This is a genomic window from Streptomyces humidus, from assembly GCF_014649655.1.
GTDB lineage: Bacteria > Actinomycetota > Actinomycetes > Streptomycetales > Streptomycetaceae > Streptomyces > Streptomyces humidus.
The window spans coordinates 224,607-282,277 of sequence record NZ_BMTL01000007.1; the positions used below are offsets into that span (position 1 = coordinate 224,607).

Sequence of the window (57,671 nt, forward strand, 5' to 3'; positions counted from 1 at the left end):
GCAGGTCGGTGAGGATGTCGCGCACCGAGCGGCGCTGCAGGTTCTCGTCGATGGCCCGCGCCAGCCGCTCCTCGTTCTGCGGCCGGTAGTAGTCGCCGTACAGGTCCTCCACCGAGGCACCGCGGACACGGAACGGGTCGCTCGTACCGCCGTCGAGCGTCACCGACATCACGTAGTTGTACCGGTTGAGCTGGACGATCGTGTCGGGGGAGACCTTCTTTCCCCACCGTCGGGTGACCAGCGTCGCCTCGTCGACGTCGGACGCGGTCGTCGACAGGATGGACAGATTCTGCAGCAGGCCCTGCCTGGTGGTGGCGCTCAGCCGCTGCGCCATCTGCGTCATGGCGAGCAACTTCACGTTGTACTTGCGCAGCTGCTCGGTGATCTGGGCGAGGGTGCCCTTGGACGCGCCGTCCACGCTGGTCAGCTCGTCGATGAAGGTGTAGAAGTCGCGGCGCTGGTCGGGCGGGGTGTCTCGTCGTGAGAGGCCGGCGCGGAAGAGGTCGTAGATCAGCAGGGAGCTGATGATGCGGTCGACGTCGCCGGTGCCGGCGGGGCAGACGAAGACGATCTTGCCGGTGTCCATGGCGTGCCGGATGTCGTACGTCGACCGGCTCGACCCGAGGAACGCCTTGATCGCGTTGCTGGACGACAGGCGCTCGATGATGTTGGTGACGACCGGTACGGCTTCCTTGCTGTAGCTCGGGAAGACGTTCTCCCAGAAGTCCCGGATGTCCTTGGGCAGGTAAGGCAGCACGTTGGTGCGCCACACGGCGTCGGTGAGGATCGTACGGATCTGGAAGACGGTGGGCGCCAGCTCGGGCCGCCCGGCGCGGCAGACGTGCCACGACAGGTAGACCAGGGACTCGACCGCCCTGGTGAGGATGGTCTTCGCTCGGCCGGCGCTGTCGCTCCAGTTCAGGGCCGCGGCGAAGCCGGTGACGATGTACTGGACGAGGTCGGGGATCTCCGACTCGCGCCGGCGCTCCATGGACAGCGGATTCCAGGAGCCGACCATCTTGTCGAGCTCCGGGGACGTGAGGTCGATTTCCCAGATCCGGTCGGCCAGTTCTTTGTGCGCCAGGTACGGGCGCGCGCGGGTCCAGCCGTCGCCGTGGGGGTCGAGGAAGAGCACGCCGAACCCGTTGTGAGCCAGGGCGATCGCCTGCACGAGCGACATCTCGGTCTTGCCGAAGCCGGACTTGCCGAGGAACAACGCGAACAGCAGGTACTTCAGCGGGACGCCGGCCAGGCGCTCGCCGCCGCCGGACTTGGATACCCAGCCGAGAGGGAGCAGGCCCTGCTGTCCCGTCCACGTCGGGAGGGCCGCCGGAGGGGGCGGCACGACCCCGCCCGAGCGGGTGATGTTGGGGGCGTTGTTGTGCTTGGTGGGCGGCTTGAGCAGGCCGGCGATCTCCTGGGCGGTCACCCAGGAGTGCCGGCGCGGCACGAAGAGCCCGGTCTCGAAGCGGCGGTCGAACTTGCTCCGGTAGAACCAGTGGTCCGAACGGACGCGGGTGACTCCGAGGTGGAGGCCGACGGGCCGGAGGTGGTTGTCGCCGGACCACGGCTCCAGGGCGGCGAGGATCTGGTCCAGCAGCATCCGGGCCCGGTACTCATCGCGTGCGCAGGTGCGGACGAGCAGCTGCATGGAGAAGACCGGCTCGGCGCCAGGGGCGAGCTTGCCCATCGCGGCCTTCATGTCGGCGACGCGGTGGGTGCGCTGCTGCTGCTGGTGGTGCTGCCGCTGCCGGGCGCCGCCGCCGCCCTGGTTGCCCTTCATCTCGGTGGCGATCTCGGACATGACGGCGCCGAGGTCGAAGCCGAACCGGTTGGTGCGCTGTTGCGGCATGCCGGGTATGGCCGGACCGTCGGACGGGTTGCGGCGGGCCTGGGCGAGCAGGCGCCGGCGGCGGCTGCCGACCCGGTTCGGGGCGACGGGAACGAGGTCCAGCATGACGTCGGCGCTCTCGCCGAGGTCCTCGCGGACGTCGGCGACCGCGTTGGCCAGGGCCTCGAGCGGGTCCGGGGTGAGCGGCACTTCGCGCAGGGCGAGGTGGTCAGGGAGGGCCAGGGCCAGCTCCGCGCGGGCGTAGTGCATCTCCCGGGTGGCCGGCTTGTCGCGGACGTCCGCTTGCGGCTTGGCGAGATCGACCGGCGGTGCGACGGTCGGGTCTGGTGCGATGGTCATGATCTACCTGTCTGTGGTGTGCGTCGGGGCGTCAGGAGCCGAGCCGGATCTGCGGCTGTTCGCGTGCAGCACGGCCGTCGGCCTCCACGGGCCTCATCTCGACCTGGGCGTAGCCCTGGTGGCGCAGCACCGACATCGCTCGGTCCGGGCCCTCGACCCTCATGGACAGCGCTCCGTCGGAGCAGGTGAAGCGGACGCGGAGGGCGCTGGTGCGGGTCGAGGTGACGAGCCAGCGCGACACGCTCTTGTGCGCGCGGGCCATCTGGTGCCCGAAGCGGATGACCTCTTCCGGCTTCGGGTCGAAGCCTGTGGTCGGCAGCACTTCCAGGGCCGTTCGCTTGGACATCGGGCCGCGGGAGAGGGCCCAGCGGACCGCGGCAGCGACACCGCCGGCCGCCAGGGCGACCAGGGCGACCCACCAGGCGTTGGCCATCACCGAGTCCGCCAGCTGTTCGGCGTGAGCGGGAAGGTCCCCGGTGAAGCCGATGACGCCGTCGATGAGGTCGGTCGTGGTCATCGCCCACCGTCCGCGGGCAGGGTGGGCGGCGCCGCGGCGTCAGCCGGAGCGGGCACGGGGGAAGTCGGGAGCACGGCGGCACCTCCAGAGAGCAAACGGGCCTTTCGTCTGCTACAGGTGTCGGGATCCGGCTCGGTGTGACACTCCGCTCCGAAATTCTTCGCCGAGTTGCGTCGGCCGGCGCCACGGCTCCCTGCAGGGAGCGCGTGACGCCGGCCGTGGGTCAGATCTTCACGCCGTGACCGCGGAGGTAGGCCAGCGGGTCGATGTCCGATCCGTACTCGGGCCCGGTCCGTATCTCGAAGTGGAGGTGCGGGCCGCTGACGTTGCCCGTGTCGCCGGACCATCCGATCCGGTCGCCGCCCTTCACCTTCTGGCCGACGGAGACGTTCAACGAGGACTGGTGCGCGTATTGCGAGTACTTGCCGTCCCCGTGCTTGATCACCACCTGGTAGCCGTACGCGGAGTTCCAGCCGGCCGTGACCACGGTGCCCGGGCCCACCGCGCGAACCGCGGTTCCCTTGGATACCGGGAAGTCCACGCCGGTGTGGTAGCCGCTCGACCACATTGACCCCGAGACCCCGTATCCGGTGCCGATGTGCTCGTCGGCGACCGGCGCGACCCATGTGCCCGACGTGCCGCCTGAATCGGGCTCGGTGTAGTCCGGACGCTTCATGATCAGGATTCGGTCCGTCCAGAACGAGAGGGGCTCGATTCGGACGCGGGCGCCGGTGTGCGGTGCGTCGATCACCTCACCGCCGCCGATGAACATGGCGACGTGCTCCGGGCTGGAGGCGCTGCCACCGGAGAAGATGAGGTCGCCGGGGCGCAGGTCTTTCGCCGAGTTGACCTTGCTGCCGATGTCGACCTGGTCGTACGTGACCCTGGGGAGGTTCACGCCGACCTTGCTCCAGGCGTACTTGACTAGGCTGGAGCAGTCGCAGCCGGTAGAGCCCACGAACGGGGGCTTGCAGCTGCCGCCCAGGACGTAGGGGGTGTTGTAGGCCTCCTTGGCGCCGGCGACGACTTTGGCCAGGCCACCGGAGACCTTGCCGTCCATCGGAGCGGCCCACTTCTCCGCCCGCTCCCGGATCTCGCGGACGTAGTCCCGGGTCTCCTTGTACGGCGGGATGCCGCGGTACTGCTTCACCGCGCCGCCGCCGGCGTTGTACGCGGCGAGCATGTTGTCGACGACGTCGCCGGGCACGCTGCGGATCTCGTCGGCGAGCTTGCAGTCGTAGGACACCATCGACGGGACGGCGTCCTCGGGATCCAGGGGGTCTGCGCCGCCCTTCTTGTTGGCGTCGATGCCCTGCGTGGCCCAGGTGGAAGGGATGAACTGGGCGATCCCGAGCGCGCCCGCTCCGCCGTCGGGCGGGTTCTTGCGGAAGTTGGATTCCTGGTAGAGCTGGGCGGCGATCAGCGAAGGAGTGGTTTCCGCGCAGCCGTAGTCCCGCACTGCGTTGAGGATGATCGGGCGCAGCCAGTCGGGGATGTCTTTGGTGTCCGACAGGCCGCCGCCGAATCCCGCGTTCTCCAACGCCTTGCTGGTGTTGTCCTCACCGATCGCCGAGGTCAGCGCCAGTACGGCAGCCAGCATCAAGCCGAAGCCGAGCAGGCATGACAAAAGGATCGCGATCAGTACTCTGCGCAGGGCCTTGGACTCGCCTTGCTCAGACATTGGGAAGCCCTGCGACGCGCCAGCTGCCGTCGGCGCCACGGTGGAGCTTGAGTGCCACCTGTTCTTCCGACGCGGTGGCGGCACCTGTGGCCGGCGTCTCGGTCAGCCTGTAGATCACGCGCGCGAAGGCGGAGTCCTCGGTCGGTGCGGGAGCTCCGTCCGGCAGTGACACCCGCAGAACGGTGACCGTCACTTGGACCTGGCGGTCCTTCCAGTTCAGCCACTGCCGCTGGCCGGCGCTGCCGCCGGTGTGAGTGCGCAGGTCCTCGGCCAGATCGCCGTCTGCGTAGGCGGCGGCGCGCCGGGAGGCGTCGTCGAACGAGGTGTCCCGGCCCGGCCGGGCGTCGTGGCTGGCCCACGCGGTCGTGAACGCCCGGGCCGCCTCCTGTAGCGGTGCGGGCAGCGAACTCGGCTCCGAGGCGACGGGAGACTCGGACGGCTCGGCTGCGGGTGAGGCCGTCGTCGGGCGTGCGCTGCCGGAGCTGCTCCCTGTGGGGGTGGCGGAGGGTGCGGCAGTACGCGCAGAGGATTCAGGGGCGGCGGGACGATCGCTCCCACCGAGCCCGAGGAAGAGGGTGACGCCGACAGCTGCCAGGACTGCCGCAGCGGCGAACAGCGCGATCGTCCCGCGCTGGGCGCGAGCGCGCGCGACATCGGTTTTCGGCATGAGGGTCCCCCGTGAGGTGGTTCTGGTGCGGTGATCTGGGCGGCCGGGGCCTGTTGGGCCCCGGCCGCGGCCCGGCTACGGCCGGGGCCTGGGCGGGCCGGGCGGCCGGGTGGCGCGCCGGATGGCCCGGGGCGGAGCTGGCGGCTTGGCCGGCGTCGACTTTTTCGCGGCCGGCGGGGGCGGCGGTGCAGGGGTGGGCGGGGTCGGCATCTTCGGCACCCCGGCCGGCCCGGCGGTCGGCGGCTTCACCGAGCTCGGCGTCTTCGTGCCGGCCGCCTTGGGCCCGGGCGTCTTGGCACCGGCCGCAGTCGATGCGCCCCCAGGAGTCTTCGGCGCGATGGCACCGGCCCGGGGCCCGGGAGGAGTCGCGGCTCGCGGGTTCGACTGGATCGGAGCCAGACCGAGGTTGACCTGTGCCTTCGTCCCTTGCTTCGCCACGAACTTGCCAGCCGTGGCGACGTTGCGCTTGTACTCGGCTCCGAAGTCCTTGGCCTCCTGGACCTTCTTGTCGACGGTGCGCGCCTTCACGGCCTTGAGGTCGTCGCCGACCTTCTTCCCGCGCGCCATGGCCGCAGCGCCACCACGTTTGGTCGCGGCAACACCGCGGGGGATCCCCACAGGTGCGCCCACCGTGGCCATGAAGGCGAACTTCCCGGCCTTGGCGCCGTACTTGGCAGTGGTGGCGGCCGCCTTACCGGTGGCCATGGTGGCCCTGCCGCCCCTGGTCTGGGACATCTTGTTCGCGGCCGCCGTGGCCAGCCGCTTCTTCAGGGTCTGCTTGGCCGCCTGCTGCGCCGCGACCTTCGCGGCCGTGCTCGCACCGCCGGTGCCGACGGCCGCGGCCGCGTTGGTGGCGAGCCGGGCAGCAGTCCGCAGACGGCCGGCCTTGCGGTTCGCCTGGGGTGAGCCGACCCAGGCGTTCTTGGCGGACTTCAGACCCTGACCGACCGGCCTGCTGACGCGCCGCGCCTCGCCTCGGGCCTCGCCCCACATCTGCTTCAGACCGGGGGCGGTCTCGGCGTAGCGGCCGGGGCTGCTGAACACGGAGCGGCGGCCGGCGCCGCCGACGCGGGCATTGGCCAGCTTGCGGTTGAGGTTGACCGCGATGCTCTGCGCGGTCTGCTTGATCTTCTTGTGGCCGGCCAGACCCGCGACGGCGGTGACGTCGATGACGATGAACTTCACGGCAAGGACGTCACCGGTGTCCGCGTCGATCAGGGCCAGAACGATCAGGATGAAGATCGCCAGGAAGAGGATGGCGATGATGATGCCGAGAACGGCCTTGGTGATCGCGGAGAACCAGCGCCACAAGGTGGCGCGGCCGCCACCGGGCAGAATGCCGGCGGTGAGGGCCCAGTGACCGCGGATCGCCTCGAAGGCCAGCCAGCCCTGCGCCGTGAGGAACGTCCCGGTGACCAGGATCATGAGGATGGCCACGATGACCGCGGCGATCGCGACGAACAGAGCGGAGAAGGCAAGGTCGGCGGAGGCCCGCTTGGCCTTGGGCTTCACGTCCCCGCAGGCCGCCTCGAACTTCTTCGCGTTCTCGTTGAGTTGCCCAATGAAGTTCGTGTCGTAGATCGAGTCCATCATCGCGGCGTCCCAGTAGTTCATCCCGAGCTGGTCGAGGTTGAACTCGGCGAGCTTGTACTCGCGGAAGGCCTTGTCGCACGGCCCGCCGAAGGTCTGCCCGTACACCATGAGCTGGTTGGGTTTGACGATGAACGCATCGACCAGGGCGTCGGTGATCGGCTTCGCTACGTTGTCCGGGTCGGCGCTGCCCTTGGCGCTCGCGGGATCGTCGGCCAGGACGATGCTGGCGACCTCCAGGGTGAAGTCCTTTGCCTTGCCCAGCAGGCCTCCTTCCGAGAGCAGCATGGTGGAGCCCTGCGGCTGCGCCTGGTCGTGCTGGCCGAGCAGGACCTGGGCCGGTGAGACAAGCACGGTGGTGGTCAGTGCGGCGACGACCAGGGAGACACCGATTTCGGCGAAGCCGCGCGAGCGCTCCTTGAAGAGGATCAGCCAGCCGCAGTAGAAGCCCGCGAATGTCAGGAACAGGCCGGGGAGGCCGAGCCGGTCGATGACCTGGTTCTTGATGGTGCTGGAGATGTTCTCGACGGGACCGACCATGACCTTGGCCAGCCCGAAGTTCAGTGCCCACTTGATCAGCCAGCAGGTGAAGCCGATGACCCACTTCGAGACGCCGAAGAGCAGCTGGGCAACGATGTTCCAGATCTTGAGGTCGATGTCCTTCCAGCCGCCCGTGTCCGTCTTGACGGTGTAGGAGCTGATCGGGACGCCGTCCTTGTCGGTGACGTTGAACGGCTGGAGGATGCCGTCGCTGCCGTCCTTGGGCTTCTGGTTGAGGTTCTTGCCGCCGGGGCCGGCAGCCGGCTTCGCCGGCGCGGACGTGCTGGGCGACGGCGATGGGTCTGCGCTGGCCGCGGGGGCCAGCACCACGGTGAACAGGGCCAGCAGAACGCCGATCAGCCCGAGGCGCCGCTTGAGGCCACGCTGCCGGAGGCGACTCATGCCAGGACCCCGTCCGCGGCCTCGGCGAACTCCACGGTCTCGTCGGCTTCGTCGTCGAGCTGGCCAGGCGTCGTGGTGATCGCGGCGGCCGCATTCTCGTCCGCAGGTATCAGCACCTTGATGCCCGCGATGCGCTTGCGGAGGTCTCGGTACAGGCCTTCGCCGGCCCGCAGGGCGCGCTCGGTCTCGCTGACGTTGAGCGGGCTGAGGTTCTCGGTGATGACCTTGAGCATTTCGTCGTCGGTCGGGTCGAGGTCGAGGAACTCCAGGCACCGCGCGGCCAGGGCCTTGCCGCGGTGGCGGAAGACGAAGATGTGGCTGAGCAGCGCCCTGATCTTGTCGCCGATCTCGCTCTTCGGGCCGATGTCGTACGGGTCGTGGCTGCCGGCGAAAGCTCCGGCGTTGTGCTTGCGGCCGTCGGCGATGAGCTCGAGCATCAGGTTGGAGCCCTCGGCGGACGAGGTGAGCCACCAGCACTCGTCGAGGAAGACGCCGGCGAACTCGTTCGGGTCCGCGAACGCGATCTCGCGGCAGAGCGCCGTCATCAGGTACATCAACCGCCAACCGAACCGCTTTTCGACCTCCAGGCTCGGGAGGCGGTGCTCGGAGAGCTCCTCCTTGGTGGGGAGGCCCAGGCGGTCGACGGCGAAGACGATGCTGTCGGAGTCCGTGATCCGCACGACCGGCAGCGTGGGGTCGAAGATGGTGCGGCCGAGGTCCTTCTTCGCCAGCGAGCGCAGCTTGCGGACGAGTTCGGAGGCTGCGGCGCGGACCGCGTTGTCGTTCGGCTCGTCCGGGTCGGGTGTGCGGGCCCGGTCGGCGAGGGTGTCCATCAGGGCGGTCATGCTCGGCTTCGGGCCGAGCCGGGTGGCCTCGATCGCCTCGGCGAGGGTGATGCCCTCGATGCTCATCGAGCCGATGTCCAGGAGCGGGGTGAGGAAGGACTCGGTGTAGCGGGCGGCGCGCGGGCCGCGGAAGACGCGCAGGGGGTCCAGGCTGACGCCGGCGTTCTCGTCGACGTTGATGATCTGGGTCGTGCCGGGGCACGCGAGCGCGAACCGCGACCATTCCTGCTGGGGAGTGCGGTCGATGACCAGGGCGCGGCCGCGGGAGTTCCTCTGCCCGGTCCGGTGGCCGGTGGTCAGGATCGAGTACATCGCGCACTTCATCGCGACGGACTTTCCGGATCCGAGCTCGCCGACGAACGCGGCGGACGCGGAGGCGTTGACGCGGGGGCCGTGGGAGAAGTCGACCAGCACGGGGCGGACGCCGCCGCCGTTGAGCTGGAGGCCGAAGAGGCTGCCGGAGTCGTCGCCCAGGCCGGCGCCGCAGAACGGCATCGACATGGCGAAGTCCCTGGCCAGCAGGTACTGGGTGTAGTCGAGCATCGGGCCCGGGGTCTTGGTACCGGGCAGCATGCCGTGGAACAGCGCGACCTGGTCGCCGGTGGGCCGCACCAGCGTGTAGTCGTTGCCGCCGAAGTGGTTGGCCAGCGACGTCGCCTTCTCATCCGCCTCCTCGGGGGTCGTGCCCCACACGCAGGTGGCGACGGTGGCGCGGATCTCGACCTCGGTGCTGGAGGCGGTGAGCCGGTCGCGGTACTCGTCCAGGGCGAAGGACGCCTTGTCGAGCGATGCCGGCACACCGGAGGTCTCGCCGTCGTACTCGCCGCGCTGGTGCGCGAGCTCGCGCTGCTGACGCCGGCTCTTCGGCTCGGCCTTCGAGCCGGACTCGACGTGCAGCCGGACGGCCCAGTCCACGGGGAAGTTGAACTCGTCCAACGCCGCCAGGTACTCGCTGCCGGGGAACCGGAAGGCTTCCGGCATCTCGGAGAGCACGCAGAACGCCTGGTAGGAGTCGCCGTGTTCGCTGGTGGCGCGCAGGTAGCGGCGCTTGAAGGGGTTGGTGGGGCCCTTGGAAGCCCGGGTGCCGCGGCCGCCCTCGTCGAGGATGACCTGGGTGTGGGCGGTCACCGTGTGACCGCGGCCGCGCAGACCCCGCGGTGCGCCGTCCTCGGGCAGGAGCGGCTCGTTCAGGCCGCGGCGGGCGCTGTGCCCGTAGATCCACAGGATTTCCGCCTCGGTGGCGGGCCGCATCTTGATGCCGGAGGGCCAGCCCGCCGCCAGGCGGCTGGCCTGCTCCAGGCGCTGGCGTTCGTCAGAGAGGGATATCGGGGCGACCGGCAGGCCGAGGGCGCCCATGACTTCCGACTGGACGGAGGAGAAGACGGCCCGGGTGCTCTGCTTGAAGTCGACGTGGGACAGGGGGACCGCGAGGAAGTCGACGCGGCCGGTGAGTTCGAGGTCCTGGAGCTGGTCGAGGACCTTCAGCGCCAGGTCGACGTACTCGGGGGAGGCGTCGAGGTCGACGCCGGCGGTCATGCGGGTGACGACCGACGCGGCGTCGACGCTCGGGCACAGACTGAGCAGGAGGGCCTCGCCCCGCAGGGACTTGAAGAGGGACTCCAGGGAGTCCAGTCGCTCGCGCTTCGTGGACTTCGAGGCGTGGGTGTAGTTCTCAGTGTCGACGCGCCACACCGCCCACACGGTGGCGGCAGTGGTCCAGATCAGGTGGCCGCTGATGTGCCGGACGGGGAGACGCATGGCGTTCTTCTTTCTGTGCTGGTGGTGATGTCGAGGCAGCTGGTTACTGCTCGTCGAGGGAGGCGAGGAGGGCCTGCAGCCCGGTCTTCGGCTCTGGCCGGCCCGCCGCAGCCGCAGCTGGAGCCGGTGCCGGGCGGGCTTTGCGTACCGGCGCCGGTGCGGGCTTCGTGGCGGCCGCCGCCGGGGCGGGCCGATCGGCGGACCGGACGCGCACCGTGCAGGTGGCGGTCGCCAGTCGCGGTCGAGCGACCCGCTGCGGCTTGCCGGCCAGGCGCCCCTGGGCCGGAGTGGAGGAGTAGATGAGCAGGCTGCGCACGGCGCGCGCTGGGTCCCGGCCGTCGAGCCGCGCGTACCGCAGCACCCAGGCCAGGCCCCAGGGGATCAGCGCCATGAGGATGAAGTTCATGGCGCCGAAGTGGGCCCACAGGCCCCTCGTCATGACGAGGAGCCCGAAGCTGATCACCATGGTCATGACCTGGGTGATCGTGTAGGGCCCTCCCGGGAGCCGACCGGCTCCCGGGAGCTTGCCGATGACGAGCGGGTGCTTACGGGCTCGCGTGTACGAGTGCCCGATCAGCTCCTCCTCCGAGGCGCTCACGAGATCCGCCAGCCCTTACCCGCCAGAGCGGGCGCCTCGCCCGGAGCGTGGACCACGGAGACCGAGGCCGCGGTGTCGTCGATCTCGGAGCCGACCTTGGTCTTCAGGACGTTGAGGTTGCTGATGCCCCAGAGCACGAGGGCGGCCAGGACGAAGGCGACGAGGGTGCCGACGAAGGAGCGGGTCTTCCACCAGGCCATCAGCACGGCGATGATCGCCATGAGGGTGGCCACGGTGAGGACCAGCGTGCGGACCTGGCCCGTCTTGGTGTTGGCCCAGTCGAGGACGTCGCCGGCGAGGACGACGTGGTCGGGGTTGGCTGCTGCCAGGGTGTGCATGAACGATTCCTCTTTCTCAGGAGTTCGACGGCGACGGCGAGGGAGTCGCCGTGGCTGCGTCGGGGCTTGGGGTGGTGGTGGTGTGCGGCGCCGCGGAAGGCGGGCTGCTCGCGCGGATGGCCGGGGCGTCGTCGACGGACGCGACCTCCCAGCGGCCGGCGCGGGACTTGAGGGTGAGCGCGTAGCTCAGCGAGACCGGGCTGCCGGCCTGGTCCGTGGCATCGACCTGGACCAGCTGGTGCAGCACCGTGCCGTCGGCCGGCACCTTCTGCTGGCCGGAGCCGGACGAGTCGTCCTGGACGCCGGTCACCTTCAACGCGGCGTACGGCGCAGGGCTGATGGGCTGAAGCCGCGTACCGGGCGAGGTGTAGCGGTCGAGTTCGGTGGAGCCGGTGAGGTAGGCGGCTAGGAACCCGCGCGCGGTCTCCACCGACGGGTCGGCGCTGCTCGACCCGCGGTCGGTCTCGTACGCCAGGCCGCCGGGCTTGACGGAGGCGGGTGCGGCCACCTGCGCTGGCAGGGACGTCGCGGCGTAGCCGGCATCGGATGCCGCCTTGTCGGTACCGCCGGCACTGGCCGGGCCGGTGGCCTGAATGCCGACGCGGAAGTACTGCACCCCCAGGCGCTTCGCCTTGCCCTTGTCGTCGTGCGCCGTGACGTCGGCGGCCACGGTGATCGACCAGTAGCCAGGCTGTACCTCACGGGAGGCCAGGACGGTGGACTGCGTGGCCTCGCGGGTCCCGGGCTTGACGGCCAGGGCGAACGAGCCGGAGTAGTACGGCGCCAGGTCACGCTCGGTGCCCTGGCCGGCCTGGAGGTAGGCGGCGACGAACAGTTCGGCGAAGCCGGCCGGCCCGACCGAGGACGCGGGCGCTGCGGCAACGACCGGCTTGGTCGCGCCCTGGGCCGGGCCGGACGCGCTGAGGAACGCCAGCATTCCCAGAGCCGGGCCTGACGCCACGAGAGCCCAGGCACCGACGCGGGCCAGCCGGGAGATCCCGGACATGTGGGCGGTGCTCGCCTTCCACCCGGTTTCATCCGGCTGGTCCGTCGGCGACTCCTGGTGCTCCTCGACCTCCTCGTCCCAGACTTCCGCCTCGACGAACTGCTTCTTCTTGTCGGCCTTCCGCTGCCGGCGCTGGCGCTTCACGACGCCGTCCGCAGGGCCTGGACCGTCAGGACGGTCGAGATGCGCTCCTTGAGCTGAGCCGGCGTACGGGCCAGCAGCACATCCCACGACGCCAGGGCGGGCTCCGACTCGCTGTCGAGGAAGGACCGCATCTGCTGGTGCAGGTCACGGTCCATCGGCCGGCTCACCAGAGCGGCGGCAATCTTGGTCAGCTCGCGCGAAGCACGGGCCACACGGGCCTCGTCGGCGTCGAGCAGCTGTCGGCCGGTGCCGGCCGGGGACTTCGTGGTCACGTCGGTTCTCCCGGAGGTTGAAGGGTGGGGGCGGGGCGTTAGGGGCTGGAGGAGCTCTGGTGGGCCTCTCGCCTGCTACAGGTGTCGAGGAAGTCCGCGGTGTGACAGTCGGGCCGAAGTTTTTTCGAGGGACTTCTGCGGCGGTCAATCCACGGCGCGGGCCGGCGTCTCTCAGGCCGCGGCGCGGTACTGGGCGAGGGGCGACTTCGTGCGCAGCGTGCGAACGGCACGGCTGGCGTGCTGCCGCAGCAGGTCCCCTTCGTGGCCCATGGAGCGGGTGGTCATGTGCCGCTGCTCGGGCCGCTGCGAGGTGGACAGGTAGTACCGGGCGATGCGCTGCGCCTCGAGCTCCTTCAGCGCTCCGATCTCCACCGCCCACAGCAGGAGGTCGAGGACCTCTGTCCGCGCCTCGTGACGTGACAGGGCTGGCTCATCGGCGCCGACGAGCTCCATCTGGGCAGCGCGCATCAGCAGGTCTGCGAGCTCGACCGTGCCGTGCGGGGTGTCGGGGTCCTCGCTGGAGACGACGTGGGCGTAGCGGGTGTGGCACTCAGCTGAGGCAAGAGGCGCGACGCCGGCGGCGAACTCCTGGACGTCCTCTATGTCGTCGAGGCAGGCGGCCAGGGTGCGGCGGGTCAGCTGCAGGGTGTCGAGCGCGAGGTTGTTGAAGATCCGCCGCGGCCGCCGGTCGAGCGGGTAGGTGCGGACGACCTCGAAGGCGGCGCCCAGCACCGTCGCGCAGACGTCGTCCCACGGAAGGCCGTACGAGCGCTGCTGCGTCTTCGCCATCAGGACCGTTTTGGGCAGGAGGACGCGTACGGCCACCCGCCATGCGAGGTGGGCGTCGAAGCCGGTCCCGCCGGCGCGCTCGACCAGCAGGTGCATGACGCGGTCGTGTCCGTCCAAGTCACCGCGGCGGTAGTAGACGGAGATCTTGTCGACCACGTCCTGGGGACTGGTTGCCCCAGCGAGGTCGGGGTGCTCCTCGGCCCACGTGGCGACGCGGTCCTCGGCCTTCAGGTCGCGGCAGAGCACGTCCCAGTCGCGGTTCATCAGGGCGAGCGTGTCGTAGCGGGTTGTGGACTCGGAGGAGTCAAGTGCCGGGGTGTGCTGGGTGGTGGCCACGTCCGTGTCCGTCCTTTCGCGCCATCTGGTCTCGATGGCGCTCACACTCCCGAGGCCCCCCTTGACCGCGGTCTGACGGCGATTCCGGCGCGACGAGGTCAAGGGGAAACCGGCCCTCGGCACCCGGCGGCCCACTGGGCAAGGGGGGCCGCGGTCAAGGGGTGGGCGCAGTGGTCAAGGGGGATGGCATCCACTCGGCGAGGTGGATGGGAGCGACCCACTCCACCGAGGACGCGGTGGAGACCACTTCCAGTGGACGGACCTAAGGCACCGCGGAGCCGGCTCCATCCACTGGACCGGATGGAGCACACCGAGTGGATGGACCACGCCCCGTCGCAGGGCTCACGAACCTCCACCCACTGGCCACCCACGGTGGGCCGGGACGTCCCGCCCATCGGCCCATCGCGATGGACGCCATCGCGAACTGGGTCCGAGACACCCCGGGTCGCCATCGCCTTCACACGCCGTTCTGCACGGCGCCGGGCTCCGGTGGGTGTCGCCGGGGAGGAAGCGCCAGCCGCGCCCCGCGGCTCCCCCTGCTCGGCGGCCGCCCGCATCGGACAGAGGCTGCCCGTGCCGGTGCCGTGCGCCGGCCTCATCGGATCCTGGCCCTCTGGCGCCTGCTGCGTTTCCCCTTGACCCGGGCCCAGGTCAAGGGGAAACAGCAGGCGCCCCGTCCCGTGGTCAAGGGGTGCAAGCACGGCCGGTCAAGGGGGTGGCCGAGGGGCCAGATGATGCGGTGAAGCTGGTCAAGGGGGAGAGGAGGGGGTGGCGAGGTGATCGCCGGAAGGTGTCTGCCGGCGATCACCTCGGGTGGGTGGCACGCGCGGTTTCACCGCGATCCAGCCTGTGGCTCGGCCGGCCACCGGGGCCACCCCATCGCCTCGTCCACCGTCCGTCATCGGTGGGCGCCACCGGTGCACCGGATCGGATGGAGCCCACCGAGTGGATGAACCACACCCCGTCCACCGGGTGTCGCCCACTGGGTGTCGCCCATCGGGTGGTCCGAGCCGATGGACCACACCCGATGGACGAAGGCGACTCTCCATCGGGTGGGCTCCATTGCGGGGCGCAGTGCCACCGGATGGAGCCCACCCTGCGCGCGGGACCGAGCGGTGGGGAGTGGGCTCCGTAAGTGGCCGGGTGGGGAATGGCGGGTGCGTCACGCCGGCCGCGGTGGCGACGGCAGCGTGCGCTCGCCCCACCCTCGACCGCGACTCCACGGCGGCTTGTCGCGGGCCCGTGTTTCTCCTTGACCAGGGCGCGGGTCAAGGGGAAATCGGCCGCCGCGAAAGCTGGTCAAGGGGCGCCTCTGAGACGTCAGGACCACCGTGGCCCGTCGCGGATCGTTGAGCTCCTCCGGGCCGCGGCGGGCGCCCGCTGTGTGGAACGTGGCGCCGGCGTGGTCGGCCCATCGCCACCCGGGGTGTGGAGAGCCCGGAGCGGTGGAGTGGACGGCTCACGATGCGGCCCGCTCCAGATGCCGGGTTCGGCATCGGACACACAGGCCGGTGGAACCGAGCGCCGGGCGGGTGCATCCGCTGCCGTCCCACCCCGCGCACGCCTCGGGCTCCACCGCTGAGGACGGGCGGCCGGCGCGCATCCCCTCGTGCTCCTCTCGGCACGGCCTGCACCTGCGGCCCGGCTCTGTCCGGTTCAGCAGCAGGACGGCGCAGCCGCACTCGGGGCACCGGCCCCGGGGAATGGCGGGAGTGGAGCGCGGGGTGGGGGTGCCGGTGGGGGTGGAGTGGACGACGAGGGTGGGAGTGGGCGCCTCGGGCTGGGCGGTGGCGCGGCGCCGGTCGCGGACGATCTCCTCGCACACCGAGCACCGGCGGCCGCTGCTCCACAGGACACCGGCCTCGCAGTCGAAGATCCCGCAGCCCCAGTGCGGCAGGCCGACGCCGAGGATCCACCGGCCGGGGTCGCGGATCTCGTCGGTGAAGAACCGGCAGGCTCGTGCCTCCAGGCGCTGCCGCAGCCGGGTGTCGTCGATGCCGGAGCGCAGCTGCTGGCCGACCTCCCGGGCGATGCGCCGTTGCATGTAGACGCTGGTTTGCCGGTAGAGCCTGTGCACCGGCTCGAGAACGGCGTGCACCCGGGCGCTGATGGTGAGCCCGGGTCCGTCGTAGGCGCCGGTGTGGTTGGTCAAGGGGGTGCCCGCGGGCTTGGTCAAGGGGGTGGTCAAGGGGGTCTGGTGGTCATCCGCGCGCAGCGCGAGTCCACCGTCGCCGTCGCCGCGCGGTGGTTGCGCACCGCGGTTTTCCACAGCTTCACCTACCTGTACTTCGCCTACGGCGGGTGAGAAGGGGGCGCGCTCGTCATCAGGTCGGTCAGTCCTAGGTTCTTCCTTAGTCGCGAGTGATCCCGCATCAGCCGAGGAACCCGATCCCTCACCAGGACCAGAGGTGGAGGAGGGTGCGACGTCCGCGGTGGACGGTTGTCCACAGGGGTCCTGAGGAAGGGCGGCGGGGATGTCGTGGGCGATGAAGTGGTGGCGGCCGCGTACGCCGGCTCTGCGCTCCACGGTGATCCACCGCGTGGCCTCCAGCTCGTCGACGATCTCCCCGGCGGCCGCGGTGGTGAGCGGCTGGCCGGCCCGTCGGCCGCTGTAGTGGTGGAGCGCCCCTGCGATCTCCGACTCGGTGAGCGGGATCCGCTGGGCCTGGGCGTACGCGATGAGTGCGTACGCGCGCAGCTGGCGCGGGGTGAGGTCCTCGGAGGCGGCCACCGGGATCCATACGAACCGCTCGGTCGCGGACAGGGGCCGGGTACGGCGCACCGCCGAGGTGCCGCATCCGCCGGGCAGGGAACGGCGGGTCGAGGACAGCTCGACGACGCCGTCGGGCCCGGGGCGCATCAGCTGCGTCATGCCGCGCTCGACGGAGGCCTTCGACAGCCCGACGTACTCCGCGATGGTCACGGTCGCCGCTGTGCATCCCTCAGGACGCGACGCCAGCGCGGCGATCTTCACGTACGCGGTCAGCGCGACGTCGGCGTAGTGCGGGCTGGTGACGAGGCGCAGGGGCACCTTGACCCGCTGGCGGCGCTGCGGGCGCGCCTGATCGCCCGCCGGCGGCGGGCTACTCGGTGGTGCTGCTGTGCGGGGCACGCTTCTCCTGGCGCACCGGTGCCGCGGGGCGGCGACTCGGGTGCGCTGGGTCTCGACGGCGTCCGGCAAGGACGCGCGGTCTGGGGTCTGGCCAGAGGCACTCGGGCGAGGGCTGAAGGAACGGGTCCTTCAGCTGCTACGGGTGTCGAAAAAGCCGACGGTGTGACAGTCCGGCCGAAAAAATCCCCAGCGAACCTGTGACCTGCGGGTCAAGGGGCTCTCTGGGTTGGCGGCAGGCCCCCTTGACCGGGCCCGTGAAGGCTCGTTGGTCAGGTGTGGGGAGCGAGGCCTCGGCTCTCCTGGTCAAGGGGTGTCGGCTGGAGCTGGTCAAGGGCAGACCGCTGGACCGCTGTGGGCCACGGTGGATCCGGGCCGCACCGATCCAGAAAGCGGGCACGCAGCGTGGGGTGGGTGTCACGGACGGGCGAATATCCACCGCGATCGGCGTGCTTCGATGGCGTCCGAGCTGACAAAGGCCATGGGTGTACTGCAAGATGGACCCCGTTCTCCCGGGTCGCCCCGGGAAACGACAAACCCCTTCGGGGGGATTGCTGCTGGAGGGCAGTGATTGCCGGACCATTCGGTCCGGCCTTCGCTCGGACTGGGCTGCTAACCCGGGTCGGAGCGGTGACGGCCGGCAGAGGAGCTGCTAACTCCGAAGCCGGCGGAGAGGGGCGAGGAGCGGCCTTTGCTAGAGGCGCCCGCCCGGAAGACCTACGACATCCTCAACTCCCCCTTCCCGGGGGATTTCGTGTTTCTGGGCCCGGCCGCGCCGGGCAGCGCCCATGGCAGCGCCGCGCCCGGCATGGCGAAACCGCCCCGGGTCTGCGCGGTGCTGGTCATGGGAGAACCGCCTTCTCGGTTCGCCGGGCCCGTCCTCGGCGCGGAGCGCCGGGGGCCCGAGGTGAGGCGTTTTGGATCAAGCGAAAGTCACCCTATCCCCTGACAGCCGCCGTGCACACGCACTCAGCGCGTTGTCCACGCGACGTCGAAAAGTGCGGCCAAGAGGGGGCAGTTGACGCAGAAGGTTACTAACTGGCGCTTCCCGTGCGGATAGTCACCCGATCCGCACGTACTACCGTCAAAAGGTATGAGGTTGGGCGCTCATCCGTATATCCGACTCTTCGAATCTCGAACACCGCGGTGCCGGCCTTGGCCTTGAGGAGCGAGCACTCCTCGGTGGTGGCCGACCTCGCGCCCCAGCTGCTGGTGTGGCTGTCCTCGCGCCGCAGCGTGCCCGCCGTGAACGGCGCGACGGTGGCGGCCTCGGCCCCCGACACCGCGAGCAAGTCCGGGGTGAAGAGGGTCTGCAGCGCCCACGGGATGCCGGCCTGCAGCAGCACCGACTGGCGGACGGACAGGGCGGCGTCCGGCGTGAGGCCCAGGGCCTCGACCGCGGCGGCGTCGGTACCGGGAACCCCGCGCCTCGTGTCGTCGTGGCCGCCGTCGCCGGACTCCGCCGGCCTGATCAGCCCGTCCTCGTGCAGGCGGACCGTCATGGCGAGAGCCGGCTGCAGTACTCGACTGCGGCGGCGCGGGGCCGTCTCGACCAGGCCCTCCTCTTCGAGGAGCCGCAACGCCTGGGCCACGGTGTTCGGGGCGACGCCGAGCTTTTCACCCAACTCACGCTGACCGGGGAGCTGATCACCCGGGGCCAGCCTGCCGCTCAGGATGTCGGCGCGCAGCGCGGCCGCGACCTGCTCGTGCGGGTGATGGGACGTCATGGGCACATCTTGCCGCACCCGCCAGAACTCTCGGCTCATCCGCTCGACCTCTCCTTGACGTGATCGCCAATGGCGTGCATCATCTGACGCAACTGCATTAAGGCAGTTAAGGCAGATGGCGCGTGAAAAAGCAAGCGGCCCCCGGGGCTGGTCCCCCCGGAGGCCGTGAACGCGCCCTCACCCACCAGAGCGCAGGAGATGAGAACGCGTGAACACCATGATGGCAGCCCACCCGCCGAAGCCGGCAGACGCCCGCGGATTCACCGAGGACGGCATCGCCCGGTACCTCGCCGACACCGAGTCGATCGACGACCTCGTCGCCGGCGGCTACCTGGCCGGCCACGACGGCCGACTCATCGCCCAGCAGCTGCGAGCCCCGCAGCTGCGCCGGGCCATCACCCACTCGGTGTGCCACACCGTCCAGCCGGACGTCGACAACTTCTACCAGGAGGACGGCGAACCGGACGCCGACTGGCAGCAGCGCCGCGCCCGCACGGTCCGCGACCACTGCACCGCCTGCCCGGTACGGGCCGCGTGCGCCGAGCTCGCCCTCCGCGACGACGACACCGTCGGCGTCCGCGGCGGCCTCGCTCCGGAGAAGCTGACCCGCCGCCTGGTCGCCGAGACCACCAGGCTGGAGCGCGCCCGCGCCCTGGATGGGCGCACCGCGGAGGCCCGGCGCGCCCGCATCGCCGCCGGCGCGGAACTGCAGAGGCTCTCCGGCCAGTACCTCGGCACCTCCGGCAAGCCCGAGAAGCGCCTGGAGAACATCGAGAACATCCGCGAGGCCGCCCGCCGGCGCGACGAACTCGTCGCCGCCTACCGCCACGCCGCCGGCTGGACGGTCGCCGCATGACCCCCGCCGGCGACGAACGCGCCCGCAACCGCGCTCTGGTCAGCGCCCTCGCCCGCCGCGACGACGTCCTCTTACTCCCCGTCCTCGTGCCGGCCGACGCCGACGTACCGCCCGTCAACCCGCTCACCGTGCTGCTCCTGGTCCTGCTCGGCCAGGCCACGGCCGAGCGCGACGCCTACAGGGACTGGATCACCCAGGACCCGACCCCGCCCACCGACGACCCGCTGCGCGCCCGGGCCGCCGATGCGGCCAGCAACCTCGCCAGGAGGGACTCCCCGTGACACCCGACCTCGCCCCCCATGGTGCGGCCCTGGCCGAACTCTTCGGCAGCTGGCAGTTCGTCCTCGGGGCGCTCGTCCTCACCCTCGGACCGGCGATCGCCCTGCGCCGGCGCCGCGTTGCCCTGGCCGCACTCACCGACACCGAGCGCGCCGCAGCCGCCGACCGCCGTGGCCGCCGGATCGAGGACATCCTCACCGTCGTCATCGCCGCGGCCGCGGCCGCCCTCTCGGCCACCGGTCTGCGCCGGGTAGGCCACCACCAGATGGGCCTGGACACTCCGTTCGACCTCCTGCCCTTCGTCGCACTGGACGTCGCGGCGATGGTCTGCGGCCGCCGAGCCCGCCGCCGCGCCCGCGACGGCGATGGGCCGGGCCTGTCCGGAGCTCTCTTCTGGATTCTGGCCGGCATCAGCTCGGTCTTCTCCGCGTCCGAAGCCGCCTCCCTCCTCGGCGGCGCCGTTCGCGCGGTGTGGCCGGTCCTGGCGGCCGTGCTCTGGGAGATCGGCTCGCTCGAGGAGCGCCGCGCCGCCCGCAACAAGGGCGGACGCCCGGACCGTCGCATCGCCCTGGTGCGCCTGCTCCACCCCGTCGAGGCCTTCCGCGTCGCGCTGCTGCTCGCCGCCCGCCAGGACCTGGCCCAGGAGGAAGCCACCGCCGAGGTCCGCATCTCCCGGGCGGCCTACCGCTGGTACCGGTTGCGCCGTGCCCAGGACGCGGTCAAGCGAGCCGGCGGGATGACGCGCTGGGTATACCGCCTCGTCGAGATGCATGCCGACGCCCGCGCACAGGATGCCAGCGAACGAGCAGGATGCTCCGACCCCGCCATCCTGAACCGCGTCGTCGCCCGCTTGCAGATGCGCGTACGCCAGGCCGACATCGCCGGGATGAACCTGAGGAATCCCGCCGCGTTCGAGGGCATCCTCAGCACCCTGATCGGCACTATCCCGACCATCCCATCCCAGGCGGCCGACCCTCATCCTGCGCCTTCATCCCACCCCGCCAACGACGAAGAGCCGCAGCTCAGGGCCAGGATGGCTGAGGGCGGTGAGCCCGGGGACGACAGTGGCGACGAGGACACCGCCTCGCCGCACCCGGACGTCGACGCCGAGCAGGATGAGGCGCCGGGCGCGGAGCGGAAGACCGACGAGGAGGTCATGGCCGCCTTCGTCGAGACCGTCCCGCGCAAGGATGACGGCACGTTCGCCTGGGGCATCAACAAGTGCGCCGAAGCCCTCGGCATCGGCAACCCGCGGGCCAAGCGGTTCCTGAAGACGCAGGCCGAGTGGCTGCCCGAGGCGCTGGCATCCCATCCCGCGGCGCACGGCGCCGACGGCGAGGAGCCGGACCACTTCGACCAGGCCCTCGCCCTCGCGAACGAGCCGCCGCAGCCGGCCGCCGCCCCCCGGGCCCTCGATCCCGCCCTGCCACCGGCCGGCCAGCAGCTGGCCATCGACGAGCGCTTCGCCCTCGACCCGACCGTGGGCGACTTCGAGCAGCACGACAGCGGCCTCCTCCTCCCCGCAGCAGCCGGTATTCGCCAGCCCTGACCTGACGCCCCGCTCCGCAGGGCGCCCGAAGGCTGCCCGCGAGCACGACCGTGAGGACCACCCATGCCCGCCACCTTCGACCAGCACGTCAACGAAGCCCTCGACCTCATCGCACCGGCCCGTCGCCAGGTGAACGCCGGCCGCCCGGCCCGGACCGCCGGCGCCCCGCAACACCGCCGGCCCCGCCTCGTCCTGGTGCGGCGCCCCGCCCCCCACGAGGGGAGCGAGCAGTGAGCACCACCCCTTCCACCCGCGGCCGGCGCAGCCGGGCGCACGACGACGCCATCCAGGGCAAACCGCACGCCACCCCGGAGACGGAGGACACCATGGGAGCTGACGAGACGCAGCTGCGCCGCGTCCTGTCCCGCATCGGTGTCCGGCCGCTCGGTCATGCCGAGCAGCCCGTCGACGAAGAGCCCGACGCCGCCGCCCACCCCGCCCCGGACCAGCAGCCCGTCGCCGCCACCCGGCGAAACCCGGCGGAGCCCGGCGGCGGCCGACTGCCCGCGCCCGGACAGACCATCGACCTCACGGAGCCCCCTGAGCAGCAGGCCCGGGCGGACGAACCGACGCTCCCCGAGGAGCAGGACGACACGGCAGACCCGGCGCAGCCATCCGAGACGCGACGCGTGGGTGAGGCGGCGAAGAGAGGGTGGCCGCCCCGCGTCCCCTGGCGTCGACACGAGGACAAGGACCAGGCCGAGGGCCCGGCCGCCGCGGCCGGCGACGACGACCTCCCGCAGCCGGAAAGCGACCAGCCCGACTGGTACCGCGTCCAGAAGACCGACGATCCGCAGGCGCCGGACCCGGGCACCTACGAGGTGCACAACCACTACTACGGCACTGGCCCGGACTCCTCAGCACCCGCAGGGGAAAGGGCCGGCCGGAGCCGCAACCGCGGCTCCCTCACGGCCTGGTGGGCGTCGCTCACGCCGCTGCAGCGGTTCATCCTCCACAACGGATCAGCCGCAACCGCCGGCGCCTGGGGCTGGGGCATGTTCACCGCCCAGTGGAACACCGGCCTACCCCAGTGGACGCTCGCCGTCATGCACGACGCTGCCGCCGGCAGCACAGAACCGTCCACCCCATTCATCGTCGGCGGCGGCGTGATCCTGCTCGCTGCAGTCGTCGGCGGCGGCATCACCGCCTTCGTGGAGAAGTGGCTGTACCGGCTGCCCTCGTTCTGCGCCGTCGTCCGCTTTCTCACCCACATCCCGGTCGCCTCCGCCGGGATCGCCGTTCTGTGGTTCTCCGCCCCCACCTTCTAAGGGATACCCGTGACTAGCCTGCTCGCCGCCGGGGCCGGATCCAGCGCCCTCGGCCCGATGTCCGCCACCACCATCAGCGTCATCCTGATCGTCACACTCATCTACGGCATCAAGGGGAAGGGCCGGAAGAAGCTGGCCCTTGGCCCCGCCCAAGCCGTCGGCTTCTTCGCCGAGCTCGCCTTCCTGCGCGCCGGCTCCTGGCCCCACGACCTCGGCACCGCCGTCCAGGACATCCCGCGGCAGGTGGCCGCGAACCCCGACCTCGGCGGCATCGGCATGACCGGCGTGGTGATCATCCTGCTGGTGCTGTCCGCGTTCGCCCCCCTCGTGCCGTTCACCGGAGCCCTGTGGGGGATGCTCACCGCGGCCGCCATGTCCGCGGCGCAGGGCTCCATCTGGCGGGCTGTCATCTCCGTCGCCACCGCCGCGCTGTCCCTGGTGGGCGCATGACCGGCAAGCCCGACGAGACTCGGCCCGGAAAGCCGGATACGACGAAGACCGCCAAGCGAGAACGACGGAAGCCCACGCTGGAGGAGATCCCCTTCGTCCGCGAGGTGCCCGTCGTGGCCAGCGCCACCATGGTCGTGCTGCGCTACGTGGGCGCCTGGCTGCGCGGAGGCGATGAGGAGAGCGGCGGGTTCGGAGTCCGCCTGCTCGCCCTCGGTGCCGCCGGCTACATCGCCCTCTACTTCGCGGAGAAACATCCCGGGCTCTGGTACGCCTACGGCGGCGCGGGCTTCCTCCTCGTCACGACCGTCGCCGTCCGCACCGGCCTGTCGGCCGGCCGAACCGTGAAGGACCTGGAAGCCGCCCAAGCTCCCACCGTCGCCGAGGAGGAGCAACCGAGCACCGACATCCAAAACGATCATGAAATGGCGGGGGAGGAGGACCTCGAAGCGGAGCCGCTCACCGTCAGCCCGGCCGAAGCGGACGCGGCGTTCGGCTTGTTCGTCGAGCACAACGTCGCCTTCGCCGTCCGAACGGATCCCAAGGGCGACCGAAAGGGCGTCCACACCGACACCCTCCTCAAGATCCTCCACGCGAAGGAGATGCTGACCGACTGGACCGAACCCATGCTGAGGCAGAAGTGCAAGTCCCTCGGCATCCCCGTGCGCAAGCAGATGGGCATCCGGGGCCGGAACTACTTCGGGGTCCACATCGAGGACTTCGAGCAGTCCCTCGGCAGGGCCGTACGCGTACCCCCGCAACTGGTCCCAGACCTCACCGCGAACGCCCCCACCCCACCCCCGTCCGAGCCCCCCGCCCCACCCTCCGAGATCACCCTCATCCAGCCCCCTGCAGGAGCCGGCTGAACCACCCGCCGCCGCCCCCTGCCGGCCGCCGTCCGGAGGGGGCGGCTCGGCGCTCACAACAGGCCTTCCCCCGGCTTCCACTCCCCTACCGGGCAGAGGGCAGACCACCCCCTACTAGCCGCATCTACGACTGCCTGACCTGCGCATCTATCCCAGCGATAGATGCGCCTATCGCGCCCATCTACCGCGCCCTACCGGCTTGTTCCCGTCCCGCCGCGCGCGCCCGCCCGGTACGGTCGAAGCACACTTCAGAGGACCAGTGGAGGGGGAGCCCGCGGTGGCATGGCGGTACGGGTGCGGCCCGTGCGAGGTCACGACAGGATGGCTGCCCAAGGACCAGGCCTCCGCCAAGCGGGATGAGCACCGGGATACCGTTCACGCCGGCATGATCCCGACGGTCGAGGTCTTCGAATCCAACGCCCGGCCGATCGCCAAAGATCCGGCCGCCCTGCGCATGTGGGCGATCATCGCAGCCGTCTGCGTGATCGCCTGGATCACCCAGAACATTCGCTGACCGGGGCCGCCTAGTGGCGCCTCCTGCCCCGTCCCGGCCAACCAGCGCCTGACGAAAGCCCAGTGAGGTCGCGCGCTCAACTGGACGTTGCGTATTGAGCATTCAATGTGTAATGTGGATCTCGACGGAGAAAGTTCCGCATCCGTGTCACACGCAGCTCGCCTACGACACCTGTAGCAGTTGAGCGCACCCACACACCTTCCGGGAGTCCACCGTGACCACGCCCCGCACTCTCACGCTCGGCACCGCCATAACGACCGCCGCGCTCCTCGCCCTCACCGGCTGCGCCAATAAGCCCGTTACGCACGGCGAGGTCATCGACAAGCGCGGCTACGCCGGTCGCTGGATCCCCGAGTACAAGGACGTGTACCGCCAGGACTGCTCGACCATCCGCACCAGCTCGTTCACTGCCACCTCCTTCGCGGGCCACAGCGGCGGCTCCAGCGGCGGCTCCAGCGGCGGCAAGTCCAGCGGCGGCAAGTCCAGCTCGTCGGGCGGCACAGGCAAGAAGAACAACAACACCACCACCGGCGGCTCCGGCGGCACCCCGCCCGGCAAGTCGCTCACGAACGGAGGTACCTCCGGCACCACCAAGCCCGACAGCAGCCAGCCCACCAAGCAGTGCCAGCGCAAGTACGTGGGCCGGAACCAGACCGGTCAGCACTGGCAAGCAGGCAAGTGGGAGCTCCGGCTCCGCGACGGCGACCGAACCGGATGGATCACGGTCTCCGAGACCACCTACAACGACACCGATCTCCACGACCGCATCTGACGGCCCCCAGAGACCCAGAGGGAGATCCGTCATGCCCGACGCACGCCAGTACACGCGTTACAGCATCTACATGCTGGAGCCGCACGCTGAATATGCGACCGCCGAGAACGGCCACATCCCGATCGAGGCCATCGCCGAGCGCGTCTACGGCAAGCCGTACAACTCGCTGCGCGGCTGTCAGCGGGACGACGAGCACATCCCCAATGACAGCGTGAAATTGTACGAACTCGCCTCCGAGGGGGACTACGAGGAGGCGCTCGACCAGTTCGATGAGGCGAGGGTGTACTTGGGCTGGGACTCCGGTATCGGTGAGGTCGTTTACAAGACCGGCATGACCGAGCTGGACTACTGGCTGAGTATCCGCGTCGCTGACGAGAACACACCAGCCACCGCCGAGGCGAACCCGCCCGATACGCAAGACCTTGAGAACGCCGTGTTCGAGAGCCGATTCTTCGCCGATCGCGCCTTCTCCCCGTCGCTGAACCTGATCCTCGCCGATCTCATCCGCCGTGGCGAACTCCCGCGCGGTGACTACCTGTTCCGGCACTGGTGGTGATTGAAGCGGGACGAAATCTGATGCCACAGAGCCCCGACGAGGCCCACCTGGCCCTCTTCCCTGGCGATCCGCTGCCACGCGACCAGTTACCCGCCCCCAGCACACCCGCCCCGACTACCTCCGATGCGGGGCCACCACCTGGTGGCCCCGCATCATCCAGTGGGAGACACCAAATGCACCCCTTCGTTCTCGGAGCCGCCGTCACCCTGCTCGGCCTCGCCTTCTGCCGGCGACTGACCCGGCGACCGCACTGCCCCTGGTGTGCCACAGCCTCCGCCTGGCCCACCTCCCAGCACGACCCCCTGCACTGCCGTGGCTACGTCCAAGAACGCCGCCGCGACCGCCTCCGCGACATTGCGCACGGACGCCCGGTCCCGGAACCGAACCCCTGGGGCCACGCACATCTCCTTGACGAGGAACGACGCTAACCGCGACGCACGCTCCGTCACGCCACCCTCGCGCGGCCACACGCTCCGTCCAGCCGCTTCACACAGCCCACCAGATGAGGACCGATGGCTCGCTGCCCCGCCGCACTCCCGACGACTCCCGCCCCCTGCGCCGGCCCCATCGTCGTCACCGTGCTCGACCAGGACAACGCCGGCGCCGACGGTTGCGAACACCACGCCGCACACCTCCTCGCCGCCCTCGACCGCGGCCGCGTCTTCGCACTGCCCCACGCCCCCGCCGGAGCCGCGCACCGCGTCTTCAAGGCCGCAGCTCCGCAGGACGTCCGCCTTCACCGCCTGGCCGACGCCATCGTGACCTCGCCTGCAACGCCCCGATGAAACGCGGGCCGACCAGGCCCCGCACACCAGTCACCCTGAAGGGAACCTCCGTGCTTGTCGGCCAGCACCCCGAACACGCCGTAAGGGCGTACCGCAACGAACGCCCGTCCATAACCCGGCTCATCCTCGAAGCGCGCTGGGCGCACTACCGCCTCACCGACACTCTGGAACACGACCCCGACAGCAACGCCGTCCCCGCCCTGCGCCGCTTCCATCTCCTGCACGCCGGCGCGCTCGTCGACGTCCTCGCCCTGCGCACCCAAGACCCCGACCTCTACGAAGCCGCCCGCGACCACGGCGCCCTCCTCCGCAAGGTCGACGGCCTGGCCCTCGACGACCACCCCCACAACGGCCTCAACCACCTGCGGGCCCAATACGCCCGACTCCACCACCACACCCATGGCCACGCATACCGAGCACCCCACGCCACTGACGACTCTCTGCCGCACCAGCGCCCGTTCCGCCGATCCGGCCCCCGGCTGGTCCGCCAAATGCTCGACACCTACGCCTGGGCCAACCTCGGCCTCACACCCCTCTTCCCCGCCGTCGACGTCGCCAGCGAACAACGGCAACACCTCATGACCCGCGGGCTCCTCCTCGACTGGGCCGCCACCGCGTCACCGGCCGACAACGCCGCAGCGGCGGCCGCGGCCACCGCCGGCCACGCCCTGCGCGCCCTCGACCGCCGGGCCGCCCTGAGCGACCTACGCGCCCGCGCCTACCTCCTGGACGCCTTCCGCGACTTCGACGACCATGACGAAGACGACCACCCGCACCCCCACGACTGCGCAGGGGGCTGCGACGGCACCGGCGAAGTCCTCACCGTGCTCACCTGGGAGCACCACGGCACCGCAGTCCACCAAGAGCCAATCCAGTGCTTCGGCGCCCCCACCGCCCACGCCCCGGACTGCACCACCTGTGAGGGCCACGGCTTCACCTACACGTCCGGCTACCGCGAGCTCTGCCTCGATGGGCGCATCGCCGACAACGGGCCGGTCGCGACCACCGTGTCGCCGCAGGGAGCATGACCCCACAACGTCTCAGCCGGCCAGAACCGCCGACACCGAACTGCCCGCCCGACCTGCGCCGGCCCTCCCGGAGCCACTCCCTCGGACTGTGATTTCTCTCCCCCAACCCGAGAGGGGGAGAAATCTCCCCCACCACAGCTACTGAGAAATCTCCCCCCTGACCACTGAGAAATCTCCCCCCCTGGAAGGGGGGAGATTTCTCCTCCCCGAGAACGCAACTGCCGTGGGGGCGACTTCTCCCCCCTCCGACATCCGGGGAGGGGGGAGAAATCACCCCCACGCGAAAGTCAGGACTCGCCCCCGCAGACCACCGCCAAAAGCCAACTTGCCCTACAACTTGCCCCACAACATGCCCTGCAACTTGCTCTACAGCTTGCCTTTCAACTTGCCCCACAACTTGCCCCCACGCTGCGCCCCCGACACGGAAACCTGCACTTCAGGGGGACGGTCAAGGGGCTTGGGACGCGCCGACTACTTCTCTACGAGACCCCCAAGGGCAATGAGGACATCAGCGAAGAGCTACAGGCGAACGACAGGAAGGAGGAAGCCGGCGGGGAGAGGAAGAAGCGACACGGATGGGAGAGCAGCAGCAGGACGGGAGGAGAGGGGGAAGAGGAGCAGCGAAGAGCGAGAGCGGGCGGAGCGACAACAGCAAGCGAGAGGAAAGCAGCAGAGCACAAGAGCCGAAGAGGTAGAGGAACAGAGGGAGCAGACAACGACAGACGAGACACGGACAGACCACGAAGCACGAGACAGGAAGGGAGAACGGAAGCGGGACGGCCCAGGGACGGCGAGCATGAGACAGAGAGCCGCAACGGTGTGGAGAGGGTCGGGGAGTTGAGCAGGTCGCCGAGGGCTGCGGAACGCAAGCGGCCCCGCCCAGCGAAACGCTGAGCGGGGCGCGAGCAAGGGGGGCGGGGGAGGGGCGCGCCGGGAGGGGAGCGGCGCGCGAGATTACGAGGCTGCCCGGAGCATCCGCCGCGCGGCGGCCCGGCCGCTGGCGCTGACGCGCTCCGCCGCGTGCAGTCGCAGTGCCCGCGCTCGCATGAACGCGGCGGCGGCCTCGGGGTCGCCACTCGCTGCGCGGGCAAGCAACTCCGTGATCTTGCTGTCAGTCATCAGGGGTCCTTTCGGTGGCGCAACGGGTCGAACTAGGGTGCCGCCCCGGCGGGGCGGCACCCGGTGCTTAGAACCGAGCCGCCCCACAGCCGAGGTCATCGCGGGCAAGGTCCCGAAGCGCGGACAGTTCACCGTGCGTCCCGCACTCGACACATGTGCCGCCGCGCCGGTCCCCGCCGGACTCGAAGTCCCCGATGCGGATGATGTGCGGACGGGCTATGGGGGTCTTGATGATGGACACGATCAGGCCGGACTCGGGACGCGCGGCGGCGCGCTGCGCGAAGTACTCCATGCGCTCCTGGATGTCCTCCAGGTCCTGCTCGGCGAAAATCCAGGTCAGTCGCTCCAGGGAGCCGGGCTCACCGTACGGAAGCCCGGTCGCGGGGCACATCGCCGACTTCTCGGTGACGGGCGTAGCGACATTCGGCGAACGGCGAAGCAGGGCAAACATGGAATCTCCCAGGGTGGCGGCGACTGGCTGATGTGATAACACTACACAATGAAAAGGAAATAAGCAACAGCGCGGACCGACGGTAGGCGGGGTGGCCCGGCCCCGGTGAGTGCGGTGTGGATTCCCGGCCCTGATCTGGTGCGCTTCGGGATGTGAGCTGGGCACACGTGGTCAAGCTGGATAGTCCGGACCGAAGTGCGCGTGGTACCTGACCTCTGGAGGTTGCGTTCTGTTCGGCTATGGCCAACGATGTGTGGCCCTGTGAGCTGCGAGTTCGTGACTGAGCTGGAAAGTCACAGCTACCACGAGAATCCCTGTGGATTGTCTTGCGTTTGTGCAGGTCAGAGACGTGCGGGGGAGTGCGGTGTAACTGGTCGGGTGACCGAAGCGTCGGCTTGAGGGAACAGGCGAGCGTCCCGCCTGGCGAGGTGGCTCACGGGTGACCTTGGGCCTGTTGAGCAGCGAGCTCCTCGATGATGCTGGCCTGCTCGCGAATGTCGTCTGCCTGCGCGGGGGTGGGCTCGTACTGTGTGAGGCTGCTGATCTCTGCTCTGGCCGCAGCGATGTCTCCGGTACGGGCGAGGACCACGGCTCGGTGAGACCTGAGTCCGACGATGAGTTCGGGCAGGTTGTAGGCCTGGGTGATGGTCAGGAGCTGCCGGTCGATCAGGCTCAGGGCGGCCTGGGCTTCGTCGAAGCGCAGCAGGGTCTCGACCACGTCCTGGCCGAGGTCGACGGCGGACCGCCAGGCTCCCGTGATCATGTAGAGCTTCATCGCGGGGAACGCGGCGCTGCCGTAGTCGAGTTTGAGCTGACGGCAGCACTTGACATGCATGGCGAAGCAGTCGGCGAGGCGTTTGTAGTCGTCGGGTGTCTCGCTGTCCGAGCAGGCTTGCTGCAGTGCCTCGATGGGTCCGTGGAGGTCGGCCGGGGTCAGGCCGAGGTGATCGCAGTAGGCGTCAGCGAGGTCCAGGGCTGCGGGGCCTGCGGCTCGGTAGCTGCCTGAGTGGTAGAGCCCCTGAACGTAGCCGTAGCGCAGGGCTCGCTCCAGGAAAGAGGGGGCGGGAAGTTCAGCCAGGGCTGTCCTGAATGCAGCATCGAGGGCTTCGATGTCACCGGTGTGCCCGTGCAGAGGGAACTGGCGGGTGGCCACCAGGACCTTCTCGCGTGGTCCGATCCCGCTGCCGCCCTGTGAGACGAGGGCTTCCATGGCGTGGACGTGGCGTGCGTAGGCGTCCCAATCGGTGTCCCCGTATGCCCAGGTGGCCAGCGCACTGTGCGCATCAAGGCGGTCGACGGTGTCCCGACCCGGTTCCTGCGCCACGTCCGCGATCACCGTGCGCAGTTCGCGTGGGAAGCCACCCTCGTAGAAGCCCTCCTGGCTGGTGATCTCCAGCAAGAGGTCGATCTGGCCGGTATCGGCGAGCAGCCGCATCCAGCGGGCCAGCCGCGGCAGCTCCCTGTGGCCCTCGAGAAGACCAGCCAGGGCCTGCTCGACACGGCGGGCGGCTTCCTCAGGCAGGTCATGCGACGCATGGAGGGCCAACGGTGCGGCCGCATCGTGGAGTTTGGCGAGACCGTCGGCGAATGTCTGTACGAGGCCGAGGCCTGCGAGTTCGCGAACGGCCCCGGCCGCGGCAGCGGGACGTGTCGGTCCCGCGGCTGCCGCCAGCTGCTGCAATTCCGGGCTGCTCAGGGGAACTTCGGCGATGGCCATGAGGCCGGCCATCGTGCGTGCCAGCACGGAAAGGTGCCCGAAGGTCTCTGCCAGGATGCGTTCCTGGGCCGTGGGGGCGAGGTGGGTCTGCTCCTGCACCGCCGCGCAGAAGGCGGCACCGTCACCTGCGTAGAGAGTGCGGGTGAGCGCCGCGGAGTTGAGGACGTACAGCGGCAAACCAGCTGTGAGCGCCAAGACCCGCTGTGCGGTGGGGTAGTCCAGGGTGCAGTCTTCGGCAGCGAAGACGGCGGCCACGGTGTCGGTGTCCCAGCCGGGCAAGGACTCGGCGGAGACACCCAGATGCGCGGCGAGCGCGGTCTGCTCCGGGTGGGGGTGGCCCAGCAGCGTGATCCGGGCCGTCGGCAGCGCCTGGACCAGCAGCCGTACGTGGTCGGATGGGAGGACGTGCACGTTGTCGATGACGACCGCGATGGCTGTGTCGTCGTGGGCCAGTCGGCCGTGCACGGCCCGAAGGACGTCGATGCCGGCCCCGCTCGGCAGGCTGACGGCATCGGGCCCGCTCAGGTGCCGGGCAGCAACCTCCCGGGCCAGCGCACCGGGCACCACCGCGGGCGGCATCTGGCCGGCGTCGAAGTAGGTGACCGGGAGCGGGCACCGGGCGGTGGCGTGCGCCGCCCAGGTCGTCTTCCCGGCCCCGGAGAAGCCCGTTACCAGCCGCACGCGCTGCTCGCCCGTCAGCTCCGGTTCGCTGCCATGCGGCCAGTAGACGTCGGGAACCTGGGGGAAGGCCTGCAACTCCTCGACGAACTGCTCGTACAGGGAGGGCAGTTCACTGGCATGGAAGGCTCGCCCATGGGCTCCGGCACTCGCGTACTGGATGCGGGCAGCCAGCTTCCACACCAGCGTCTGCGCTCCCAGGGACCCGAACGGGACCTGGGCGGCCTGCTCGGTGCACCACTGCAGGACACCGGCGAGATCCGCAGCAGCGGGCGGCAGCCACGTCTCCTGCGGATCGGGATGGCCCGGCCACAGCAGCGACACGTCCGCCTGCCAGCCCGGCTGCTGGGTCCGTTGCAGCAGATCCGGACCCGGTGCGGTATTGCTGACCACAACCAGCTTTGGCGTGCCGGGGCGCCGCCCTGCCGTGTGCTCCGCGCGTAGCTTGGCGAACTGGTCGACCGACCCCCTGATGTCGCTCCACATCAGATTGCCCTGCCGGGTCTTGACCTGCAGGTAGAGATACCGATCCGGGAGCACGACCTCCAGGTCCTCGTCCAGCTCCATCAGCAGCGTCTGCGCACCGGCCTGACGCAGCCGCAGCAGGCAGCCCACGGCGTACAGGTTCTGGTAGGTGAATCCGCGGTGCAGGGACGTGATACGCCGAAGTTGCGCCGGATTGAGTGGGGCGGCCGGCTGTGTCGCGCTGTCCTGGGCAGTGCCGCTGGCCGGTGGCGGTTCCTGGTCGTGCACCCCGCCAGGGTAACGGTCCCGCCGAGGTAACGGCTGCGTCGGCCGCGGTGCGGGAGGACCCGGCAGGGGCCCCGCCCCGCGGCGCGAGGCCTCGACCCGGCCCACCGGCAGATCTGCGTGACCTCCCGCACCGTGCGGTTCAGTGCAGGGGCCCAAGGGGCCGGGATCCGGAAAAGACCCGCAGACTGGAACAGCACGCTCTCCCGGGCCTGGAAGGTGAACCTTGCAGGCCGCTCCCGTGGTGACGCATCCCCGTCTGCCGAGATGGCCGTGGGCTTGGCCGACGAAGGCGATGAGAGAGGTCGAGCCTGCCCGGGAATTCTGATCACGCCGTTCCGATCGCGGTGCCGCCGCGCATCGCACAGGGGCCTGCTGCGGGTGCGACCCCCACGCCGCAGCAAGCGCTGACACAGCACGTGGGCCACCCTCCCTGATCGTCACCCGGCCCCGCCCCGACCCGCGAAGAGGCCGCGTGCCAGATGTATCCGGGGCGGGCAACGGCCCCTGACAGTGGCCCCGTTGGCGCATGAAATGCCTGATGAGGCCGTGTTGTCAGTGGCGCGTGGTAGATGTGAAGAAGGAGAGAACTTGTGTGGTTTTCCCGTTAGTTGATCAATATCGAGTGAAGAGGCAGGGCATGGTCGAGACGGAACTTCCCGAGCGGGGGGTGGTGTTCTGGCCGGTCGGCACGGGCGACTCCACCACGATCGTGCTCGGCGGCGACCTGGTCCTCCAGGTCGATCTGCGGGACATGAAGGCCGCCGACGAGAAGGGGGCGGTGGTCGCCGCGGTCATCGACCGGCTGGCGGATACCCTGCCGCGCCCCAACTGGCTGGACGGGAAGACCCCCTACCTCGCGGTGTTCGCCCTGACCCACGCCGACCTGGACCACTGCTGCGGGTTCGGTGACCTGCTGGACAGCGGCATCCTGATCGGGGAGATCTGGGCAACGCCCCGGCTGTGGCGGGAGATCTCCGAGGACACGACCATGTGCGAGGACGCCCAACTCTTCCAGGACGAGGTCGAGCGCCGCGTCGCCGCCACCTTGGAGGCCCTCGAGAACGGTGAGGAGCCCGCCAGCGGCGACCGGGTACGGATCATCGGCTACGACGACGACCGCGACCAGCACTCCTACAGCGAGCTGCCCGACGAGTACTTCACCTTCCCCGGCAAGACGATCACGATGATCGACGGCAACGACCTGTCGGAGACGTTCGAGGCGTTCGTCCACGCCCCGTTCAAGGGCGACTGCGCCGGCGAGCGCAACGAGACCTCCCTCGCCCTGCAGATCCGCATGCACACCGGCGACGGCACGACGGGCCGGCTGCTCCTCCTCGGCGACCTCGCCTACCCCACGATCAAGAAGATCTTCGACAACAGCGAGTACTTCAGCAACACCGACCGGGTGGAGTGGGACCTGCTGCTCTCCCCGCACCACTGCTCCAAGAAGGTCATGTACGCCAAGGGCGAGGACGGCGAGGAGGAGCGCAAGCAGGACATCCTCGACCAGTTCGAAATCTACGCCAGCCCGGACGCGCGGGTGATCGCCAGTTCGCGGCCCTTCCGGGACCAGGACGAGAAGGGCCACAACCCGCCCCATCTGTTGGCCCGTGACGCCTACGAGGAGATCACCGTGCTGCCGGTGCTGTGCACGGGGGAGTACCCCACCCAGGACGAGCCCCGGCCGGTGGTATTCGCCCTGGAGCCCTTCCTCGGGTTCGAACTCGTCGATGTCGCCGAGCTGGAGAGCAAGTCCCTGGTGATGAAGGCCGCGGGCGGTGGCCGTCGGATGCTGGCCGCGCTGGGCACCACCCGCTTCCCGGCTGCCGCCTTCACCGCCACCGCCGCGCTTCCCTCCCCGCGGGCGGCCGCCGCCGCGCGCAGCGCCGTCGAGCAGGCCCGCGGAGACAAGGCCGCACCCGCCACGCCCCTGGGATTCGGTGACGCGTGAGCGACCGCACCACTACGGCCGTCACGGCCGGCCAGCAACTTGCCCTCGACCAGCTCCGGCAGATCACCGGCTCAGCTCGCGGCGGGGTCTTCCTCGCCCATGTGGACACGGCACCCGCCAAGGCCCCCACGGGCTTCGTGGAGGCGCGCATCAGCGTGGGCTGCGCCGGTCTGTCCCGCGCCGAGGGCGGGCTGCGGCTGCGCAGCGAGGAGCCCGTCACGCTCTACATCCCGCCGGACTTCCCCTTCGAGGTCCCGCTGGTGTACACCCGGCACAGCCGCTTCGCCGGGGCCCCGCACGTCGTCTGGGCTCATTTCCCGTGCCTGTACCGCTCCACGGCGACCGAGTGGGACCCGGCCGACGGCATGTACGGGTTCATCACGCGCCTGCTGGACTGGTTCCGGGCCGCCGCGGCCGGGGAACTGGATGCGCCCGGTGAGCCGCTGCACCCACCCCACGCGGTGGGCGACTACGCGGACGGTCTGCTCGTCGTCCGCCGCGACGCGCCTGCCGCCGAGGACGACGAGCCGTGGCTGGGCGCGGCCCTCCTGCATCGCATCAGTGATGAGCGCAGTGACGTGGTCGGCTGGCTCCCCTTCGGCCAACCGTGGCCGCCCACCCTCGCCGATGCCCGCGCCGCAGCCCAACTCCCCAACGGCGCCGAGGTGTTCCTCGCCCCGGCCGTGATCACCGCAGACCACCTGACCTTCGAATACCCCGACACCGCCCGGGCGCTCATCACCGCCCTCGCCCGCGGCCGGATCACCGCACGCATGGTCCTCGGTCTCGTCGGCGTGGCAGCCGACCACAACCGCCGCCTGCGCACTGCCGCCGAGCAGACCGGCCCGGACGGCACACCGCACCCCCTCGCCCCGGTCCACCTGCTGCTGGGCACCCCCTCCCGGGGGACCAGCGGCCACGGCCCCCGCCGGACCCACCTGGTGGCCTGGCACCTGCCCGACTTCGCCGACAAACTCACCCGCCGCGCCGTCACCGCCTACGTCGACCGCCAACTGCCCGAACTCGGCGACGAGATCATGCAGATCGGCGAGGAATGGCTCGACACCCTGACCACCCGGTGGATCCGCCTCTACGAGGCCCGCCCCGAGGTCACCGTCCGCCGCGACCACCACACCCCGGCGGCCTGGCTGCACGGCAAACGCATCCTCGTCCTGGGCGCCGGCGCCCTCGGCGCGCCCGCCGCCGACATCTGCGCCCGTGCTGGTGCCGCCCACCTCACCGTCGTCGACCAGTCACTCGTGCACCCCGGCATCCCCGCCCGCCAGCCCTACGCCGACGCCGACATCGGCTACCCCAAGGCCGATGTCCTGGCCGCCCGCCTCAATCAGATCGCCCCGCATGCCACCCGCATCGAGCCCGTTGTCGCCGACATCACCCGCGGTCTTCCCGCCCTCGACGTGCACTCCTTCGACCTGATCCTGGACTGCACCGCCAACCGCGTCGTCCGGGCCTTCCTCGAACGCGCCCGCCGCACGGACCCCACCCACTGGCCGCACCTGGCCACTGTGATGATCGGGCACCAGGCCACCCGCGGTATCGCCGCGCTTTCACCGCACGGGGCCACCGGCGGCGGCGCCGATGTGCTGCGCCGCACCGCCCTGACCGCCCGCACGGATCCCACCGGTGCCCTGGCCGACATGGTCGAGGACTTCTTCCCCACCGAGCCCCGCACCGAGCTCTTCCAGCCCGAACCCGGCTGCTCGGACGCCACCTTCACCGGCTCGGCCGCCGACGTCACCGCCTTGGCCGGACAGCTCATGACCGGCATCCTCCACGCCCTGAACACTCCCGCCGACCAGCACACCATGGCCGCGCTCACCGTCCGCACCCCGAGCGGCCCCACCGATCCTCAGCCCGCCGGGCCGCGCTGGCTGACATGGCCCAACGACACGATCATCACCGACGACGCCACCGGCTACGACGTCCGCATCGCCCCCGCCGCGCTCGCCGAGATGCGGGCCGAGGCCCGCCGCGGCGCCCGCGTCCGCGGCCCGCGCGTCGAAACCGGCGGCATGCTGCTGGGCGCCATCGACGACTCCACCGGCATCATCTACGTCGACGAGGCCACCGGCCCGCCCCCGGACTCCCTGCTGGCCGAGACCTACTTCCAGCACGGTCTGGACGGCGTCCCCCGCCACCTCGCCGCCCGCCGCACCGCGACCGGCAACACCAGCCGCTTCCTCGGCCTGTGGCACACCCACCCTCACTCGCCGGCACAGCCCAGCGCCACCGACCGCACGGCCATGGAACTGCTGACCCTGCCCCTGGACGACGCCCCCGCCCGCGCCTTGGTCCTCATCGCCGGCGGACCGCAACCCGTCTGGCAGAAATGGCTCGCCACCGGCGACGGACCAGACCTCTACGCCCGCCTCGCCGCCCGCACCACCGCGGCCACCACTCCACCAGCTACAACGGTGCCACCCGGCCGCCCCCGCTCGGCCCTCTGGTGGCCCGGCGGCTACGCCACCCGCCCCACCACCGACAACCCCCTGCCCGCCCCACGCCGATCGGACGATGCCCGCCCATGACCCGCACCATCGGCCTCGCCCTGTCCGGTGGAGGCTCCCGCGCGGCCGCCTTCCACCTCGGCTGCCTGCGCGCCCTCAACGACCGCGATCTCCTCGACCGCATCCGGGTCGTCTCCGGCATCTCCGGCGGATCCCTGCTCGCCGCCCTGTGGGCCTACGGCCCGCCCGACTTCGCCGACTTCGACGCCCACGCCACCGACCTGCTGCGCTCCGGCCTGCAACTCGACATCGCACGCCAGGCGTTCAAGCCCTCCGCGGCCGCCCGCAACCTCACCGCGGCCGCCCGCGCAGGAGCCCGCCAACTGTTCACCCGCACCACCGACATCAGCGTCGCCCGTCCCGCCAACCGCACCGACGCCCTGGCCGCCGTCCTGGCCCGCAAGGCCTTCGCCACTACCACCATGGCCGACGTCACCCACCCCGGCCTGGACGTCGTCCTGACCGCCACCGACCTGGCCACCACCAACGCCGTCCGCTTCGGCAGCGCCCGCAGCGGGTGCTCCCGCTACGGCACCATCACCGAACCCATCCACGTCGCTACCGCCGTGGCCGCCTCCGCCGCCTACCCCGCCCTCCTGCCGGCTCTGGAGCGCACCTTCACCTTCCAGCACCGCGACGGGCACAGCCAGCAGCACACCGTGCTGCTCACCGACGGCGGCGTCTACGACAACCTCGGCCTGTCCGTCCTGGAACCCGGACGCTCACCGCACCACACCCAGCACGTCTACGACGTGCCCTTCATCATCGCGTGCGACGCGGGACTGGGCGAACTCGCCCTGAAGGCACCGCACTTCATGGCCGGACGTCTGAACCGCTCCTTCGCCACCGTCCACCGCAAAGCCCAGGACTCCGCCCGCTCCCGCCTGCACGAATGGGCCGCCAGCGGACGCATCGACGGCTTCGCGCTGGCCTACCTCGGCATGAAGGACGACCGTCTGCCCGCGCCGCCTGCCGACCTCGTCCCGCGCAGCGCGGTGGCCACCTACCCGACCAACTTCGCCGCCATGAGCCGCGCCCACTTCGAGGCCATCACCACCCGCGGCGAACAACTCATGCGCACCGTCCTGCCGATGTACGTGCCCTCCTCCCCGTACTGACACGCGGCAGCACGTCCCCCTGGCGACACCTGTCCGGGCCGACCGACCATCACGTGCGGCACTCGGTACGCTCCAGGCGCCAGGCCGGTCACCTGTCGCCGGAGCATGTAAAAGATAAGGAGAGAAACAGCCCAAGCCCGCAGCCTGCGGACGCTAGCCTGTTCCACAGGCCGAGCGCATCGGCCCAAGCCGGGGCCGGCCCATGAACGGCCCACACGGCAAAGGTGCCCGGGCATCCGGAGCGATCAGCCGCATCAACTGCGCGTACCACCACAGCTGTTCATCAGCCTGACCAACAGGTCCGCATGCGCCCGATCCCGCGCACCGGATCATGGGGCCGGAGCGCAGACTCGAGGCCATCGCCATGACCAAAGAACACGCGCGCAAAGACCGGGCCCGGCGCACCGCCCGCCGCACCGGCACCTCCTACACCTCCGCCCGCTCCGGCACCCTGCACACGCACCCGGCTCCCATCCTGCCCCCGGTCAGCGGCAAACCCTTCGGTATCTCCGTCACGGCCGACATGACCGCAGCCGCATCAGCCATCGGCGCCCGGCTCGCCGACTGCGACCCCTGCCTGACCTCTGCGATGGACCGGATGACGGGGGGACTGCCGCTCGTCCCGGCGGCCCTGGCCGCGTCGCTACCGGTCGAACTCGGCGACGGCTTCACTCCCACCACCCTCGCCTTCTGCCAGACCGTCCCCCGGTACGGCCACCACGAGGCGTATCAGTTCGTGATCTATCTCGAGGAGGACGAGCTCCGCGACTTCATCACCGACCTGGTCGACATCTGGGCGTACGCCATCCCGCAACTGATCCACATGCAGACGGCCGGGCCGCTCCATTCCCTGGTCATCGACCTGGCCCCGCCGCGGCCGCCCTTCTACGTGGCTGCCTACACCGGCTTCGTCCCCGTACCCGGAGGATCCTTCCCGGCGCTCACCCTCAGCTCGCCGGACCTCACCGGAACGATCGACGACCTCGCCGAACGCTGTGGCTTCCCGCTCTACACCTGGAAGACCCTGCCCGGCATCACACCGTGGATCCTGCAACAGCACCCGGACACCCACCGTCCCTGGGGAGTGCGCTGGAACGGCACGGACACCCTCGCTGTCACCATCGGGTCCCCCGAGTATTCAGCCGAAGCCGGCGCTCAGTGGATTCAGGCGGCACGCCGCGCGGGCTCGGTACTGGTCGTGGGGCTGTGGCACCGGGAAGTCTCCTCCATCAGAGGGTCGGCGGAAGACCACGAGATCTTCGCGGTGCGGGCACAGGTACAGCCTTGATCACTGCTCCTGCCACAGGCCCCGGCCTGCGGCAGGAGGCCCTCTGCCGCGGGCCGGCGCGGACAGGCGCCACCGGTGAGCGGGCCGTGCAGCGCCGCACCGATGCGTTCGCCCGGCTCGCGGCCCGCGCCGAGATAGTGCTGCGCCTCGTTGAGCCACAAGACCGTGCGCGGATCCACCCGCCTTAGCCGCGACCCTCACCCTGGCCGCGACGATCACCAGCGCTCTGGTCAACGCGTTCTCCTGACCGATGGCACGCATGCCGTCGGCAGATATGACCTGTTGCGCCGCGCCCTTGACATAGGATTAGCGATTAGCGAATCATGAATTATGTCTCAAGAGGCCTTGGATCGGTTGCGTGAGGTGTCCGTGCGGGTCTTCGGCAACCGTTACCGGGCGGAGCTGATGGGGGCGCTGGCGGCAGCGGACGAGCAGGGTGTGTGCCTGGGAGACCTTGCCGCCGCCCGCAACGCACCGGCGAGTGTCTATCAGGCGCCGATCCGTGCCCTGGTGGAGGCCGGGCTGGCCGAGCGGCTGCCGCGGACGCCGGGGGAGCGGCGCCGCTGGTACCGGCGCAGCGACAACGACGCGCTCTGGCAGTGTCTCGAAGGCCTGTTGAGCTGTTTGGCAGAACAGTCCGTACCCATGCGGGTTGGATAGTCGGCGGGGCCGCCGCGTGCGGCCGGAGCCCGGTGAGGCAGGGTGGAGGCCATGGTGACCTTGGCGAACTCCGTGATCGGCCGTTCCGTGCGGACGGCTTCGGCCGCCCTGCTGGAGGCGGGCACCCAGACCAAGGCCGCCTCCCTGCGGGGCACCGAGGCCCTGTTCTTCCACCGGCTGGATGCCGCCGAGCACGCCCGGCGCCAGGACGTCGCCGCAGGACGGCTGGATCGGATGGCGGCGCTGGAGACCCTCCTGACGCTGCCGGTGGGCATCCCCGTTCCCCTCGCCTCGTTCGAGGCCGGCCAGCGGCGGGCCGTACGCGCCCTGCCCGCGGGCGCCGCGGACCGTGACCGCACGACGGTGACCCGGCGCGCGGTCCGGCCGGTGCGCGTGGACCTGGTCGTGGTGCGCGCCGCCGGGTGGCGCCAGGGACTGCGGGACGCGGGCCGGTTCGCGCCGTTCTGCCGTCGCGCCATGCTGCTCACCCGCCGCCCCTCACATCTGGAAGAGCTGCTGGCCGAGGCCGACTTCTACGGCATCGGCGTGTTCCTCGCCGCCGAGCACGGTGTGGAGATGATGCTCGCGCCGGAGGAGTACCGGCCGCAGCGGCACACCGCCGCCGCGTGGTGCTTCGTCGAGGAGCTGTATCAGCTCCTGCGCTGATGGTCGGCCGCCGCCTGCCCGTTCGCTCCGTTCGCCACCGAGGCCGGGGCGGCCAGCGCCCACCGCCTCAGCTGCTGGGGCACCTTGAAGGCGTCCGGCTGCCGCAGTTGCGCGTTCACCAGCGGATACCGCTCCACCGCCGCGCGGCAGCGCTCGTGCCACCACTGCTGGCGCGCCAGCCCGGGAGTGATCGCAGTCAGCGTGCGTAGCCACTCCATCAGCACGGCCACATTGTGCGCGGCGGCCCGTGCCGGCCGTTCACCGGCATTGCTGGCGAATTCATCAAGCGCCCACACCCCCTCGCACACCGCGCAACCACAGATGGGGGCCGGGGCGCCGGCGAAGCGGTCGGCCAGGGTCTTGCCGAGGAAGAAGTCCATCAGCTCGGCAAACAGCACGTGCGGGGACATGGAGAAGCCCTTGCTGGATTCGGCCTTCTCGCCCGGGGCCACGATGTGCCGCAGCCGGCTGCCGGCACCGAACGCCGTGAAGGTCGCCCCCGCGGCCAGCGCGCCGAAGGCCGCCAGATCGGTGCGCAGCAACGCCGCTCCCGGCACTTCCTCGATCACCCGCCGCAGGTGGTCGACGGCCCGTGCGTGACGCGTGAGAGGATCCCTCTGCCCACCCAGCATGATCGCCTTGGGCCCCTTCACCAGCCGTAGGCAGGCGATCAGCTGCTGCACCGCGTCCTCTTCCCGCAGCCAGCCCACGTCGACCGGCGCGGCGAAGACGACCTGTGCATCGTCCAGGTCGGCCACCCGCCGCACCGCCGCCTTGAGGGCATCGGAGTCCTCGGCGTGGATGTAGCCGGTCGGGGTCATTGGCGCGGTAACGCCGACCGCCCGCTGTTCCGCCAGCGACACCTCGAGCGGATCGTCGAAGGCGAAGGTGTCCTCCGACGCGGGCGGGAACGGCTCCTCCTCGCTGGCCGCCCGCACCTCGTACACGGCCGGATCGACCAGCAGCGGCCCGCTGAACTGCTCCTCCTCGCGCAGCCTTTTCGCCTTCCGCAGCGCGTTCTTCCCGCACAGCACCAGCCCGCTGCGGCCCGCATCAAGCTGTCCGCGCAGATAACCGACACGGGCAGGAGACACTTGCAGCAGCATGCGCCCCTGCAGAACGCTCAGCGCACCGGACAGGGCCTGCGGCGCGTCGGGAGGGTCGGTGAGATCGGAGCGCGGACGCGGCAGCGGAGCAGACGGGTCGATCATGTCCTCACCTTCGAAGCGGCTCAGGGGATAACGAGCGGTCGCCTGCCACATACAGGCGCTTGAAGTCCTCGGGCAGCAGGCGGGCGCACGCGGCCGCCTCGTCGATCGCCAGGCCGCGGTCGGACAACAGGGTGTCCACCAGAGCCGGGACGCGCGTGGGTCGCTCCGGCTCCACCTCGACCGGTTCGGCCGTGCGGTAGCCGAGCGCCGACATCTCCACCATCACCGTCCGGTACTGCCATTCGGTGATGGCGTTCAGGGTGAGCGCGCGCCGCAGCAGCGCGCTCATCGACACCCGCCAGACGCGCTTGAGCTCCGCCAGCCGCGCCAAGTCCACACCGTCCGCGAACGCCTGCCGGATATCGGCCGCGGGCATCAGGAACTCCGCGGCGAACGCGTCGGCCTGCTTCTCCTGCTCGCCCGACGTGCCGGGCGCGGGATGCATCACCAGATGGCCCAGCTCGTGCGCGACACTGAAGCGGCAACGATCGCCCGGCGCATGGTCGTTGACCAGGACCAGCGGGACCTGGAGGTCGTCCCACTGACTGACCGCGTCCAGCAGCTCACTGCCGAGACTCCGCATCACGACCAAGCCGCCGGCCTCCTCGATCGCGGCGATCACATCGGCCACCGGGCCCCTGGGCAGGCCCCAGGCGCGGCGCACCTGGTGGGCCGCATCCTTGGCCGTCGTGAAGTCATCGAGGAGCACGCGGGAGAAGCGGTGCGGCACGTCCGCTGCCGCGGCGGCCTGCGCGAGACCCGTCACCTGCAGCCGTACCAGGGCGAGTTGGGCGTGGACGCGCCGCAGCGCCGAGGACGACAGAGAGGCTCTCTTGCGGTGATGGATCAGTCCCACCCCCACCCCGCTCACCCGGGGATCCAGGCACAGCAGGTCTACCGGGTAGCCCAGGGCGGCGGCATACAGCTGAAGACGGTCGTCGGCGACCACAAGGCGTCCCGATTCCGCGCGGCTGACATATCCCTGGGACACCACCGCGGCCCCGGCAGGCGCGGCCTTGGTCATGGCCGCGGCCACGTCGACCTGCGTCATGCCCCGCGACTCGCGCGCGAGCGCGAGCATGCCGGGATGCGCCTGCAGGTCACCGGACGCCATCACACCCCACCGCCTCAGATCAGACCTCAAAACATTAACACGGAATATTCCGGGGCTGATTCGGCTTTCTGATGGACTCCGTCACAGCCAACAGCCCTCTGCCGAAAGGGTCATGGAGCAGACGGGAAACCACGCAGCCGCCCCCGCTTGCCACCCGGTGATCCGGTCAAGGGCAGGACTCAGGAGGACCTGGAGGGGATCCGTGCCTGTGAGTGACGGCATTGTCTGCGCAGCTGGCCTGCAGGCAGCAGGCCGACACGCGCAGGGTGGTCCTGGACCAACGGCCACGATGTGAAAGCCCCGACGGCACGGGGGAGTTGCGCACCACATCACGTCGGGGCCACGGACGGGAACGGCGCGCGGTGCGGCGCAGACGAGAAGAGGAATGCGCAAGTGAACACGGTTCGAGCCCGGGTGTGGCAGTTCCAGGTGCAGGAGCCGGTGGTGACCGTCACGGAGGTCGGGCAGGGCGAGCTGCCGGTCGGGCTGGCCCGGCTCATCCATATCAACGCGCTCGCCTGCGACCACAACCGCGTCCTCGACTACCGGACCAAACAGCTCGAGGTCCGTCTCCTTGCCAGCTACCTCCATGCCGCCGGGGCCGACAGGCCTACTCCGGGTCGATCACCGCGCGTTCACGGCGAGCTCGCGGCATATCCGCGGCTTCGTCGCCGAAAGCTCAGGCCTGGGCATGCTGACGGCGGCGAGCGAAGCACTCTTCGCCTGGGACAACACAGCGCACGCCCTGCACAGTTTCGACGCACTGCCCGGCCATCTGCTGGCGGGCTATCAAAAGGGCGGTGTCAGACCGGACTTGCTGTTCCATCTCCCCAGCGGCCGGGTCGCAGGAGAGGCCCGGGGCCGACACCGCCGCCCCAAGACACTCCTGCCGAAACAGCCGCTCGCCGAGCAGAAGAGCCGACTGCAGGAACTCGCCCTCTGGTCGGCTTCCCACCGGGACCACGCCTACTTCATGAGCTGGGTCTGGATCGGCTGTTCCGGCGTCGCCGTGGACATCTTCCTTCCACAGGACGAACGCTGGGACGACGCACTGGACGTCAGATGGAAGCGGCAGAACGCTGGCCACCAGTGGCGCTTTCCCATGCGCGAGCGACGGCGCAGACCACCAGAGGACCCCTTCGGGCAGATGCCGGCCGACGATCCTGAACCCCCGCCCGCCACGGACGCACTGCAGCCCATGGTGCCGGTGCCCGTCGCTGCCCGCACCCAGCCCACGGCCGACCCGCTCTCACGGACCGGCCGCCTGGTGCAGGAGCTGTACGACACCGCCCCCGAACTCGACGCGGAACTCGCCGACATTCCCGTCCGCGGCGCCTGGGTGCCTGCCGACGCCCTGGGGCCTGCCCAGCACGAGGTGCTGCTGGCCGTTCTGGCCCAGCAGCCTCCACCCCAGGCTGGTGTCCGAGAGCGCCTCGCCCGGGCCGAAGGCCGCTTCGACGCCTGCCTCGACGGACGCCTGCTCACCGTCGTGCGTTCTGCAGCCCAACCGCCACCAACCTGGCAGGACCTGGAAGAGGTGCTGCTGAGCCCGGCTTGAACACACCGGCACCCAAGCTCTGCCCCGCGCGCCGGCAGAGGCACCCGGCGGTCGAGGCGTCCAGTGGCCACTGCCCGCCGGCACCGCCGGGCGACGGGGCCCTGTCTGCGGTCATGCCGGCCCGGGCAGCTCACCCAGCAGAGCGTTCACAGTCTGCCGCCACTGGCGGGCTTCCTTCCGCAACGGGAACCACGCGTTGGCAGTCCGCCGGTCAAGCTCGGCGAACTCCCTCAGCTGTGCTGCCAGTTCAGCACTGCCCGTGCCGTTGTTGCGGGCTGCCGCGGAGTGCACCTGGTGGGTGAGGCTGTGCAGCCGGTGCGCGGCACGGTAGTAGGCGACCTGGTCCTGGCTGAGACGGCGCACGGCATACCCGCCGCACTTGCTGCACGGGTCGAAGCCCTTGTTGCCCAGCAGCTCCGCGATGGTCACCAGGTCGTCGTCGCGGCTGACGCCGTGCTCCGGACGCCGGTGCTTGCAGTCGGGGGAGTGGGCCCGGCCCTGATAGCGACCCTCCGCGTCCGAGGTGTAGGCCTGCACCCCGGCGAGCACGCCCAGCGGCAGCCCCGACCCACGCTGCCATCCGGTGTCGGTGTCGGGTTCGAAGGGTTCCAGGTCCAGTTGCTCCATGGCCAGCAGGCCGTGCCAGACCGCCGACGCGAAGGGACGGCGCGGAAAATCCCGGTCGTCGTACCCGACAGCCTGCAGCTGGCGCAGGTCGGCCACGCCGCGGGCCAGGGCCAGAGAACGCAGCGCGTGATCGGTGTCGCGTCGCCCCTCGCGCAGCCGCACCAGCACCCGTTCGCCTTCTGCCGTGCTCAGGTGGCTGCCGAACGCCTCGTGATGCGGATCGTGGATACGGGCGGGCCAGACGGGCTCTTCCTGGCCGGGAGAGGGTTGGCGGGGCGCGAAGAGGGCGTCGGGCAGGTCACTTGCGCCGGCAATGATGGAACCCTGCCATCCCGCAGCGCACCGTTCCTCCAGGACGCTCAGTGCCACGACCTCAAGCCCGCCGCCGACGGAGAACACCACGTACAGCTGCTCGGCATCCCGCATCGTGGCGCGCAGCGCGCGCAGGTGCTCGCCGGTGACCAGATGCCTGCTGTGGACCGGCGTGTCGTCGAACACCCCCGGCCCGACGCCCGATCCGGTCGCGGACCGCGGGTCTGCCGGGGATTGCGCCGCCGGCTGGTCGGCCTCGTCGGTCTCCGGCTCGCTGTAGGACAGTGTGTGATGCTGCGTCAGTAGGCGCACGGCCACCGGCTCCGGCACCCGCACGGTGATGACGGACTGCGGCTCCCAGACAACGTCGGCCGTGTACGAGGCGAGCACCCCCAGCTCCCACTCACCCAGCCGGTCAACAAGCGACCTGCCAGAGCCGCGCTCCGCCGCATCGTGAGGAAGACGAGCAACCACAACCCGATCGCCGTGCCTCTCGCCGGCCGCCGCTCGGACGTCGGCCTCCCAGCCGGCCACCACTGCCCGGGCCCGCTCCAGCATCTGGTCGCGCCCCTTGCGGCGGCTGCCCATCGTGTCGGTCAGATGATGCACCACGTAGGTCTGCTGCTGGGGGTCGTCCCAGCTGTCCTCGACCGCGCTGCGCCACCGCCGCCACAGCGACAGCAGCTGCCGGCGGGCCTCGCCGGGGTCGCCCAGCGGCGCGAAGGCTGGCTCGTCGGCGGGAACATCCGGCTCCGTCATGGCGGCCGCCGCGGTCGCCGCCAACAGCGCCCTTTCGGCGACCAGCAGCTGGGCCTGCTCCTGCAGGACGCGCAGATACCCGGCCTTCGCTTCGAGAGCTGCCCCGGCCCAGGCCCGCAGCCAGGGGAACAGCGCCAGCTGCCGGTGCGTGCGGTGCATGCTCGCCAGCGCGCCGCCCCACTGCCGCAGCACCGACTCGCGTACACGCTGGGCCTCTTGCCGTTCCTCCCACGTGTCGTCCTCGTCGTCCTCCGCGTCGTCCTGTTCGCCAGGGACTGCCGGAGTGTCGGCCACGGGCTTGTACAGCACGGCGGCCGCGTGCCGGACCTCTTCGTCCTCGAAGGCGTCCTCGTCCGGATCGCGGAAGCTGTCCAGTTCGTACAGCAGACCCAGCCCGGTCAGCGTGTCCAGGAACACCGCCAGACCCGTGCCCGGACGTGCCCAGGACCCGTAGGTGCCGCACTGCGGGCACATCCGCCCGACCACGGCGGCATCCAGATGTACCGTCCGTTCGACGCCGCGAGCCGAGCGCAGATACGAACACGACGGTGTGGCATGCAGTTTCGCCTGCTTGCCCTGACCCGACCATACGGTGATCGTCGTGCCCTCGAACGGACCGAGTGGCACGTCCGACGTCAGCTGACCGTACATCCCGCAGACTCCCCCCGTGAATGAAATCCGTCACCACCTCAAACCGCTCCGACCAGGCGGAAGTTGACCCTAACGCGCGGCAGGCCGACGAGGGGCCGGTTGATCTCATAAGGCCCTAAATGGACAGACCCCTCCACGGGCGGTGCCCCGTGACCGGGGCTGATGCCGACAGTGCGGGCACGCCGAGCGGCAGGGCACAGGGCCACCGAAACAGGCTGCGCCTGCCCTGCCGTAGGGTGCGCTCAGACCGAGCAGGCGGCCCATGGCGATCACGCTCGCGGGCAGGGCAGAACGCCGAGCTGCAGCACTGGGAGCCCTCGCTCGCGGCGGCTCTCTCCCGGCCGCGCAGACGTCCCTCGTCCCCGCTGGCTGATGCCGACTCCCCGCTCGTCGTGGAACACGACGCTTACGCTCCGGGCCTTCTGACAGGACGCCACCAGCCACCCGGTACCTCGCACGGAATCACGCCCGTATGTGCTTGAAGATTCCGCCGCCAACGGTGCGAATCGGCCCCCTGGCCGATCGGCGGAACGGTAACCTTCCCGTAGGCCGAGCGCATCGGCCCAAACTGGGACCGGCCCATGAACGGCCCCACACCGTAAAGGTGCCCGTGCCACGGCACGGCGGAGCTGCATCAACTGCGCACGCACCACAGCACTCCACGAAGAGACCATCAGGTCCGCAGGCGCTCGACATTCGCGCACTGGATCATGGGACTGGCGCGCAGAACTCGAGGCCATGCCATGCCCAAAGACCACGCCCGCAAACGCCGGGCGCGGCGCACTGCACGCAGCGCCGGCTCCTCCTACACCTCGGCCAACGCCGGCACCCTGCATGCTCATCCCGCCCCGGTGCTGATCACCGTCAGCGGCGCACCGTTCGGTGTGTCCCGCACCGCCGACATGTCTGCCGCTTCCGCGGCCATCGCAGCCGGACTGGCCGACTGCAAACCCTGCCGGGCGTCCGCCATGGCCCGGCTGATGCTGGGGGACTCACTGGTCCTGGCCGTGCTGGCCGCCTCCCTGCCCCAGGTGCCGAACCGGGAACTCTCCTCCATCACCTACATCTTCTGCAACGACGTCCAGCCGCACGAATACCCCCCGTACACCTATGACTTCACCGCTGGCCTGGGAGCAGTCCAGCGCCAGAGCTTCCTCGAGGATCTGGTCGACATCTGGACAGCCCTGATCCCGCATCTGAGCGGGGACACGGGTACCGACCTCACCGCTATGATCATCAATCTGACCCCGGCGCCCCCGTTGGACTACCGGGCCGGCCGCACCGGCTTCGTCCCCACACCACAAGGCCCCTTCCCGGCACTCACCCTCACCTCACCGGACATGACCGGCAGCATCGAGGACCTCTCCGAACGCTGCGGCTTCCCCCTCTACACGTGGAACACACTGCCCGACGTGATGGACTGGGTCCTGCAGCAGCACCCCGTGACCCTCCACCCCTGGGGCGTACGCCGAGTCTCCAGGGACGGGCAGAACCTGACTCTGGGCTCTGGCGAGCATCCTGCCGAGGCAACCAGCGAATGGACCGACGCGGCCCAACGCGCCGGATCAGTACTGGTGCTGGGCCTGTGGAGCGACGGCTTCGAGTCGCTCATCCACGCCGTGCAGGCACAGGAGATCTTCACCGTACGGGCACGACTGCAGCCGTCAACGACCCGGGACTAAAGAGCCCTGGGGTTCCTCGCAAGAATCTGCCGAAGCAGCGACGGCCCGGCTGCCGCGAGGCTCGTGTTGTCTGCCCCCGCCGCAAGCGGGAACAGACAACACGAACGGTCATGCGACGCGGACCGGTACCTGGCGCTCGGTCAGCAGCCGGGCCAGCGCGTCGGTCTCCTGTTCGGGCAGGGCGACGGCGGCCAGGCGGCGGGCGCGGGTGACGGCGACGTACCAGATGCGCAGCACTTCGTCGGTGGCCGGGTCCGCGGTGGCCCAGCGCTGGACGCTCCCGGCATCGGGCAGCAACAGCAGCACGCCGTCTGCCTGGTCGCCCTTGAGCTGGTGGACGGTGTTCGTGCGCAAGCCGGTGGCCGCCTGGGGCCGGGAGATCGTGGGCTTTCCGGCGGGGCGGCCTTTGCTGCCTTGCGGAGCGGCCCCGGGCAGGGCGGGCCAGGCCTTCATGGCCTGCCATACCTGCGGGGCCCATTCCCTGTGGGGCGGGGGCAGGCTGTGCAGGAACGCGAAGGCCGTGCGGTTGACCTGGCCGGCCGAGAGCCGGTGGGTGGCCATGATGCGGTCGGGACCACCGGTCTCGCCCGGGTACCAGTAGCCGAACAGGACGCGCACGGCGATCGTGCAGGCGCGGGTGAGGTCGTCGCCGGAGGCGTCCGGGGTGTGGGCGACGGTGCGGGCCCAGGCCAGGCTGGTGATCGTGTTGGTGTTGGGCTTCTCGCGGGTGATGCCCGGCAAGGTGGCGTACTTGTAGGCGGTCACCAGGCAGTTCTCTGCCGGGACGGTGTACTCCTCGGCGAGCGTGCGGAAGGCGTCGACGATGCCGGTGCCGGTCGGGGCGTGCAGGTGGCGGCTGCCAGAGGTGGCGAACTGGATGGGCAGCAGCAGGACGGGGATGTCGTCGTCGTCGCGCACGACGGAGGTGTCGGGCGGGCGCTGCCCGGTGCGCAGGGTGGCCGCCAGGCGGCAGATGACGGGGGAGCTGCGCCAGTTGCCCGTCAGGGGGTGAGCGGTGGGGGACAGCCGTGCCGCGAAGGCGTGAAGTGCCTGTGGTTCGGCGCCGCGCCAGGCGTAGATGGCCTGGTCCGGATCGCCGACGAGGACGAGCGGCACGCCGGCGTCGTGCAGGAGTTGGAGGATTGCCAGGTCGGCGGCGGAGCAGTCCTGGGCCTCGTCGACGACGACTTCCGCGAATCGGGAGCGCAGCGGTCCCAGGAGCGCGGTAGCGGCCTCGGGGTTGCGCAGGTTCCACAGGGCCAGCACCCGCGCTTCGTGCCCGGTGAAGTAGCCCTGTTCGCACCACGCCTTGCGGGTGGCGAAGATCTTCTCCTGCCACGTCTGCTGGCTGCAGGCACTGGCCTCGATGAGCTGGCGGGTGTCGTAGTCGAGTTTGTCCCAGGCCACCGCCTCGCGCGCCGGGATGGGCGAGGGATCCAGGGTCATGGGGAAGCGGTGCAGGGAGATCTCCCGGTCCACGCCTTCCACCGGGGCCTTGATGCTCGCCCACGACTCCAGCAGGCGGGGCACGGGCTCGGCCGCACGCCGCGGCTTGACCAGGAACTCCCACAGGAACGAGTCGAGCGTGCCGATGAAGTGCGGCGCCTGGACCAGGTCGGCGCGGCCAGCCTGGCGGCAGCGGCGGGCCATCTGGTCCCGGGCCACCCGCGTGAACGAGATCAGGGCACGTCCCTGCCGCAGCAGCCGACGCGGCGACTGCAAATGCCGGCTGGTGATCACATGCGTCTTGCCCGCGCCCGGACAGGCCGGCACAAAGGCAGGCGCGGTCACGGCGACGGCGGCCTGTTGCTGCGTCAAGGCGCCGGCCCGCACCGAGGGGGACGTCACGGGGTGCTCACCGCCGTGGTGCTGCCCGGGGAGGTGATGAACCGGATGGCGTCCGCCAGGTAGGTGGGCACGGTGAACGCCACCGCCGGGTCGGCCAGCACGTCGGCGAGCTCCTGGGCGAACCGCCCCTTGGAGATCTTGGTGCCCTTCGCGAGGTCTCCGTCCGCGCCGGGGAGGGTCCGGCTGGTCTTGGTGACGAACAGCTCCCCGAAGGCCAGGGCGGGATCGTCTGTTTCGAGGACGTGGTCCCAGCGGTCCTCCGAGCGCGGTGCGCAGCGGATGAATGCCGCCCGCAATGCGGGGATGTTGTCGGCCGACCACAGGGCCGGCTCCAGGGTCCGGGGCGCCGCAGCCAGGTGCAGCGTGCCGGGAGAGCCCCAGCGCCGCGGCAGTTCCCGCAGCGACTGAAGCCGGGAAGGTTCCGGCTGTCCGGGTGCCACATCCGTGTCGGTGATCAGCGCCACCCGCCGGCCCAGACACATGCCGTCGACGGGCGCCAGCAGCACGCGCAGATAGACCTCGAACCCGACGCCGTCCACGATCACCCGGGTGGTGCCGAAGAACCGTTCCAGCGCCTCGAACGCTTCCCGGGCCGCCTGGTCGCCGACGCCTTCGCCGGCGGCAAGGACACGCTGGGCCAGCGCGGGCAGCAGCAGGAGTTCCGAGATGCCCTCCACCAGGAGTGCCCGCGAGGTGAACAGCAGGGCACTTTTCGTGGCGTCCAGGTAGCGGTCCAGATGACGCACCCGGTCCTGGCTCAACTGCAGCCGGGGAATGGGCAGGGGCCGTGCCTGCCAGCCGTCGGACAGCTCGCCCGGGCACCGGGCCATGACCACCAGATCCTCCACGCTGGCCGCGGCCGATAAAACGGGGGAGTGGGTGGTGACCACCACCTGCAGGTGCCCCGCCGGCTGAGCCGGGTCGCCGGGCGGTCGGCGGCGCGAGGCCCGCGCCCGCTGCTGCAGATAGCGCAGCAGCAGGGTCTGCAGCTGCGGATGCAGATGCGCCTCGGGCTCCTCCACCAGCAGCACGGTCAGGTCGGCCTCGGCCGCCGCGTCCAGTTCCGCCATCACCGTGGCGATGAACAGGGTGTTGGCGTAGCCCAGCCCGGACGCGGACAGGGGAAACGGCTGCGCGGAGGCATCGCCCAACAACACCCGCAGCGACCGGGCGATCGAGGTGAACGTGGGTTCGGCCAGGGCCAGTTCACTCATCTGGGGATGCGCGCCGACGGTCAGGTCCCGCAGCGGCTCGTTGATCTTCTCGCCGACCCTGGCCACGTCCGGGTCCGCGGCCACCTTCTTCAGCTCGGTGCCGATCCGTTCCACGAAGGCATCGACCTGCTCGTCGTCCCCCAGCAGCCCGCGGAGAATCATCCGCACCCGGTCGCCGCCGGCCGACGCCAGCTCCCGCTCTGCATCGCGCAGCGCAGGCAGGTAGACATGCCGCACGCCACCGCGTGCGGGAGGTTCCCCCGTGACCGGGAGACCCGCGCCCTGCGCCCAGACGGTGCTGCCGCGCCGCCCGCCCGATTGCGGTGGTGTCCAGGACACCTGCCACCGTGCGGTACGGCTGTCGGGAGCCCCCTTGGGCAGCAGCGCCTCCAGATACGCGCCGCTGTGTGCCGGGCCGATGCCGGCCAGGTCCAGCTGCAGGCTCGGCCCGCCCAGCGCGGCCGCGGCCTTGAGAACGTCGGATTCCTCGAAATAGCGCACCCGGCGCCCGTCCAGCGGATCCGTGAGCAGCCGCATCGCATCGATCACGCTGGACTTGCCCGCGTTGTTCTCCCCGACAAGGACCGTCACTTGCGGCCGCAGCGGGATCCGTACCCGCTCGCACGACCGGAACCGCTCCACCAGCACCTCGGACACGTACACCGCCCGCCCCCGTCCCCGACACGTCACTCTGAGTAATAGCGATCATCGGATAATAGTGGGCATTGTCTGGCGCAGCGTTCAGAACTCGTCGTAAACCAAAGCGGTCAGCGCAGATGACGGCCCGCGCCACAGGAGTGCCAGATGCCGTGGGGCCGGGCCCATCTCCACGTGAGTCGCGGACCGGGCATCCAGGAGGAACGCCACGTACATCACCAGGCGCTGCAGGTAGTCGTCCCCGGAGCCGATCCGCAACAGCGCCGTGCCTGGTGATGCCCGTCGGCAAGACCACCCTCGCTTCCGGCAGGCCGGGGCTGGTCTGTGGGGGAAGGCCCGGCCCGGTAGCTGCCCGAGACAGCGGTCACGGGTGCCGTGGGGTGCGCAAGCGTTCAGAACTCCTCATCACCGGGCTCCGTCAGCAGTCCGAACTCCGGCTCGTAGCGCAGCAGGGACTGCACATAGCCGTTGTGGAACTGCCAGCCCTGGCGCAGTACCGTCCTGACCGGCGCGAATGCGAGGTTGCCGACCCTCCGGCTGGCGCCGAGCGTGGGAACCGCGGTCTGCCCGGGCTCAAGAGAGGGGATCTCCACGATCAGGCGGTGCCCGAGACCCGGCACATAGACGTGCCACGGCGCCAACTGCGCCGGCAGGTACCCCGTATAGGGCCGCTCCTCGATGCCCCTTCCGTCCAGCTGGAGCTGGCGGCGCAGGATCTGCGCCAGCTCCGGCCGGTCGCTGCTGCTGGCCGGGATCACACGGTGCACCGCCCGGGACTCCATACCCGTGCGGCGCAGATGCCCGCAGATGTCCTGGCTGGGGCCCACGGACTCGCGGTACACCAGAAGACCGCAGGAGATCGCCATCCACGTGAACAGCAGGGCACGGAACTGCAGGTGCTCCGGGAGCGCGGGGTCATCGGCCTGCACCGGCCAGAAGTCGGGCTCGGTGTGGACCTCCTCGTGGAAGGTCAGCCCTCCGTGGATCATCAGCATGCTCGGCTCGGTGATGCTGGCGCGCACACAGGCTGCCGTATCCGTCCACCAGGACCACCAGGTGCCACCGTCATAGGCGGGCCCCCAGGACACGGCCCGCAGCACAACACCCCTCTCGATGTGCACCGGCGGCTCTTCCCACACCATCAGCCCGGAGGGTGAGGGCACAATGCTGGCGATCTGGGCGATGCACGGGACGCCTATCAGCCCTGCGACGCTCGCGGCGGCTTCCCGCGTGATGTAGAACAAGTCCGCTTTGCGCAGCCGGCGGCTTTCCGCGTTGGCCAGGGCGGCGGCCTGATCCTGCACCCGCTCAAGCGCCGCAACGGCGGGCGGCATCAAGAATGTCACTCCCTCCTGCTGCAGCATGTCCGTCCACGTCTGGGGCGCGTTGTAGTGGAGGAAGTCCAGTGTCTGCAGCCACAGGGCATGCACGTCCTGGATGCCGGTCCGGTCCACGCTCATAGTGGGCTCGATCCTGGAGAGGGATGCGGGCGGAAACGGTGCGGGCGCGGGGGCGGTTGTAACCTGTGCCGCCCGGTGCTCGCGGGCGTGGTCAGCGGCTGGGCAGGATCTCTTCCCGGCCGATGCGGATGGCCTGAAGGTGCTCGCGGGTGATGTCCTCGGTGCCGTCGAGGATCGCGGCGACGGCGGCGCCGCAGATGAGTTGGGACAGGTAGAGGAAGTAGCCGCCGGTCCGGTCATGCAGGTACTGGGCGTGCCGGGTGAGCACGTCCTTGCTCAGCTTGCGCATGCGCAGGTTCTTCTCGTAACCCTTGAGCACGGCCAGGAAGGGGGCCTGGCCCTCGGCGTCGTCGCTCCAGGGAAGCGGGTCCACCCAGGTGACCGGCAGCAGGCTGCGCACCTTCTGTTCCTTGGCCACTGCCGCCTTCAGGTCGGCTGGGGTGGCCCCCGGCTGCAGCCGCTGGTGGGCGGTCCACAGCGCTTCGTCGCGGCGGTCGCAGCCTTTGCGGGCGGCATGGACGATGTCGGTCGCGCCGGTGCCGCAGAAGATGGTGGTGATACCCAGCCGGGTGCGCAGGAAGTCGAAGTAGTGCAGGATCGGGCCGAGTTGGGCGGGGGAGACCCGCTGGATGTCGTCGACCAGCAGCAGGCGGGTCTGCTTGCGCTCCAAGACGGTGCGCACGGGCAGGGACAGGTCGGGGATGCGGCGCAGCTGACGGGCTTCCGCCTCGCTCTTGGGCTCGGGTGCCAGAGCAAGGAAGGAAGCGATCTCCCATATCCAGTTGAGTTCGTTCTCCGGGTTGTGCGGGACGGTGATGTGCACGACCGGGACCCGGTCGTCGAAGTGCTTTTCGACCCTGCGCTGCAACTCCCGGCCGATAAGCCGCAGCAGGTACGTCTTGCCGGTGCCGGCCGGGCCGTCGATCACCATGTCCAGCAGGCCCTCGTACCGGTTGCCGTTGACACCGAAGGTGCCTCGGGCCCGCAGCAGACAGTCCTTCAGGAACGCGGTGTCGATCATCAACAGATGGCGGTGGTAGTCCACTCGCGGGTCGTCCTCGTCGACGTCCACGTCCGCGGGAGCGCAGTCCAGCAGGTCGGGTGGATTGAACTCGGTGCGCACATACCGGTCCCAGCCTTCCCAGGAGAAGATCCATGAGGGCAGGGGCGGCGTGGTGCGCACCAGGTGGGCGATCTCGGCCCGGGCATCGGATGCGGCGGGCACGGTGGTCTTCATTCAGCTCTCCTCGGTGGGTGAAGCCAGAGGCGGGGTCATGCGGGCGCAGCGGTGCCGGCCGGTGGCGGGTCGTCCTGGGAGTCGGCCGGGGCCCATGTGGGCAGGGTGTAGCGGCCGTTGTCGATGTCCCGGGCCGGCACGGGCAGCGAGGGAGCGGCGGGAACGGTGTCGGGGTCCAGCGGCGTGACCGGCGCCGCGGAGTCGGACGTGTCGCCGGTCTCCAGGCGGATCACGCCGCGGAACGGCAGGCGGGGCTCGGCCGCCTGCCGCGCGGTCGGTCCGCGGCGGGTGCGGCGGTGGCGTTCCTTCACGGCCAGGGTGATGGCCACCTCATCCTCGCGGCTGCCGCCGCCCAGCGCCCATTCCTCGGCGGCGTCCTGCCAGTGGTAGTGCGTCCACGGCAGGTCGGCCAGCATGTGCCGGTAGAGGAACTCCACCGGGATCCACCTGCCGCTCAGCCGGTGGTCATACAGCCAGGCGACGTCGGGATAGTAGGGGTTGTAACGGGCCTCCCACCGGCCGTTCTTGTGCGCGAGTCCGGAGTCGAGGCCCTCCAGGTCCCACAGCGGCCCATCGAGGGAGCGGTAGGTGCGGTTGTCGATCTGGACGCCCTTGTCGGTGACCGTCACCCAGGCCGGCACCAGCAGCTTGCGGTTGTCCTCGGCCGTCAGCTGCCGGGGACGGTAGCCGTAGCTCGCCACCAGCCGGTCGTACATCTGGTTCGGGGACAGCACCATCCCCGGATACAGGGGGCTGCGCAGCCCCTCGTGCGGCTGCTGCTGGTAGTCGAGCGCCACCCATTCCTCGGCCGCGGCCTGTACCTGGTTGATGCTGAACAGGCGCTGGCGTTCGATGCCGTAGCCGCGCTGCTCGAAGCTGCGGCCCGTCCAGCCCTTCACGAACTGGCTGAAGGTGTCGGCGAAGCCGTGGAAGAAGGCCTCGGCCAGCGGCTTGTCGGTGGGCGTGTCCTTGCGGGCGTATTCGATGCTGATGCCCAGGAAGCTGCACACCATCTTGAAGTGATCGCTCAGATAGGGGCTGCCCTGGTCGATGACGATGGTCCGCGGGTGGATGACCGGGCGGGCCGCGACGGCCTCGGCGAAGCGGGCGTCGGCCGCACACAGCTGGCCGTAGGGCAGGGCCGAATTGCGGGCCGCGGTCAGCGGGTCCCAGCCGGGCCGCATGGGCAGCGGGGCGAAGCACTGCGCCAGCAGCAGCACCAGATCGAACGCCTTGGTGGCGCGGCCCCCGATGCGCTGCCCCGGCTTTCCCTCCCCGGTCACCACGGGAACGATCATGAGGGCCATGCAGGAGCGGGAGGCGACATCGATCGCGGCGGTCAGCTCGGCCGAGACGGCACGGCCGTCGTCCCCGATCACCTTGATCTTCAGCGGAGAGGTGTCGATCTGTACCAGCTGGCCCGGCCGCAGCGCCACCGACGGCGTGTACGGGCGCCGCGGCTTGCTGGCCTCGCGTGAGCGCCGACGCGTGGTCTTCTTGAGCTGCTCGGTCAGCCCGAGCTCCTGCATCCGGGTGTAGAACGTCGAGCGGGGCAGCAGCAGCCGCTCCGCCTCCCGGGGATCCTGCAACTCCCGGCGGTAGCGCTGACGGACGAGGGTCTCGACGTCCTCGTACACGCGGTTGACCCGGCCGCCTGACTCGCGGGCGTGGCGGGCGGTGACCTCGTGCATCAGCGCGATGACCCGCTTGTCGGTGCGGCCGCCCGGGTCGGGGGTGCGGGTCTTGCGGCCGTCGTACAGCAGCACCAGCGGATTCTCGGCGGCAGCCTTCCAGGCGCGGCGCCGGTCATCCAGCGCCCGCCAGCTGAACTCCATGCCGACGGCGGCGAGTTCGGCCGACTTGGTCTGGCAGCGCTGTTTGAAGGTGGTGGTGTCCGGGTCGTAGCCGGGGCGGGCCGTGGTGGAGCCGGGCCGCAGTCCGGTGTGGAGTTCTTTCATGTGCTCGTGCCACCACAGGGCCTTCTCGCGCTCTGCCGGGGTGGCGGCCTCCAGCAGCTCGCCCAGTGCAGGCAGGCGTGCGCGGGCCACGTCCTGTCCGTCGTTGTCGAGGACGGCGAAGTCCGGGGCGCTTTCCACCTCCCGCCACAGCATGTCCACCGGCGCCACATCGCCCGACTGCGGCCGCAGGGTGATCTGCCGCCCTTGGAAGGCGCTGACCTCCCACACGCCACCGCGCCAGCGCACCAGATCCCCCAGGCAGACCCGGTCGGTCTCGAACCAGCCCGACACCGTGCCCGTCATCGCTGCCCCCTTGCCGCCCAGACCGGGGAGAAGGGCAGCAGCGGCCGGCTCCAGTCGATGTCCAGACGACGGCGCCAGATGAGCTGGTACACATGGTCGCGACCGAGGAACTCGGGCACTCCGCTGGCCAGGACGCCCTCCTTCAGCGGGCGCGGCCGTCGAAACGCGGCCAGCAGGGCCCGCTCATGCGCCTGATCGCAGACGGCAGGCTGCCGGAAGTCCGCCACGAGCAGCAGGTTCTCCCGCCGCACCCCGTGCGGCACCGGGCGCATGCACACGCTCCAGCCGGCCTGAGCGGCGACCTCGCGCAGGGCGGCCAGGCGTTCGCGCCACTGCGGGCCCATCCGGTGCGGGGCGAGCACCACGGCCTGCCGCTGCTGGTCGCGGGTCAGGGCGATGAAGTCCGGCCGCCACCGGTGCCGGATGCGACCCTGCTCCCAGTGCAGTTCGACCGGCTCCCCGGCGAACCGGCTGATGGCGGGATCGAAGTCCAGCTCGGTGGCCACATAGGTGCGCCGCTTGGACCCGCACACCACCAGCGTGCCGGTCGTCGCCGACCACCAGTCGGTGAGTTTGCCCTGCCGGCCGTGGTAGGCGACCGGATCCGTGGGCGGCTGGCGCTCCTCCAGCGCCACCCCCCACAGCGCCTCGGGTGCGACACACACCAAGCGGCCGTCGTCGTCGAGATGCCACGCCCTCACCTCACGCACCCGGAGCCTCC

At 70.4% G+C, this 57,671-nt stretch carries 45 protein-coding genes (1 of these 45 only partly in view); 20 read left to right on the top strand and 25 right to left on the bottom strand.

The annotated features are described in order from the left end of the window. The 13 genes from IE239_RS10715 to IE239_RS10775 form a co-directional block, all read right to left on the bottom strand. On the bottom strand, positions 1-2,191 hold the 5' portion of the coding sequence (locus IE239_RS10715) for a type IV secretory system conjugative DNA transfer family protein (RefSeq protein ID WP_190149019.1). 302 nt of this gene lie to the left of the window's left edge; 2,191 of the gene's 2,493 nt are visible here — the first part of the coding sequence; the start codon lies at positions 2,189-2,191; its stop codon lies off the left edge, out of view. Between the two features lie 31 nt (positions 2,192-2,222). Beyond that, positions 2,223-2,708 (bottom strand): hypothetical protein, encoded by a 486-nt coding sequence (locus IE239_RS10720; RefSeq protein WP_024126970.1) that lies wholly within the window; start codon positions 2,706-2,708, stop codon positions 2,223-2,225. Between the two features lie 223 nt (positions 2,709-2,931). After that, positions 2,932-4,389, bottom strand: coding sequence for a peptidoglycan DD-metalloendopeptidase family protein (locus IE239_RS10725; protein WP_024126969.1), 1,458 nt, complete (start codon positions 4,387-4,389; stop codon positions 2,932-2,934). Next, a complete protein-coding gene (locus IE239_RS41980; protein ID WP_024126968.1) occupies positions 4,382-5,056 on the bottom strand; it encodes a Cif family virulence factor in 675 nt (224 codons plus the stop codon). Before IE239_RS41980 ends, IE239_RS10725 begins: the two co-directional genes overlap by 8 nt. Positions 5,057-5,131: 75 nt before the next feature. Continuing rightward, positions 5,132-7,588, bottom strand: a complete 2,457-nt coding sequence (locus IE239_RS10735; RefSeq protein WP_229878014.1) for a hypothetical protein — start codon at positions 7,586-7,588, stop codon at positions 5,132-5,134. Then, complete coding sequence (locus IE239_RS10740) at positions 7,585-10,191, bottom strand: ATP-binding protein (RefSeq protein ID WP_024126966.1); 2,607 nt, start codon at positions 10,189-10,191, stop codon at positions 7,585-7,587. The genes IE239_RS10735 and IE239_RS10740 overlap by 4 nt, the downstream gene beginning before the upstream one ends. Positions 10,192-10,234: 43 nt before the next feature. Beyond that, positions 10,235-10,789 (bottom strand): hypothetical protein, encoded by a 555-nt coding sequence (locus IE239_RS10745; RefSeq protein ID WP_024126965.1) that lies wholly within the window; start codon positions 10,787-10,789, stop codon positions 10,235-10,237. Further along, the gene (locus IE239_RS10750; RefSeq protein WP_024126964.1) at positions 10,786-11,127 is read right to left on the bottom strand and encodes a hypothetical protein; all 342 of its coding nucleotides are present in this window, start codon (positions 11,125-11,127) and stop codon (positions 10,786-10,788) included. The genes IE239_RS10745 and IE239_RS10750 overlap by 4 nt, the downstream gene beginning before the upstream one ends. Before the next feature lie 16 nt (positions 11,128-11,143). Then, positions 11,144-12,277 (bottom strand): conjugal transfer protein, encoded by a 1,134-nt coding sequence (locus IE239_RS10755; RefSeq protein WP_190149020.1) that lies wholly within the window; start codon positions 12,275-12,277, stop codon positions 11,144-11,146. Continuing rightward, a complete protein-coding gene (locus IE239_RS10760; RefSeq protein WP_190149021.1) occupies positions 12,274-12,549 on the bottom strand; it encodes a hypothetical protein in 276 nt (91 codons plus the stop codon). Before IE239_RS10760 ends, IE239_RS10755 begins: the two co-directional genes overlap by 4 nt. A gap of 171 nt (positions 12,550-12,720) precedes the next feature. After that, entirely contained in the window at positions 12,721-13,674 is a 954-nt protein-coding gene (locus IE239_RS10765) for a hypothetical protein (protein ID WP_190149022.1), read from the bottom strand. A 1,459-nt stretch (positions 13,675-15,133) separates the two neighbouring features. After that, positions 15,134-16,786 (bottom strand): SMC-Scp complex subunit ScpB, encoded by a 1,653-nt coding sequence (locus IE239_RS10770; RefSeq protein ID WP_229878015.1) that lies wholly within the window; start codon positions 16,784-16,786, stop codon positions 15,134-15,136. A 1,031-nt stretch (positions 16,787-17,817) separates the two neighbouring features. Continuing rightward, a complete protein-coding gene (locus IE239_RS10775) occupies positions 17,818-18,510 on the bottom strand; it encodes a GntR family transcriptional regulator (RefSeq protein ID WP_190149023.1) in 693 nt (230 codons plus the stop codon). Positions 18,511-18,727: 217 nt separating this feature from the next. Between IE239_RS10775 and IE239_RS10780 the strand changes: the two genes are divergently transcribed. From IE239_RS10780 to IE239_RS10835, 12 genes are all read left to right on the top strand, one after another. After that, positions 18,728-19,366: a WhiB family transcriptional regulator gene (locus IE239_RS10780; RefSeq protein ID WP_229878023.1), complete on the top strand. Its 639-nt coding sequence runs from the start codon at positions 18,728-18,730 to the stop codon at positions 19,364-19,366. Next, positions 19,363-19,647, top strand: coding sequence for a hypothetical protein (locus IE239_RS10785; RefSeq protein WP_024126956.1), 285 nt, complete (start codon positions 19,363-19,365; stop codon positions 19,645-19,647). The genes IE239_RS10780 and IE239_RS10785 overlap by 4 nt, the downstream gene beginning before the upstream one ends. Then, positions 19,644-21,194: a DUF2637 domain-containing protein gene (locus tag IE239_RS10790; protein WP_190149025.1), complete on the top strand. Its 1,551-nt coding sequence runs from the start codon at positions 19,644-19,646 to the stop codon at positions 21,192-21,194. Before IE239_RS10785 ends, IE239_RS10790 begins: the two co-directional genes overlap by 4 nt. A gap of 63 nt (positions 21,195-21,257) precedes the next feature. Beyond that, positions 21,258-21,428: a hypothetical protein gene (locus IE239_RS10795; RefSeq protein WP_190149026.1), complete on the top strand. Its 171-nt coding sequence runs from the start codon at positions 21,258-21,260 to the stop codon at positions 21,426-21,428. Next, positions 21,425-22,462, top strand: a complete 1,038-nt coding sequence (locus IE239_RS10800; protein WP_190149027.1) for a chromosomal replication initiator protein DnaA — start codon at positions 21,425-21,427, stop codon at positions 22,460-22,462. Before IE239_RS10795 ends, IE239_RS10800 begins: the two co-directional genes overlap by 4 nt. Before the next feature lie 9 nt (positions 22,463-22,471). After that, positions 22,472-22,912, top strand: coding sequence for a hypothetical protein (locus IE239_RS10805; RefSeq protein WP_024126952.1), 441 nt, complete (start codon positions 22,472-22,474; stop codon positions 22,910-22,912). Then, a complete protein-coding gene (locus IE239_RS10810; protein ID WP_024126951.1) occupies positions 22,909-23,775 on the top strand; it encodes a hypothetical protein in 867 nt (288 codons plus the stop codon). Before IE239_RS10805 ends, IE239_RS10810 begins: the two co-directional genes overlap by 4 nt. A 385-nt stretch (positions 23,776-24,160) precedes the next feature. Then, positions 24,161-24,289 (top strand): hypothetical protein, encoded by a 129-nt coding sequence (locus tag IE239_RS42955; RefSeq protein ID WP_267929054.1) that lies wholly within the window; start codon positions 24,161-24,163, stop codon positions 24,287-24,289. A 214-nt stretch (positions 24,290-24,503) separates the two neighbouring features. Further along, positions 24,504-25,061, top strand: coding sequence for a hypothetical protein (locus IE239_RS10820; protein ID WP_190149028.1), 558 nt, complete (start codon positions 24,504-24,506; stop codon positions 25,059-25,061). A gap of 31 nt (positions 25,062-25,092) precedes the next feature. After that, on the top strand, positions 25,093-25,617 hold the full coding sequence (locus IE239_RS10825; RefSeq protein WP_190149029.1) for a hypothetical protein: 525 nt from the start codon (positions 25,093-25,095) through the stop codon (positions 25,615-25,617). Between the two features lie 512 nt (positions 25,618-26,129). Then, positions 26,130-26,402, top strand: a complete 273-nt coding sequence (locus IE239_RS10830) for a hypothetical protein (RefSeq protein ID WP_024126945.1) — start codon at positions 26,130-26,132, stop codon at positions 26,400-26,402. A gap of 50 nt (positions 26,403-26,452) precedes the next feature. Then, positions 26,453-27,430, top strand: coding sequence for a hypothetical protein (locus tag IE239_RS10835; protein ID WP_024126946.1), 978 nt, complete (start codon positions 26,453-26,455; stop codon positions 27,428-27,430). 954 nt (positions 27,431-28,384) lie between these two features. On the opposite strand, the gene IE239_RS10840 is transcribed toward IE239_RS10835, so the two are convergent. From IE239_RS10840 to IE239_RS10850, 3 genes are all read right to left on the bottom strand, one after another. Next, positions 28,385-28,549, bottom strand: coding sequence for a hypothetical protein (locus tag IE239_RS10840; protein ID WP_181411809.1), 165 nt, complete (start codon positions 28,547-28,549; stop codon positions 28,385-28,387). Between the two features lie 67 nt (positions 28,550-28,616). Next, positions 28,617-29,000: a hypothetical protein gene (locus tag IE239_RS10845; RefSeq protein WP_190149030.1), complete on the bottom strand. Its 384-nt coding sequence runs from the start codon at positions 28,998-29,000 to the stop codon at positions 28,617-28,619. A 433-nt stretch (positions 29,001-29,433) separates the two neighbouring features. After that, positions 29,434-32,148: a hypothetical protein gene (locus IE239_RS10850; RefSeq protein WP_053743993.1), complete on the bottom strand. Its 2,715-nt coding sequence runs from the start codon at positions 32,146-32,148 to the stop codon at positions 29,434-29,436. Between the two features lie 637 nt (positions 32,149-32,785). Here IE239_RS10850 and mblB point away from each other — a divergent pair. From mblB to IE239_RS10880, 6 genes are all read left to right on the top strand, one after another. Then, positions 32,786-34,099 carry an anti-phage 6A-MBL system MBL-fold protein gene (gene mblB / locus IE239_RS10855; protein ID WP_053743994.1) on the top strand — a complete coding sequence of 438 codons (1,314 nt, stop codon included), beginning with the start codon at positions 32,786-32,788 and terminating at the stop codon, positions 34,097-34,099. Further along, on the top strand, positions 34,096-36,648 hold the full coding sequence (gene cap2-3, locus IE239_RS10860) for an anti-phage 6A-MBL system cap2_3 protein (RefSeq protein WP_053743995.1): 2,553 nt from the start codon (positions 34,096-34,098) through the stop codon (positions 36,646-36,648). The genes mblB and cap2-3 overlap by 4 nt, the downstream gene beginning before the upstream one ends. Then, a complete protein-coding gene (locus IE239_RS10865) occupies positions 36,645-37,745 on the top strand; it encodes a patatin-like phospholipase family protein (protein ID WP_190149031.1) in 1,101 nt (366 codons plus the stop codon). The genes cap2-3 and IE239_RS10865 overlap by 4 nt, the downstream gene beginning before the upstream one ends. A 364-nt stretch (positions 37,746-38,109) precedes the next feature. After that, positions 38,110-39,033 carry a hypothetical protein gene (locus tag IE239_RS10870; protein ID WP_159049604.1) on the top strand — a complete coding sequence of 308 codons (924 nt, stop codon included), beginning with the start codon at positions 38,110-38,112 and terminating at the stop codon, positions 39,031-39,033. A gap of 369 nt (positions 39,034-39,402) precedes the next feature. Next, entirely contained in the window at positions 39,403-39,693 is a 291-nt protein-coding gene (locus IE239_RS10875; RefSeq protein WP_190149032.1) for an ArsR family transcriptional regulator, read from the top strand. 51 nt (positions 39,694-39,744) lie between these two features. Next, on the top strand, positions 39,745-40,359 hold the full coding sequence (locus tag IE239_RS10880; RefSeq protein WP_053743999.1) for a hypothetical protein: 615 nt from the start codon (positions 39,745-39,747) through the stop codon (positions 40,357-40,359). Here the strand turns inward: IE239_RS10880 and IE239_RS10885 are convergent. Together IE239_RS10885 and IE239_RS10890 are read right to left on the bottom strand one after the other, a co-directional pair. Further along, the gene (locus tag IE239_RS10885; RefSeq protein ID WP_159049606.1) at positions 40,344-41,570 is read right to left on the bottom strand and encodes a hypothetical protein; all 1,227 of its coding nucleotides are present in this window, start codon (positions 41,568-41,570) and stop codon (positions 40,344-40,346) included. The two genes, IE239_RS10880 and IE239_RS10885, sit on opposite strands and share 16 nt — an antisense overlap. A gap of 4 nt (positions 41,571-41,574) precedes the next feature. Next, complete coding sequence (locus IE239_RS10890; RefSeq protein ID WP_229878016.1) at positions 41,575-42,684, bottom strand: ImmA/IrrE family metallo-endopeptidase; 1,110 nt, start codon at positions 42,682-42,684, stop codon at positions 41,575-41,577. 691 nt (positions 42,685-43,375) lie between these two features. Here IE239_RS10890 and IE239_RS10895 point away from each other — a divergent pair. Then, positions 43,376-44,242 (top strand): hypothetical protein, encoded by an 867-nt coding sequence (locus IE239_RS10895; RefSeq protein ID WP_053744001.1) that lies wholly within the window; start codon positions 43,376-43,378, stop codon positions 44,240-44,242. A 111-nt stretch (positions 44,243-44,353) separates the two neighbouring features. Here IE239_RS10895 and IE239_RS10900 read toward each other — a convergent pair whose 3' ends face one another. Continuing rightward, positions 44,354-46,591 (bottom strand): hypothetical protein, encoded by a 2,238-nt coding sequence (locus IE239_RS10900; protein ID WP_053744002.1) that lies wholly within the window; start codon positions 46,589-46,591, stop codon positions 44,354-44,356. A gap of 743 nt (positions 46,592-47,334) precedes the next feature. Here IE239_RS10900 and IE239_RS10905 point away from each other — a divergent pair. Further along, positions 47,335-48,273, top strand: coding sequence for a hypothetical protein (locus IE239_RS10905; protein ID WP_053744003.1), 939 nt, complete (start codon positions 47,335-47,337; stop codon positions 48,271-48,273). Positions 48,274-48,381: 108 nt separating this feature from the next. Here IE239_RS10905 and IE239_RS10910 read toward each other — a convergent pair whose 3' ends face one another. From IE239_RS10910 to IE239_RS10935, 6 genes are all read right to left on the bottom strand, one after another. Then, entirely contained in the window at positions 48,382-50,121 is a 1,740-nt protein-coding gene (locus IE239_RS10910; RefSeq protein WP_053744004.1) for a UvrD-helicase domain-containing protein, read from the bottom strand. Then, positions 50,118-51,998 (bottom strand): ATP-dependent nuclease, encoded by a 1,881-nt coding sequence (locus IE239_RS10915; protein WP_190149033.1) that lies wholly within the window; start codon positions 51,996-51,998, stop codon positions 50,118-50,120. Before IE239_RS10915 ends, IE239_RS10910 begins: the two co-directional genes overlap by 4 nt. A 386-nt stretch (positions 51,999-52,384) precedes the next feature. Beyond that, complete coding sequence (locus IE239_RS10920; RefSeq protein ID WP_053744006.1) at positions 52,385-53,452, bottom strand: hypothetical protein; 1,068 nt, start codon at positions 53,450-53,452, stop codon at positions 52,385-52,387. A gap of 91 nt (positions 53,453-53,543) precedes the next feature. After that, on the bottom strand, positions 53,544-54,689 hold the full coding sequence (locus IE239_RS10925; RefSeq protein ID WP_053744007.1) for an AAA family ATPase: 1,146 nt from the start codon (positions 54,687-54,689) through the stop codon (positions 53,544-53,546). Positions 54,690-54,724: 35 nt separating this feature from the next. Next, positions 54,725-56,950 carry a hypothetical protein gene (locus IE239_RS10930; protein ID WP_053744008.1) on the bottom strand — a complete coding sequence of 742 codons (2,226 nt, stop codon included), beginning with the start codon at positions 56,948-56,950 and terminating at the stop codon, positions 54,725-54,727. Next, positions 56,947-57,660, bottom strand: coding sequence for a TnsA-like heteromeric transposase endonuclease subunit (locus IE239_RS10935; protein WP_053744009.1), 714 nt, complete (start codon positions 57,658-57,660; stop codon positions 56,947-56,949). Before IE239_RS10935 ends, IE239_RS10930 begins: the two co-directional genes overlap by 4 nt. Positions 57,661-57,671: the final 11 nt, after the last annotated feature.

Bases quoted from the DNA above. Each gene is read 5' to 3' on its own strand.
- IE239_RS10890 (WP_229878016.1), bottom strand. From the start codon at position 42,684: ATGGCGTCCGGTGACCTGCAGGCGCATCCCGGCATGCTCGCGCTCGCG.
- IE239_RS10865 (WP_190149031.1), top strand. From the start codon at position 36,645: ATGACCCGCACCATCGGCCTCGCCCTGTCCGGTGGAGGCTCCCGCGCG.
- IE239_RS10720 (WP_024126970.1), bottom strand. From the start codon at position 2,708: ATGACCACGACCGACCTCATCGACGGCGTCATCGGCTTCACCGGGGAC.
- IE239_RS10810 (WP_024126951.1), top strand. From the start codon at position 22,909: ATGACCGGCAAGCCCGACGAGACTCGGCCCGGAAAGCCGGATACGACG.
- IE239_RS42955 (WP_267929054.1), top strand. From the start codon at position 24,161: ATGATCCCGACGGTCGAGGTCTTCGAATCCAACGCCCGGCCGATCGCC.
- IE239_RS10780 (WP_229878023.1), top strand. From the start codon at position 18,728: ATGATGGCAGCCCACCCGCCGAAGCCGGCAGACGCCCGCGGATTCACC.
- IE239_RS10840 (WP_181411809.1), bottom strand. From the start codon at position 28,549: ATGACTGACAGCAAGATCACGGAGTTGCTTGCCCGCGCAGCGAGTGGC.
- IE239_RS10740 (WP_024126966.1), bottom strand. From the start codon at position 10,191: ATGCGTCTCCCCGTCCGGCACATCAGCGGCCACCTGATCTGGACCACT.
- IE239_RS10845 (WP_190149030.1), bottom strand. From the start codon at position 29,000: ATGTTTGCCCTGCTTCGCCGTTCGCCGAATGTCGCTACGCCCGTCACC.
- IE239_RS10785 (WP_024126956.1), top strand. From the start codon at position 19,363: ATGACCCCCGCCGGCGACGAACGCGCCCGCAACCGCGCTCTGGTCAGC.
- IE239_RS10880 (WP_053743999.1), top strand. From the start codon at position 39,745: ATGGTGACCTTGGCGAACTCCGTGATCGGCCGTTCCGTGCGGACGGCT.
- IE239_RS41980 (WP_024126968.1), bottom strand. From the start codon at position 5,056: ATGCCGAAAACCGATGTCGCGCGCGCTCGCGCCCAGCGCGGGACGATC.
- mblB (WP_053743994.1), top strand. From the start codon at position 32,786: ATGGTCGAGACGGAACTTCCCGAGCGGGGGGTGGTGTTCTGGCCGGTC.
- IE239_RS10900 (WP_053744002.1), bottom strand. From the start codon at position 46,591: ATGTACGGTCAGCTGACGTCGGACGTGCCACTCGGTCCGTTCGAGGGC.
- IE239_RS10750 (WP_024126964.1), bottom strand. From the start codon at position 11,127: ATGCACACCCTGGCAGCAGCCAACCCCGACCACGTCGTCCTCGCCGGC.
- IE239_RS10895 (WP_053744001.1), top strand. From the start codon at position 43,376: ATGCTGACGGCGGCGAGCGAAGCACTCTTCGCCTGGGACAACACAGCG.
- IE239_RS10870 (WP_159049604.1), top strand. From the start codon at position 38,110: ATGACCAAAGAACACGCGCGCAAAGACCGGGCCCGGCGCACCGCCCGC.
- IE239_RS10920 (WP_053744006.1), bottom strand. From the start codon at position 53,452: ATGAGCGTGGACCGGACCGGCATCCAGGACGTGCATGCCCTGTGGCTG.
- IE239_RS10830 (WP_024126945.1), top strand. From the start codon at position 26,130: ATGGCTCGCTGCCCCGCCGCACTCCCGACGACTCCCGCCCCCTGCGCC.
- IE239_RS10905 (WP_053744003.1), top strand. From the start codon at position 47,335: ATGCCCAAAGACCACGCCCGCAAACGCCGGGCGCGGCGCACTGCACGC.
- IE239_RS10735 (WP_229878014.1), bottom strand. From the start codon at position 7,588: ATGAGTCGCCTCCGGCAGCGTGGCCTCAAGCGGCGCCTCGGGCTGATC.
- IE239_RS10825 (WP_190149029.1), top strand. From the start codon at position 25,093: ATGCCCGACGCACGCCAGTACACGCGTTACAGCATCTACATGCTGGAG.
- IE239_RS10725 (WP_024126969.1), bottom strand. From the start codon at position 4,389: ATGTCTGAGCAAGGCGAGTCCAAGGCCCTGCGCAGAGTACTGATCGCG.
- IE239_RS10795 (WP_190149026.1), top strand. From the start codon at position 21,258: ATGCCCGCCACCTTCGACCAGCACGTCAACGAAGCCCTCGACCTCATC.
- IE239_RS10925 (WP_053744007.1), bottom strand. From the start codon at position 54,689: ATGAAGACCACCGTGCCCGCCGCATCCGATGCCCGGGCCGAGATCGCC.
- IE239_RS10885 (WP_159049606.1), bottom strand. From the start codon at position 41,570: ATGATCGACCCGTCTGCTCCGCTGCCGCGTCCGCGCTCCGATCTCACC.
- IE239_RS10775 (WP_190149023.1), bottom strand. From the start codon at position 18,510: ATGACGTCCCATCACCCGCACGAGCAGGTCGCGGCCGCGCTGCGCGCC.
- IE239_RS10930 (WP_053744008.1), bottom strand. From the start codon at position 56,950: ATGACGGGCACGGTGTCGGGCTGGTTCGAGACCGACCGGGTCTGCCTG.